At 50.7% G+C, this 57671-nt stretch carries 56 protein-coding genes (2 of these 56 cut by a window edge); 39 read left to right on the forward strand and 17 right to left on the reverse strand.

Features of this window, described 5'->3' with window-relative positions; genetic code table 11:
• The 8 genes from AC4IE8_RS04145 to AC4IE8_RS04180 all read left to right on the forward strand — a co-directional run.
• Positions 1–1350: the 3' portion of a nickel-dependent hydrogenase large subunit gene (locus AC4IE8_RS04145; RefSeq protein ID WP_490790399.1), read on the forward strand. It extends 372 nt beyond the left edge of the window; only the last 1350 of its 1722 coding nucleotides appear in the window; its start codon lies off the left edge, out of view; the stop codon is at positions 1348–1350.
• A gap of 287 nt (positions 1351–1637) precedes the next feature.
• Positions 1638–2201, forward strand: coding sequence for a cytochrome b/b6 domain-containing protein (locus AC4IE8_RS04150; RefSeq protein ID WP_068993404.1), 564 nt, complete (start codon positions 1638–1640; stop codon positions 2199–2201).
• A 4-nt stretch (positions 2202–2205) separates the two neighbouring features.
• Positions 2206–2604 (forward strand): DUF1924 domain-containing protein, encoded by a 399-nt coding sequence (locus AC4IE8_RS04155; protein WP_068993403.1) that lies wholly within the window; start codon positions 2206–2208, stop codon positions 2602–2604.
• Positions 2605–2617: 13 nt separating this feature from the next.
• On the forward strand, positions 2618–3196 hold the full coding sequence (locus AC4IE8_RS04160; protein WP_068993402.1) for a diheme cytochrome c: 579 nt from the start codon (positions 2618–2620) through the stop codon (positions 3194–3196).
• Positions 3197–3508: a PepSY domain-containing protein gene (locus tag AC4IE8_RS04165; protein ID WP_068993399.1), complete on the forward strand. Its 312-nt coding sequence runs from the start codon at positions 3197–3199 to the stop codon at positions 3506–3508.
• A gap of 3 nt (positions 3509–3511) precedes the next feature.
• Positions 3512–4180, forward strand: coding sequence for a response regulator transcription factor (locus AC4IE8_RS04170; RefSeq protein WP_068993397.1), 669 nt, complete (start codon positions 3512–3514; stop codon positions 4178–4180).
• A complete protein-coding gene (locus AC4IE8_RS04175; RefSeq protein WP_068993394.1) occupies positions 4161–5498 on the forward strand; it encodes an ATP-binding protein in 1338 nt (445 codons plus the stop codon). The genes AC4IE8_RS04170 and AC4IE8_RS04175 overlap by 20 nt, the downstream gene beginning before the upstream one ends.
• 19 nt (positions 5499–5517) lie before the next feature.
• Entirely contained in the window at positions 5518–5967 is a 450-nt protein-coding gene (locus AC4IE8_RS04180) for a protein YgfX (RefSeq protein WP_490790400.1), read from the forward strand.
• Positions 5968–6080: 113 nt separating this feature from the next.
• Here the strand turns inward: AC4IE8_RS04180 and nadB are convergent, their stop codons facing one another.
• A complete protein-coding gene (gene nadB, locus AC4IE8_RS04185) occupies positions 6081–7700 on the reverse strand; it encodes an L-aspartate oxidase (protein ID WP_068993391.1) in 1620 nt (539 codons plus the stop codon).
• Positions 7701–7902: 202 nt separating this feature from the next.
• Between nadB and rpoE the strand changes: the two genes are divergently transcribed.
• The 13 genes from rpoE to pdxJ all read left to right on the forward strand — a co-directional run bounded on the left by rpoE (position 7903) and on the right by pdxJ (position 19346).
• Positions 7903–8481 carry an RNA polymerase sigma factor RpoE gene (gene rpoE, locus AC4IE8_RS04190; RefSeq protein ID WP_068993388.1) on the forward strand — a complete coding sequence of 193 codons (579 nt, stop codon included), beginning with the start codon at positions 7903–7905 and terminating at the stop codon, positions 8479–8481.
• 17 nt (positions 8482–8498) lie between these two features.
• Complete coding sequence (locus tag AC4IE8_RS04195; protein WP_068993385.1) at positions 8499–9074, forward strand: sigma-E factor negative regulatory protein; 576 nt, start codon at positions 8499–8501, stop codon at positions 9072–9074.
• Positions 9075–9089: 15 nt separating this feature from the next.
• Positions 9090–10082 carry a MucB/RseB C-terminal domain-containing protein gene (locus tag AC4IE8_RS04200; RefSeq protein WP_068993382.1) on the forward strand — a complete coding sequence of 331 codons (993 nt, stop codon included), beginning with the start codon at positions 9090–9092 and terminating at the stop codon, positions 10080–10082.
• Positions 10075–10545, forward strand: a complete 471-nt coding sequence (locus AC4IE8_RS04205; RefSeq protein WP_068993379.1) for a SoxR reducing system RseC family protein — start codon at positions 10075–10077, stop codon at positions 10543–10545. Before AC4IE8_RS04200 ends, AC4IE8_RS04205 begins: the two co-directional genes overlap by 8 nt.
• A 60-nt stretch (positions 10546–10605) precedes the next feature.
• Positions 10606–12045: a DegQ family serine endoprotease gene (locus tag AC4IE8_RS04210; RefSeq protein WP_068993377.1), complete on the forward strand. Its 1440-nt coding sequence runs from the start codon at positions 10606–10608 to the stop codon at positions 12043–12045.
• A complete protein-coding gene (locus tag AC4IE8_RS04215; protein WP_068993372.1) occupies positions 12038–12280 on the forward strand; it encodes a glutaredoxin family protein in 243 nt (80 codons plus the stop codon). Before AC4IE8_RS04210 ends, AC4IE8_RS04215 begins: the two co-directional genes overlap by 8 nt.
• A gap of 94 nt (positions 12281–12374) precedes the next feature.
• The gene (lepA, locus tag AC4IE8_RS04220) at positions 12375–14180 is read left to right on the forward strand and encodes a translation elongation factor 4 (RefSeq protein ID WP_068993370.1); all 1806 of its coding nucleotides are present in this window, start codon (positions 12375–12377) and stop codon (positions 14178–14180) included.
• Positions 14181–14242: 62 nt separating this feature from the next.
• Positions 14243–15091 carry a signal peptidase I gene (gene lepB / locus AC4IE8_RS04225; protein WP_068993368.1) on the forward strand — a complete coding sequence of 283 codons (849 nt, stop codon included), beginning with the start codon at positions 14243–14245 and terminating at the stop codon, positions 15089–15091.
• 316 nt (positions 15092–15407) lie between these two features.
• Positions 15408–15782: a DUF4845 domain-containing protein gene (locus tag AC4IE8_RS04230; RefSeq protein ID WP_068993365.1), complete on the forward strand. Its 375-nt coding sequence runs from the start codon at positions 15408–15410 to the stop codon at positions 15780–15782.
• Positions 15779–16456 carry a ribonuclease III gene (gene rnc / locus AC4IE8_RS04235; protein WP_068993362.1) on the forward strand — a complete coding sequence of 226 codons (678 nt, stop codon included), beginning with the start codon at positions 15779–15781 and terminating at the stop codon, positions 16454–16456. The genes AC4IE8_RS04230 and rnc overlap by 4 nt, the downstream gene beginning before the upstream one ends.
• Positions 16449–17348, forward strand: a complete 900-nt coding sequence (era, locus tag AC4IE8_RS04240) for a GTPase Era (protein ID WP_068993358.1) — start codon at positions 16449–16451, stop codon at positions 17346–17348. Before rnc ends, era begins: the two co-directional genes overlap by 8 nt.
• A gap of 339 nt (positions 17349–17687) precedes the next feature.
• The gene (recO, locus tag AC4IE8_RS04245; protein WP_068993356.1) at positions 17688–18398 is read left to right on the forward strand and encodes a DNA repair protein RecO; all 711 of its coding nucleotides are present in this window, start codon (positions 17688–17690) and stop codon (positions 18396–18398) included.
• A 219-nt stretch (positions 18399–18617) separates the two neighbouring features.
• A complete protein-coding gene (pdxJ, locus tag AC4IE8_RS04250) occupies positions 18618–19346 on the forward strand; it encodes a pyridoxine 5'-phosphate synthase (protein ID WP_068994256.1) in 729 nt (242 codons plus the stop codon).
• A gap of 61 nt (positions 19347–19407) precedes the next feature.
• On the opposite strand, the gene AC4IE8_RS04255 is transcribed toward pdxJ, so the two are convergent.
• The 3 genes from AC4IE8_RS04255 to AC4IE8_RS04265 form a co-directional block, all read right to left on the reverse strand.
• A complete protein-coding gene (locus AC4IE8_RS04255; protein WP_068993353.1) occupies positions 19408–20397 on the reverse strand; it encodes a TIGR00341 family protein in 990 nt (329 codons plus the stop codon).
• Positions 20398–20441: 44 nt separating this feature from the next.
• Positions 20442–21182 (reverse strand): class I SAM-dependent methyltransferase, encoded by a 741-nt coding sequence (locus AC4IE8_RS04260; protein WP_490790401.1) that lies wholly within the window; start codon positions 21180–21182, stop codon positions 20442–20444.
• Between the two features lie 160 nt (positions 21183–21342).
• A complete protein-coding gene (locus AC4IE8_RS04265) occupies positions 21343–21771 on the reverse strand; it encodes a CBS domain-containing protein (protein ID WP_068993347.1) in 429 nt (142 codons plus the stop codon).
• Between the two features lie 404 nt (positions 21772–22175).
• Here AC4IE8_RS04265 and cysM point away from each other — a divergent pair, with 404 nt between their 5' ends.
• Genes cysM through AC4IE8_RS04300 form a run of 7 tightly spaced genes read left to right on the forward strand, consistent with a single transcriptional unit; the run spans position 22176 to position 28589 of the window.
• Positions 22176–23069: a cysteine synthase CysM gene (gene cysM, locus AC4IE8_RS04270; RefSeq protein ID WP_068993346.1), complete on the forward strand. Its 894-nt coding sequence runs from the start codon at positions 22176–22178 to the stop codon at positions 23067–23069.
• Between the two features lie 3 nt (positions 23070–23072).
• Positions 23073–24410: a 23S rRNA (uracil(1939)-C(5))-methyltransferase RlmD gene (gene rlmD / locus AC4IE8_RS04275; RefSeq protein ID WP_490790402.1), complete on the forward strand. Its 1338-nt coding sequence runs from the start codon at positions 23073–23075 to the stop codon at positions 24408–24410.
• On the forward strand, positions 24411–24878 hold the full coding sequence (locus tag AC4IE8_RS04280) for a CYTH domain-containing protein (RefSeq protein ID WP_068993340.1): 468 nt from the start codon (positions 24411–24413) through the stop codon (positions 24876–24878). It begins immediately after the preceding gene.
• A gap of 4 nt (positions 24879–24882) precedes the next feature.
• Positions 24883–26406 (forward strand): ABC transporter substrate-binding protein, encoded by a 1524-nt coding sequence (locus tag AC4IE8_RS04285; RefSeq protein ID WP_490790403.1) that lies wholly within the window; start codon positions 24883–24885, stop codon positions 26404–26406.
• Complete coding sequence (locus tag AC4IE8_RS04290) at positions 26381–26866, forward strand: L,D-transpeptidase family protein (protein WP_490790404.1); 486 nt, start codon at positions 26381–26383, stop codon at positions 26864–26866. The genes AC4IE8_RS04285 and AC4IE8_RS04290 overlap by 26 nt, the downstream gene beginning before the upstream one ends.
• Positions 26866–27795 (forward strand): nickel ABC transporter permease, encoded by a 930-nt coding sequence (gene nikB, locus AC4IE8_RS04295; RefSeq protein WP_490790405.1) that lies wholly within the window; start codon positions 26866–26868, stop codon positions 27793–27795. Before AC4IE8_RS04290 ends, nikB begins: the two co-directional genes overlap by 1 nt.
• Positions 27792–28589: an ABC transporter permease gene (locus tag AC4IE8_RS04300; protein WP_068993328.1), complete on the forward strand. Its 798-nt coding sequence runs from the start codon at positions 27792–27794 to the stop codon at positions 28587–28589. Before nikB ends, AC4IE8_RS04300 begins: the two co-directional genes overlap by 4 nt.
• A 52-nt stretch (positions 28590–28641) precedes the next feature.
• Here the strand turns inward: AC4IE8_RS04300 and AC4IE8_RS04305 are convergent, their stop codons facing one another.
• A complete protein-coding gene (locus AC4IE8_RS04305) occupies positions 28642–29049 on the reverse strand; it encodes a flagellar basal body-associated FliL family protein (RefSeq protein WP_068993324.1) in 408 nt (135 codons plus the stop codon).
• 218 nt (positions 29050–29267) lie between these two features.
• Between AC4IE8_RS04305 and nagZ the strand changes: the two genes are divergently transcribed.
• From nagZ to AC4IE8_RS04340, 7 genes are all read left to right on the forward strand, one after another.
• Positions 29268–30326 carry a beta-N-acetylhexosaminidase gene (nagZ, locus tag AC4IE8_RS04310; RefSeq protein WP_490790406.1) on the forward strand — a complete coding sequence of 353 codons (1059 nt, stop codon included), beginning with the start codon at positions 29268–29270 and terminating at the stop codon, positions 30324–30326.
• A complete protein-coding gene (locus AC4IE8_RS04315; RefSeq protein ID WP_068993318.1) occupies positions 30316–30867 on the forward strand; it encodes a hypoxanthine-guanine phosphoribosyltransferase in 552 nt (183 codons plus the stop codon). Before nagZ ends, AC4IE8_RS04315 begins: the two co-directional genes overlap by 11 nt.
• Before the next feature lie 226 nt (positions 30868–31093).
• The gene (locus tag AC4IE8_RS04320) at positions 31094–31534 is read left to right on the forward strand and encodes a hemerythrin domain-containing protein (protein WP_068993314.1); all 441 of its coding nucleotides are present in this window, start codon (positions 31094–31096) and stop codon (positions 31532–31534) included.
• A gap of 314 nt (positions 31535–31848) precedes the next feature.
• Complete coding sequence (locus tag AC4IE8_RS04325; protein ID WP_068993310.1) at positions 31849–32454, forward strand: peroxiredoxin; 606 nt, start codon at positions 31849–31851, stop codon at positions 32452–32454.
• An 83-nt stretch (positions 32455–32537) separates the two neighbouring features.
• Positions 32538–33281, forward strand: coding sequence for an S-methyl-5'-thioinosine phosphorylase (locus AC4IE8_RS04330; RefSeq protein WP_068993293.1), 744 nt, complete (start codon positions 32538–32540; stop codon positions 33279–33281).
• Between the two features lie 132 nt (positions 33282–33413).
• Positions 33414–33992, forward strand: a complete 579-nt coding sequence (locus AC4IE8_RS04335; RefSeq protein WP_490790407.1) for an SH3 domain-containing protein — start codon at positions 33414–33416, stop codon at positions 33990–33992.
• A 249-nt stretch (positions 33993–34241) separates the two neighbouring features.
• Positions 34242–35426 (forward strand): hypothetical protein, encoded by a 1185-nt coding sequence (locus tag AC4IE8_RS04340; RefSeq protein ID WP_068993286.1) that lies wholly within the window; start codon positions 34242–34244, stop codon positions 35424–35426.
• Between the two features lie 85 nt (positions 35427–35511).
• On the opposite strand, the gene tpx is transcribed toward AC4IE8_RS04340, so the two are convergent.
• Both tpx and AC4IE8_RS04350 read right to left on the reverse strand, forming a co-directional pair.
• Positions 35512–36012: a thiol peroxidase gene (tpx, locus tag AC4IE8_RS04345; protein WP_068993282.1), complete on the reverse strand. Its 501-nt coding sequence runs from the start codon at positions 36010–36012 to the stop codon at positions 35512–35514.
• Between the two features lie 316 nt (positions 36013–36328).
• Positions 36329–37117 carry a hypothetical protein gene (locus AC4IE8_RS04350; RefSeq protein WP_068993278.1) on the reverse strand — a complete coding sequence of 263 codons (789 nt, stop codon included), beginning with the start codon at positions 37115–37117 and terminating at the stop codon, positions 36329–36331.
• 467 nt (positions 37118–37584) lie between these two features.
• On the opposite strand from AC4IE8_RS04350, the gene AC4IE8_RS04355 reads away from it, so the two are divergent.
• From AC4IE8_RS04355 to AC4IE8_RS04370, 4 genes are all read left to right on the forward strand, one after another.
• Entirely contained in the window at positions 37585–39405 is a 1821-nt protein-coding gene (locus AC4IE8_RS04355; protein ID WP_490790408.1) for a protein kinase domain-containing protein, read from the forward strand.
• Positions 39406–39624: 219 nt separating this feature from the next.
• On the forward strand, positions 39625–40485 hold the full coding sequence (locus tag AC4IE8_RS04360) for a polysaccharide deacetylase family protein (protein WP_068993271.1): 861 nt from the start codon (positions 39625–39627) through the stop codon (positions 40483–40485).
• An 85-nt stretch (positions 40486–40570) separates the two neighbouring features.
• Positions 40571–41407 carry a hypothetical protein gene (locus AC4IE8_RS04365; RefSeq protein ID WP_490790409.1) on the forward strand — a complete coding sequence of 279 codons (837 nt, stop codon included), beginning with the start codon at positions 40571–40573 and terminating at the stop codon, positions 41405–41407.
• 639 nt (positions 41408–42046) lie between these two features.
• Positions 42047–42814, forward strand: a complete 768-nt coding sequence (locus AC4IE8_RS04370) for a fumarylacetoacetate hydrolase family protein (RefSeq protein ID WP_068993260.1) — start codon at positions 42047–42049, stop codon at positions 42812–42814.
• Between the two features lie 8 nt (positions 42815–42822).
• Here AC4IE8_RS04370 and AC4IE8_RS04375 read toward each other — a convergent pair whose 3' ends face one another.
• From AC4IE8_RS04375 to tssH, 10 genes are all read right to left on the reverse strand, one after another.
• Positions 42823–43557 carry a sulfite exporter TauE/SafE family protein gene (locus AC4IE8_RS04375; RefSeq protein ID WP_068993258.1) on the reverse strand — a complete coding sequence of 245 codons (735 nt, stop codon included), beginning with the start codon at positions 43555–43557 and terminating at the stop codon, positions 42823–42825.
• A 545-nt stretch (positions 43558–44102) separates the two neighbouring features.
• Positions 44103–45464 carry a LysM peptidoglycan-binding domain-containing protein gene (locus AC4IE8_RS04380; protein WP_068993253.1) on the reverse strand — a complete coding sequence of 454 codons (1362 nt, stop codon included), beginning with the start codon at positions 45462–45464 and terminating at the stop codon, positions 44103–44105.
• 65 nt (positions 45465–45529) lie between these two features.
• Positions 45530–46285: a PP2C family protein-serine/threonine phosphatase gene (locus AC4IE8_RS04385; protein ID WP_068993250.1), complete on the reverse strand. Its 756-nt coding sequence runs from the start codon at positions 46283–46285 to the stop codon at positions 45530–45532.
• A complete protein-coding gene (tagF, locus tag AC4IE8_RS04390; RefSeq protein WP_490790410.1) occupies positions 46282–47076 on the reverse strand; it encodes a type VI secretion system-associated protein TagF in 795 nt (264 codons plus the stop codon). Before tagF ends, AC4IE8_RS04385 begins: the two co-directional genes overlap by 4 nt.
• Positions 47058–50624: a type VI secretion system membrane subunit TssM gene (gene tssM / locus AC4IE8_RS04395; protein ID WP_490790411.1), complete on the reverse strand. Its 3567-nt coding sequence runs from the start codon at positions 50622–50624 to the stop codon at positions 47058–47060. Before tssM ends, tagF begins: the two co-directional genes overlap by 19 nt.
• A gap of 26 nt (positions 50625–50650) precedes the next feature.
• The gene (icmH, locus tag AC4IE8_RS04400; RefSeq protein WP_068993244.1) at positions 50651–51973 is read right to left on the reverse strand and encodes a type IVB secretion system protein IcmH/DotU; all 1323 of its coding nucleotides are present in this window, start codon (positions 51971–51973) and stop codon (positions 50651–50653) included.
• 2 nt (positions 51974–51975) lie between these two features.
• Positions 51976–53310 (reverse strand): type VI secretion system baseplate subunit TssK, encoded by a 1335-nt coding sequence (gene tssK / locus AC4IE8_RS04405; protein WP_068993240.1) that lies wholly within the window; start codon positions 53308–53310, stop codon positions 51976–51978.
• A gap of 9 nt (positions 53311–53319) precedes the next feature.
• Positions 53320–53772 (reverse strand): type VI secretion system lipoprotein TssJ, encoded by a 453-nt coding sequence (gene tssJ, locus AC4IE8_RS04410; RefSeq protein WP_068993237.1) that lies wholly within the window; start codon positions 53770–53772, stop codon positions 53320–53322.
• A 7-nt stretch (positions 53773–53779) separates the two neighbouring features.
• Positions 53780–55327, reverse strand: coding sequence for a type VI secretion system-associated FHA domain protein TagH (tagH, locus tag AC4IE8_RS04415; RefSeq protein WP_068993234.1), 1548 nt, complete (start codon positions 55325–55327; stop codon positions 53780–53782).
• Between the two features lie 35 nt (positions 55328–55362).
• Positions 55363–57671: the 3' portion of a type VI secretion system ATPase TssH gene (tssH, locus tag AC4IE8_RS04420; RefSeq protein WP_068993230.1), read on the reverse strand. The gene runs 424 nt beyond the window's last position; only the last 2309 of its 2733 coding nucleotides appear in the window; its start codon lies off the right edge, out of view; its stop codon occupies positions 55363–55365.

Below are 57671 nucleotides of genomic sequence, written 5' to 3' on the forward strand. Positions count from 1 at the left end.
GCTGATCCGGGCAAGACGGCTGAACTTGCGCAATCTTTGAGTAACTGGCCAAAAGCCTCTCCCGGTTACTTCTCCGATGTGAAAAAGAAACTCAAAGGCTTTGTTGAAGCCGGGCAGTTGGGTATTTTCGCCAAAGCCTATTGGGGACATTCGGTTTATAAGCTTCCCCCCGAGGCGAACCTTATGGCGGTGGCTCACTATCTTGAGGCGCTGAGTTGGCAAAGGGATGTGGTGAAGTTACATGCCATCTTTGGGGGCAAAAATCCACATCCCAATTTTCTGGTGGGTGGGGTTGCTTCTGCGATCGATCTCAACTCCGATTCTGCGATCAATACCAAGAAGCTCTCTCAGGTGCAGGATGTGATCACCAAGATGCGTGAATTCACCGATCAGGTCTATGTGCCCGATACTCTCGCGGTGGCCAGTTTCTACAAGGACTGGGGTGAGCGTGGCGAAGGTCTGGGCAACTTCCTTTGCTGTGGAGATCTGCCGGGAACCTCGATGGATGATCCGGACAGCTTCTTCTTCCCCAGCGGAGTAATTCTGGATCGGGATCTCTCCACTATTCATCCACTCGATCTGAACAGTGCCGATGAGATTCAGGAGCACATTTCCCACTCCTGGTATGACTACTCTGGTGGTAAGGATCAGGGTTTGCACCCCTATGATGGTGAGACAAACCTCAACTACACAGGTCCGGAGCTGCCTTACAAACACCTTAATGTCGAAGAGTCCTACTCCTGGTTGAAGGCACCCAGATGGAAGGGCAAAGCGGTCGAAGTTGGACCGCTGGCCCGGGTGCTGATGCTGTATGCCAATGGTCATGAGCAGACCAAAGAGCTGGTCGGTATGACCTTGAGCAAACTGGATCTGCCCACCAGGGCACTCTTCTCCACACTTGGACGTACCGCGGCCAGAACCCTGGAGACCAAGATTCTCGCCGATGCCATGCAGGGCTGGTATGACCAGCTGGTGGCCAACATCAAGGCAGGCGATACCAAGACCTTTAATGAAGCGCTGTGGGATCCTTCCACCTGGCCAAGTGAATGCCGAGGTGTGGGTTTCATGGAGGCCCCAAGGGGCGCTTTGGGTCACTGGATCGTGATCGAGGATGGCAAGATTGCCAACTATCAGGCGGTGGTACCCAGTACCTGGAATGCGGGGCCCCGGGATCCCAGCGGTCAACCCGGTGCCTACGAGGCCGCTCTGCAGGACAATCACCAGTTGGCCGATGCCAAGCAACCGGTGGAGATTCTCAGAACCATCCACAGCTTCGACCCCTGCATCGCCTGCGCCGTCCACCTCTCTGATGAAGAGGGCGAGGAGATGCTGCAACTGAAGGTTACCTGATTCAATCTCAACAAGTGGTGGGGCAATGCCCCACCCATCAACTTACCCAGATTTTAAACCCTGACATTTAGGGCCTATTGGATTAGTGTTAACAGGCCCTAATTTAAGTCCAATCCTGGCTTGGCGTAGTAAATTTAGCCTCCCTTCTACATTCAATACCTATCAGCAGTTTCTGGTCCATTTGGACCAGCTTTGTCCGGTCTGAAAAATTATTTCGCCATTTTCAGCTTGATTTCATTTTCTTCAGCCATGCTTAGCCACATTCAGGTTATAGAGAGACTGTGAGGATGAGTAAAAAGCGAATGATAAAGGTTTGGGATCCCTTTGTACGACTTTTCCATTGGTCACTGGTGGGAGCTTTTGCCATCTGCTGGATGACGGAGGATGAGTGGATGGATCTGCATGTGTATGCCGGTTACACGGTGGCTGTACTGCTGTTGATCCGTATTGTCTGGGGGGTTATTGGAACACGCTATGCCAGATTCAGCGATTTCGTGAAATCTCCCGGCAAGGTGATGGCATACCTGAAGGATCTGCTCAGTTTCAAGGCAAAACGCTTTATCGGTCACAATCCTGCCGGCGGCGCAATGATTGTGATGTTGATGTTCGGTCTGCTGTTAACGGTACTGACGGGCATGCTGGCTTATGGTGCAGAGGGACTAGGACCCTTGGCTGAACCTCTGTTTTCCAACAGGCCCTATGGCGGTGAATTGTACGAGGAGATACATGAGGTGTTTGCCAATACGACACTGTTGTTGATTGCGGTCCATTTGACAGGGGTATTGGTCGGATCCCTGCTACATCAGGAAAATCTTGTGCGATCGATGATAACAGGCACAAAGCGAGGGTAAGCTAATGAAATTCAACCTTAAAGCTGTGCTACTGCTGACTTGCCTTCCAGTAGCAGTTCATGCTGGGGCACTGGACGAGCGATTTGCCAGCTATCAGGAGAAGGGTGTCGATTCATTCGATCCGGAAAATGGTCAGGCTATCTGGCAACAACAGGTCAGGCATGCAAAAAGTGGTAAAGCCCGCTCGTGTAGTGATTGTCATGGGGATGATTTAAGCGAGCCTGGAAAACATGTTAAGACAGGTAAATCCATTCAGCCAATGGCCCGGTCTGTCAATCCACAGCGTCTGACTGATGGTAAAAAGATTGAAAAGTGGTTCAAGCGGAACTGCAAATGGACCTGGGGCAGGCGATGTACCGCCCAGGAAAAGAGTGACCTATTGAGTTTTCTGCAGCAGCTATAAATGGAGCCTGGCAATGAAAAAGATCTGCTTACTATTGATTTTGATTTTATCGCTCATATTCGGTATTGGTGTGGTGTTTGCCGATCGGGATGAAGCTGTATATGAAAAGGAGCCTGGATTTCTAACTCGTTGGTTCCGTTCAGATACTATGCTGGCCGATAAAAAGGGAACCCAACAATATCAGGAGGAGTGCGGGAGTTGTCATTTCCCCTATCAGCCTGGCTTTCTGCCTGGCGCTTCCTGGCGTTTGGTTATGGCAGGACTCGATGACCATTTTGGCGAAAATGCGGAATTATCGGACTATGAAGCAGAATACATTTTGAATTACCTCACACAAAATGCTGCAGAGAATGTCAGGGGAGAAATCTCCCAAAAAGTTCTTTGGTCAATTCGCACAAAGCAGCCGCCAATGCGCATCACGGAAACTGATTTCTTCAAGCATGAACATGACGAGATCTCTCCCAGGATACTGCATCGCAATGGAGAAAAAATTCAGTTCAGTAATTGTGACAGCTGCCATGTTCGGGCACTTCAGGGGTCATTCGATGACGATGATATTAAAATACCAGGTTATGGTCGTTGGGATGACTGAATGATGTTTTATAGGGCAAATATGGTGCTTTTATTGGTGGTTTTGTTCACTGCCTCTCTGCTATATGCCGATGGAGATGTGGGCTATCAGGAGGCACGGCGCCTTACGCAAAGTGGAAAGATCGTGCCATTGACAGATTTGTTGAGGAAGATTCAGGCAGAAAGGCCAGGCCGGGTGATCGAAGTGGAATTGGAACGGCATGGCCAGACATTTCTTTATGAAATTGAGATACTCGATGAGCAGGGTATGGTATGGGAATACAAACTCGATGCGGTAAACGGAGAGCTTCTGGAACTTGAGCTGGAGGATTGAGGGATGCGATTGCTGTTGGTTGAGGACGATAATTTACTCTCAGCATCGCTCAAACAGGATCTCGAGCGGCAGGGGTTTGCGGTGGATCTGGCAACTCAGGGTGTTGAGGCGGAGTACCTGGGTGATGAGATGGAATACGATCTGGTTGTTTTGGATCTTGGATTACCCAAACGATCCGGCCTTGATGTGTTAAAAAACTGGCGCTCAAGAGGGAATGATATTCCGGTGATCATCCTTACTGCCCGCGATGCCTGGCATGAACGGGTGGCTGGATTCAAAGCGGGTGCGGATGACTATCTGGGTAAGCCGTTCCATGTTGAGGAACTGGTTGTACGTCTGCAGGCCCTGGCGCGACGATCTAACGAAATGGTAGGCCGCAGCCTTAAAGCCGGCGGTGTTGAGCTGGATGAGGAGAAGCAGCAGCTGATTCTTCCTGATCAGCAACGACTGGATCTCACCGGTACAGAGTTTAGATTGATGAGATTTTTTATTCTCAATCAAGGGAGAATTCTATCCAAAACCCGGCTTACAGAGCATGTCTACGAGCAGGATTTCGACCGCGACAGCAATCTGATTGAGGTGTATATCAGCCGATTGCGTGAAAAGCTCGGAAAGCAGGCAATCGAAACCCGGCGTGGTCAGGGATACATCTATGTCGGTCTTGAATCCTAAATCCATCGAGCGGCGATTGCAGATTGGCCTGACGCTCAGTCTGGCTCTGTTGATGGGGTTGTTGTGGATATTCGGTGCGGGTTCGCTTGAAAAACTCACAGAGGATTTCATCACCTCAAGGCTTGAGCATGATGCTGAATCGATACTCGGGGCAGTCGCAACAGAACCCCGATTAGCCGTTGAAGAGGCCTACATCAATCAAATTTACCACCGACCGTTTTCGGGTCACTACTTTCTCATTGTCAGTGACTCCGGATCAGAGTTGACTTCCCGTTCATTGTGGGATTATAAGCTTCGTCTTCCCAGTATGAAGCCAGGTGAAAGCAAACGACTCTATCGCCAGGGACCCGATGGGCAACAGCTACTTGTCTGGTTGACCGGCTATCGAAAAAAAAACCAGAATCTGACCATAGCGGTTGCCGAGGATCTCTTACCGATCAACCGGCAACGTCAGACCTTCCTATGGAATTTTGCCCTGTTGTCGATCGTGGGGTTGATGGTTTTGTTGATTATTCAGAGCCTGGTGGTAAGACTGGCTTTCCGTCGTCTTGAACCCTTACGTGAGGATCTACGAAACCTCTCCTCTGGGTGCGAAAAGCCGTTGAATGAAGATGTGCCCAACGAGATGCTGCCGTTGGTCAAAGAGGTAAACCACTTACTGCAACTGCTCTCACAGCGAAACCAAAGAACCCGTAATGCACTTGGAAACCTGGCTCATGCGCTAAAAGGACCGCTCAATCTGTTAACCGGATACTTCGACAGACAGTTGCGGCATCGATACGGTGAACAAGATAATCAGGCCAGCCAGCAGGTGGAGCGTATACGCCTGCTGATCGATAGGGAACTGAAAAGAGCACGGCTCAGCGGCGAACGGAGCATCAATCAGAAATTCAGTGCAAAAGTGGATTTACCAGACCTACTGGATGTACTGCGAAAGATTTATCAGGGGCGTAATCTGAATATTCAGGCAGTATCGAAGCCTGAGTGTCCGCCATTCGGAGATCGAGAAGATATACTCGAACTGCTGGGAAATCTATTGGATAATGCCTGTAAATGGGCAGCGGGAAATGTAGTTTGTCAGATTGTTTGTGCTGACAATCTGACGATTGTGGTTGAGGATGATGGAGTAGGACTGGATGTGTCAGATTTACAAAGTCTGCTGCAGCGGGGCAGCCGACTGGATGAAGCCACCGAGGGGCACGGTTTAGGTCTGGCAATCGTCCACGAGGTGGTACAACTTTACCAGGGAGAGATCAATTTTGACCGCTCCCCCCAGTATGGTGGACTCAGGGTAAAGGTCGTTTTGAAACATCTGTAACAGCAAGGAGGCTGTGGACATGAGCAATCGATTGGCAGCAATTCACATCAAGCCAGGGCCATCACGACAATTGATGATTTGGCATCGTAGTCTGTCTGCCATGACATTTCTGGCGATAATCACTGCGCCGATTGAAGTGGCACTCAAAACTCTCCTCTTGATGATACTTTTTTTACTGACTAGGCTGCCGGTTTCCAGGAAATTTAGCCCTGAACACGTAGCAAAAGCGGAAATCAAGAGTAACGGCTGGTCGAAAATTGTTCTGGCAGGCGGGGAGAAATATTCAGCAAGGCTACGTACCGATAGCCTGGTAACGCCCTGGCTGATCTTATTGCGCTTTAGTCTCCGGGAGCGCTGGCGCCATCCAGTGATGGTTCTGTTTCAGGATGCTTTGCCAGCGGAAGAGATGCGGAACTTAAGGATCCTTCTCAAGCATGGTTCATTCACCCGGGAGGAGCCGATTGTCTGAACTGATACACTACACAATAGCAGCTCCCTTCACTAATGAAGATGGCCTGTTTTGCCGGTTTACAATTGTTGAGTGATCGCTCAAATGAGCACATTCAAAACCTGGGTCATGTTTCAGTAAGGTGAATAGGACTCAGGAATCAAAATCGTCGGTTTGTTCTGCACCCGGTCGTCCCGGTAGGGGAAATCCAGGATGAAATGGAGTCCTCGACTCTCACGTCGGCATTGGGCCGATCGAATGATCATATCGGCCACATCGACCAGGTTTCTCAGCTCCAGAAGATCCATGCTGACCCTGAAATTGCTGTAGTACTCGACAATTTCCCGCTGTAACAGGTCTACCCTGCGGCGGGCGCGCACCAGGCGTTTGTTACTCCTGACGATACCCACATAGTCCCACATGAAGTGGCGAAGCTCATCCCAGTTATGGGATACCACCACCTCTTCATCCGGCTCTGTAACACGGCTTTCATCCCAGGGGGGAATCTGTGGAGGCTCAGCTGTGGTGGAATCCAGTTCCTGAATATCCTCTGCGGCAAGCTTGGCAAACACCAGACACTCAAGCAGTGAGTTGCTGGCCATACGATTAGCGCCGTGAAGACCTGTGTAGGCACTCTCACCGACCACATAGAGTCCGGCGATATCGGTTCGTGCTTTATGATCCGCCATTACGCCACCGCAGGTGTAGTGGGCTGCCGGCACCACCGGAATCGGTTGTTTCGACATGTCGATACCGAAGTCGAGACAGCGCTGGTAGATGGTGGGGAAGTGCTCCTGGATGAATTCGGCCGGTTTGTGGCTGATATCCAGATAGAGGCAGTCGGCGCCAATGCGTTTCATCTCATGGTCGATCGCCCGGGCGACGATATCTCTGGGCGCCAGTTCCCCCCGCTCATCGAAACGATCCATGAAGCGGCTGCCATCGGGAAGCTTGAGTTGACCACCTTCTCCTCTGACCGCCTCGGAGACCAGGAAACTCTTCGCCTCCGGGTGGTAGAGGCAGGTTGGATGAAACTGGATGAACTCCATGTTGGCAACCCGGCAACCGGCCCGCCAGGCCATCGCGATCCCATCCCCCGTGGAGACATCCGGGTTGCTGGTATAGAGATAGACCTTACTGGCGCCACCGGTAGCCAATACGACGAATCTGGCGCTGAAGGTCTGCACATGATTGCTTTCATGATCAAGAATATAGGCGCCATAGCAGCGTTTCTGGTGCTTGGTTTGCTCTTTTTCGCTGGTGATCAGGTCGATGGCGATATGGTGCTCGAAGATTTCGATATTCGAGCGGGCTCTGACTTGTCCCTGCAGGGTGGTTTCCACCTCTCTACCGGTGGCGTCTGCTGCGTGAATGACCCGTCGGTGGGAGTGGCCACCTTCCTGGGTCAGGTGGTAGCCACCACTCGATGCGGCACTGTCGTCCCGGGTGAAATTAACCCCACCCTTGAGCAGCCAGTCGATGTTGGATGGGCCATTTTCCACCACCAACTGCACGGTCTCCTTATCACACAGGCCGGCGCCGGCATCCAGGGTGTCCTTGACGTGGGAGGCGATGCTGTCCTCCTCATCGAGTACCACGGAGATTCCTCCCTGAGCGTAATAAGTGTTGGTCTCTTTCAGCTCTTTCTTTGAGATGACTGCGATATTCAGCTTCTGATCCAGGTGCAGGGCAAGGCTCAATCCAGCGGCGCCACTGCCGATGATCAGTACGTCATGTTGGTGATCTGTCGTCATAATTTGCGGGGTAGGGTCGTTATGGTGATAATGCGTTTCCAGTTGTAATGCATCCTAGCTTAAAACCGCGTTTGGTTGAACCAATCGCATCGGCAGACTGATGTCGATCAATTAAAGCTGGAATTGCCAGAACTTATCCAATCCATGACTGTCAATGGGACTGTGCACAGGAAGTGCTGGTCACGAGGAGGTAATAGCCCGGATGGGCGAGCGGTTAATTGATCAGGAACTCGTAGCTCGAGTTCAACAGGGTGACAAAAAGGCGTTTGACCTGCTGGTATTGAAATATCAGCAGAAAATCACCAATCTGATCTCCCGCTATATCCGAGATCCTCATGAGGTGCTGGATGTGACCCAGGAAGCCTTTATCAAGGCCTATCGGGCCATACCCAAGTTTCGGGGTGACAGTGCTTTTTATACATGGCTCTATCGAATAGCCATCAATACAGCGAAGAACTACCTCGTAGCCCAGGGACGACGCCCCCCTTCAGATGATGTGGAGGCAGAAGTGGCTGAACAAATGGATGTCGGTGTGCGTCTAAAGGAGACAGGTACACCGGAAAATCATGTATTGACTGAAGAGATTACCATGACGGTTCAGCAGGCGATCGATGATCTGCCTGAAGATCTGAGAACCGCCATTGTACTGAGAGAGCTGGAAGGCATGAGTTATGAAGAGATCGCCAATGCCATGTCCTGTCCTGTAGGTACGGTTCGCTCCCGAATATTCAGGGCGCGTGAGGCGATTGATAAAAGACTGAGCCCATTATTAAAACCTTAAAATCAGGCATAGCACAAATGACTGAGCAAGAGTACGAAAGATTATCCGCGCTGGTTGATAATGAGATTTCAGAAGAAGAAATCTCTATGGAAATTAATAAGTTGTCGAATAATAAGGTGAACCGGGATACCTGGTCCAGGTACCATTTGATCGGTGATGCCATGCGTGGTGAGACAGGCTCACTGTACAACCCGGATCTGGCACAGGCGATCAGCAAGCAACTGGAAGATGAGCCGGTCGTGCTCGCTCCGGCAGCAATCAAACGTCGTCCAGGTTTGAAGAAGCGTTCCTATACCGGATTGGCTGTCGCTGCCTCTTTAGCCGCTGTCGCGGTGGTGATGGCCCCACAGTTGATCAATCCGGAGGGATCCGAAGCACCACCGGCGAATATCGCCGCTACTCAGGTGCCTGCAACAGAGACCCTCTATGTCACGGAAGACGGCACTCGCTGGGAGCTGCTGAAAAAACCCGAAGTGGAATCACGGCTTAACGCCTATCTGGTCAATCATCAGGAAAGGTCACCGTCGAGCAACATCAAAGGGATCATGCCCTTTGCCACGTTCGTCAGTTACGATGAAAACAAACAAAAATAAGATTGAGCTGAACGGATGAATTTTTCCTCTTCCAGAGCTGCTTTGAGACAATATTGGATCGGTTTTCTTCTGTTGCTGCTCTGCAGCCAGCCAATTTTCGCCGCTGAACAGCTCACTCCCAGGGATTGGCTTGAGCGAATGATGGAGGCGGTGCAAAAGCTGAACTACCAAGGAACCTTTGTCTATCTGCATGACAATCAACTGGAAATCATGAAAATCGCCCACGCGGTGAACGGGGACAAGGTCAGAGAGAGCCTGATGTCCCTGAATGGTGCACCCCGTGAAGTGATTCGTGATGAAGAGTCGGTAACCTGTGTCATGCCTGGCAGTAATGAAGTGTCAGTGGACAAGCGCTCCCCAAGTAAGAAATTTCTCAATATTCTGCCTCAGGATCTGGCTCAACTTGAGGATCACTACAGTTTTCGCATGAGCGGAAAAGACCGAATTGCCAATCGCCAGGCTCAGGTGGTAGTGATCATGCCCAATGACCGGCTTCGCTACGGCTATCGTTTCTATCTGGATCTGGAGAGCGGCCTACCGCTCAAGTCGGATTTGATCAACGAGCATAGTGAAGCGGTGGAGCAGACCATGTTCACCGATCTGGAGATCGGTGTTGCTGAGATCAGTGAACTGCACCAGAGAGAGTCGTTGTTCACCTACCGGCTGAAAAATAATGAAGGCACCAGTCTCTCCAATGAGGCAGACAGTCGATGGGATTTTCTCAAGCTTCCTGCCGGATTCACATTGAATATGCAGCACCAGCTGCATGATCCGATGCTGAGTGCGCCAATCGAACAGTATGTGTTCAGTGACGGATTGGGTTCACTCTCTGTGTTTATCGAAGCGGAAACACGCAGCGAAGCCTTCAGCGGTGTATCCAGATTGGGTGCGATCAACGCCTGGGGTGGTCAGATTGCCGGCTACCAGGTGACTGCAGTGGGCGAAGTACCCGCAGTCACCATACTGGGTGTGGTTCAAGGGATGAAGCTGAAGGGCTCGAATGATTGAAGAGACCGCAATGGTCGTGCGTATTGAAGGTGAGTACGCATTTGTCGAGACGGAGAAGCGAGCCGCCTGTGGATCCTGCGAGAGCCAGGGAAGCTGTAGCACCAGTGTTCTTGCCGGTTTGTTCAAGCGTCGTTATAACCACCTGAGAGTAGTGAATACCGTATTGGCGAAACCCGGTGAGCAGGTGATTATCGGTTTGCAGGAACAGGCTCTGTTGAAACTCTCCATGCTGGCCTATCTGCTTCCATTGATCCTCATGATTCTGGCAGCCATTGTTGCTCAATATCTGTTTGGTTTGTTTAACATCCAGTCAGGGGAACTCCCGCAAGTTATCGGTGGTCTATTGGGGCTGATTGGCGGGTTTTTTCTGTTGAGACTACTTGCATATAAAAATCGACATGACCCAGGTTATCAGGCGGTGATACTGCGCCATGCAGATAGAATCTCTGTGCCTTTTGTCTGAGACTCTATTCACCTCATACCTGTTGTCGGTCGATCCCTCTTTCCTCCAGGAGTTGTTTCAATGAGAGACAAGAAATTTCAATTTATCATGCTAGCGGCAATGGCAGTGGTACTGCTGACATCGTTCCCTCTGATGGCGCGCGACCTGCCGAACTTTGCAGATCTTGCAGAGCATAACGCCCCCTCTGTGGTCAATATCAGCACCAGAACCTCTTCATCCAGAAATCAGATGTCACCCTTCAATATGCCCGAATTGGAAGGCTTGCCCGAAGGCAGCCCTTTAGGTGAGCTGATGAAAAAGTTTTTTGGCAATCATGGATATCGGATGCCGGAAAATGATGTGGAAAAGCGCTCTCTCGGATCTGGATTCATCATTTCAGAGGATGGCTATATTCTGACCAACAATCATGTTGTGGAAGAGGCTGACGAAATCCTTGTGCGGATGAACGACCGACGAGAGTTTGTTGCTGATGTTATCGGCAAAGACGAACGCAGCGACATTGCGTTAATCAAAATTAATGCAGATGATCTGCCAATGGTTGAAATCGGTGACTCTGATGGGTTGAGAGTCGGTGAGTGGGTGTTGGCAATCGGTTCACCCTTCGGCTTTGATCATTCAGTGACCGCCGGTATTGTCAGCGCAAAGGGAAGAAACCTGCCGACTGAGAACTATGTGCCCTTCATTCAAACCGACGTAGCCATCAATCCCGGCAACTCCGGTGGCCCACTGTTTAACATGGAAGGTGAAGTGGTTGGAATCAACTCCCAGATATACAGCCGCTCAGGCGGGTTCATGGGGCTATCTTTCGCCATCCCCATCGAGATGGCGATGAATGTTGCAGACCAGTTAAAGACCCGTGGGCGGGTTACCCGTGGTTGGTTGGGGGTGTTGATTCAGGATGTCACCAAGGATCTTGCCGACAGTTTTGGCATGAATCATCCCCGGGGCGCATTGATTGCCCGGGTTCTGCCCCAAAGTCCATCGGAAAAAGCGGGGCTTCAAGTGGGTGATGTGATTCTGTCATTCAATGGTACCCCGATACACAGCTCATCAGAGTTACCTCCCTTGGTTGGGCGTAGCAATGTGGATAAGCCAGCCACACTGAAGATTCTGAGGAAGGGAAGAACCAAAATGGTGGATGTCAATATTGGTGAATTACCCTCCGATGATCAGTTGGAAATGGCCGAAAATACGCCACCTAAAGTATCTGAAAACCGTTTGGGAATGATGGTTTCTAGCGTCAGTGAGCAAGTTCAGAAGGAGTTGGGTCTGTCATCTCGACGAGGTGTCATGGTTGAGTCGGTAACCGGTAAGGCTGCCCGTGAGGCTGGAATCCAGCAGGGCGACATTATTACGATGATCAATAATATGGATGTGGAGGGAGTGGAGCACTTTAACCGTTTGGTCAAGGAGCTACCCGGGGAGAAAACTGTCGCCTTGCTTGTGCACCGCAATACAGGGCCGATTTTTCTTGCCCTGCATGTACCGGAAAATGATTGAGCTGAAATTCTATCATCGGCAAGGATGCCACCTTTGTGATGAGATGTGGGACGAACTTTCAAGCGTGAATGGATTGGAGAAAATTGTCCTGGTGAAGGTTGATATCGATCGCGACTCCGATATCAAAACGGAGTATGGGCTGCGAATTCCCTGTCTGGAGGGGCCGGATGGTATCTCACTGAGTGAACACTATCTCGATCAATCCAGGCTTCTGAGCTATTTGCGCGACGTATGATTTGGTATCATCTCTCCTTTTGTGGCAACACGTTTACGTTGAAGCGCCCCGAAACGGGGCGTTTCTTGTTTTTTCAGTGACAAATCAGGGCTTTATGGCTGACCTTCAACACATCCGAAACTTTTCCATTATTGCCCATATCGATCATGGCAAATCCACCATAGCCGATCGGTTCATCCAGACCTGTGGTGGTCTGAGCGACCGGGAGATGGGTGACCAGGTGTGTGACTCCATGGAATTGGAGCGGGAACGGGGCATCACCATCAAAGCCCAAAGCGTCACCCTGGAATACCAGGCTAAAGACGGAATCACCTACCAGCTCAACTTCATTGATACGCCTGGTCATGTGGATTTCTCCTACGAGGTTTCCCGCTCCCTGGCGGCCTGTGAAGGGGCGCTGCTGGTGGTGGATGCGGCGCAGGGCGTTGAGGCCCAGAGTGTGGCAAATTGCTATACCGCGATCGAGCAGGGGCTGGAAGTGCTGCCGGTACTCAACAAAATCGATCTCCCATCGGCGGAACCGGAACGGGTAATCAATGAAATTGAAGAGATTATCGGTATCGAGGCCGATCAGGCAGTCCATGTAAGCGCCAAGACCGGTTTGGGCATCGAGTCGCTGTTGGAGCAACTGGTTGTCACGATCCCCCCTCCGGCCGGTGACTATGGAGCACCGCTGCAGGCGCTGATCATCGATTCCTGGTTTGATTCTTATGTCGGGGTCATATCACTGATCAGGGTGATGAACGGTGAGATCAAGCCGAAAGACAAGATGCGGATTATGTCTACCGGGCGGGTTTTCCAGGTTGAGCAGGTTGGCGTGTTCACCCCCAAACAGCTCAGTCAACCCTCATTGAAAGCGGGAGAAGTTGGCTACCTGATCGCCGGTATCAAAGAGGTCGATGGCGCGCCCGTCGGCGATACCATCACCTTGGAAAACCGCCAAGCCGATCAGCCTCTGCCGGGATTCGAAGAGATGCATCCACGGGTTTTCTCGGGACTCTATCCAGTCAGCTCCGATGACTATGAGGGTCTGCGGGATGCTTTGCAGAAACTGCGCCTCAATGATGCGGCACTGCACTATGAGCCGGAGACTTCTCAGGCCTTGGGATTTGGATTCCGCTGCGGATTCCTCGGCATGCTGCATATGGAGATTGTTCAGGAACGGCTCGAACGGGAGTACGACCTGGATCTGATCACAACTGCACCTTCTGTGGTTTACGAAGTGCTGAAAAGTGACGGGGAACTCATACATATTGAAAATCCAGCAGCACTGCCTGATCCCGGTAAATTGGAAGAGGTCCGCGAACCGATCATCGTTGCAACCATCCTGGTGCCGCAAGAGTATCTGGGTAACGTGATTACACTTTGTATTGAGAAGCGCGGAGCACAGAAAAATCTGCAATACCTGGCCGGACAGGTGCAGTTAAGTTATGAGTTGCCGATGAATGAAGTGGTACTCGACTTTTTTGATCGTTTGAAGTCGGTCAGTCGAGGCTATGCTTCATTTGAGTATGAGTTTACCCATTTTCAGGCCGCTCCGCTGGTCAAGCTCGATATTTTGATCAATGGTGATCGAGTGGATGCCCTGTCGCTGATTGTGCATAAGGATCAGGCTCAGTTCAGAGGGCGGGATCTGACCTCGAAGATGAAAGAGATCATCCCAAGGCAGATGTTCGAGGTGGCCATCCAGGCCGCGATCGGTACCAAGATTATTGCTCGTACCACGGTCAAGGCACTGAGAAAGAATGTTACTGCCAAATGTTATGGTGGTGATATTACACGAAAGCGTAAACTGCTGGAGAAGCAGAAAGCTGGTAAAAAACGCATGAAGCAGGTTGGTAAGGTGGAGATACCGCAAGACGCCTTTCTCGCTGTGCTTCAGGTCGGCAAGGATAATTAGTGTCAACAGGCCCTGACAGACGCAAGTTGCCTATACAACACAGGAGAGGACGCAGTTAAACCATGAATTTCGATTTTCCAACTTTTCTTGTTGTCGCCAGCGCAGTGACAGGCGGCATCTGGCTATTGGATAGCATATTCTTTGCCAACAAACGAAGTGCAATGGCTCCGGATGTGGGTGAAGAGGCCGATGATTCAAGCCAGCTGGTTAGAAAAGAGCCATTACTGGTTGAGTACTCTAAATCCTTCTTCCCGGTTATATTTGCCGTACTCATTTTACGCTCTTTCCTGGTAGAGCCTTTTCGTATTCCCTCTGGCTCCATGATGCCGACCCTGCTGGTTGGTGACTTCATACTGGTGAATAAATTCAGTTACGGTATTCGACTGCCCGTTTTGAATAAAAAAGTGGTCGATCTGGGTGATCCTCAACGAGGGGATCCGGTCGTCTTCCGTTATCCGAAACAACCCTGGATTGACTATATTAAACGGGTAGTGGCTGTTCCTGGCGACAAGCTCTACTATCGTAATAAGACCCTTTTCGTCAATGGTGAGCCGATGAAACAGATGCTGTTGGGTCAGTACACCGGTGTAGGGAGTGGCTCCCGTATGACCGGTGCGGTCATGGCGGTCGAGGATCTCGATGGGATAGAACACAACATTCTGATCAATCCACTGGCACCCGATCTGCCAATGGGGTGTCAGGTACTGAGACAAGGACCGATAACGGTTCCTGAAGGGCAGTATTTTGTCATGGGTGACAACCGTGACAATAGTAATGACAGTCGCTGCTGGGGCTTTGTACCCGATGAGAATCTTGTTGGTAAAGCGTTTGGTATCTGGATGAACTGGGATTCCAATATCAATGGTTTTCCACCAATAGCCTGGGAGAGAATTGGAAAAGGCATCGACTAGATAGCCAGATCTCTGATGTTTTAGCCAATGTTGTTGTAATTGAGGCCTAGCTAAGAAAGTTATAGAGAATCTTTAGATTGGGTTTTCGATCAAGAAGGCATAATTCCTTTATAAGGCTAGGATAGTGTTAATGTACTGAGAGGGAAACAATCCTAATTTAGGATCACCATCTTGGTTATGATATTTGAATTATTTAACTTACACATCACAAGTGAAGGTTTCTGCCAACTTAACAGTTGCAGCAGGTGGATAGTACAATCTAGTACTAAGCTAAAAGAACTTAATTGATCAGTATGGTTTATTTGAGGAAGTAGATATGCAATCCATTAAAAAGCAGCGTGGTCTTACATTCATCAGTTGGCTGGTTATTTTAATCGTTGCAGGGTTTCTGGTGATGGTGGGTATCAAGGTTACTCCGGTATACATTGATCACTTTGCTGTTAAATCAGCACTCGAATCGGTCAAGAATGAACCGTTTGCTGAACGGAAGTCTAAGGTAGAATTACGCAATATGGTATTGAAGCGCCTCGATATCAATAGTATACGCCATGTGACCAAGGAACATATCAAGGTTAAGAGAGACACTGGTTCAAGGATTATCAATGTTTCCTATGAGGTTCGTCGACATATTGCTTATAACGCTGCCCTTGTCATGACGTTTGATGAAACGGTTGAGCTAACATCGAATTGAAGGCCGACATCAACAAATTTTGCCGTGATCTGGGTTATACCTTCAATCAGCAAGAGCTGATTGAACAGGCTTTGACGCACAGAAGTGCCGGTGGAAAAAACAATGAACGCCTTGAGTATCTGGGTGATTCCATTCTGGGATTTGTGATTGCAGACGCGCTCTTTAATCATTTTTCCAAGGCCAGTGAAGGGCAATTAAGTCGGCTTCGCTCCGTGTTGGTTAAACGGGATACACTCGCCCAGGTCGCAAGGGAGTTCAAACTTGGGGATTATCTGAAACTCGGGCAGGGTGAACTGCGCAGTGGCGGTCAAAGCAGGGATTCCATTTTAGCAGACAGTTTTGAAGCGGTTTTGGCAGCAGTCTATCTTGATGGTGGATATGAAGCGACCCGCTCAGTAATTCTGAAAATATTCACACCCCGGTTGATTGCACTGAGTCCGGAAAACCAGCAGAAAGACCCTAAAACCCAACTGCAAGAGTATCTCCAGGCAAAAAAGGTTTCACTGCCCAGCTACACAATTTTGGATGTCAGCGGAGATCCTCATACCCAGCATTTCAAGGTTGAGTGCGTTGTAGAAGATCTTCAGAAGAAGAGTAAGGGTGAGGGACACAGTCGAAGAAAGGCGGAGCAGGATGCCGCATCCCAAATGTTGTCGGATCTGAATAATGAGTAAGCGGAAAAATCATTGTGGTTATGCTGCGATTGTCGGGCGGCCAAACGTTGGTAAATCAACCCTGTTGAACCAGATCCTCGGTGTCAGGCTGGCAATCACTTCACATAAAGCACAAACCACAAGGCATAGTGTTTTAGGGGTCAACAGTCTGGAAGGGGGGCAGATAATCTATGTCGATACCCCGGGTATCCACCAGCGTAGTGATAATGCCATGAATCGCTACCTCAACCGTACGGCCCAATCGGTACTGACGGGTGTTGATCTGCTGATCTTTGTGGTCGAGGCATTGCGCTGGACTGAGGAGGATGACAAGGTACTCGGTCTGATCAAGGAGAGTAAAATACCAGCGATAGCGGTTGTCAACAAAGTGGATCTGGTTAAAAAGAAAGAGGCATTGTTACCCTATCTGTCTAAACTCTCTACGAGTTATGAGTTTCTGGAAATTGTTCCTCTGTCTGCGAAAAAAGGTAAAAATCTTGCTGCTTTGGAAGGGCTGGTATTAAATGCGCTTCCTGAGGCTGAAAATGTCTATCCTGATGACCAGCTAACCGATCGCCCCGAAAAGTTCTTTGCCGCGGAAATGATCAGGGAACAGATCACCAGACGCTATGCCAAGGAGTTACCTTATGCTGTCTCCGTGGAGATAGAACGTTTCGAGGAACAGCAGAGTCTGTATCGGATCAATGCAGTGATCTGGGTAGAAAAGCCCGGTCAAAAGGGCATCATCATCGGCAAAGATGGACAGGCATTGAAAGAGGTAGCGGTACAAGCCAGAAAAGCGATGCAAGCTTTTTTCGATTGTAAGGTTCATCTTGAACTTTGGGTTAAAGTAAAAAAGAGCTGGTCGAGTGACGAAGCGGCTTTAGTCCGACTTGGATATGGTGAGCAGTGAAACCATCCAACCTAGGGCCTGTTATCACTAATCCAATAGGCCCTGTTGTGCCTGAAAAAGCACCGATCAGGCTTGAGGAGCGTAGTTTGGTTGTTCCAAATGAGTGACGAGCAACACCGAGTGGCACTTTTTCAGGCGCAACCCTCCATATTGAGTTTGAAGAGGTGGCTGGGGCTGTTTTCGCGCCCAGCGGCGCTATCATTCGCTCATGTAGCCGGGCTTCACCACGCGCATTCTGCCTTGCTGGACACAAAAACAGTTTCAGCAGGGCGTATTGGATTAGTGTTAACAAGCCCTAGAAAACTGACTGCTACAACCATTTAGATTGAGACATCACAGATGTCCCGTATCAACTTTATACCAGCCTATGTTTTGCACAGACGTGACTATCAGAATTCCAGTCTGCTGGTGGAATTATTCACACCAAATGAGGGACGTCTTCCAGCGATTGCCAAAGGTGCTAAATCAGGACGTTCCAGCAAGGCAATTCTATTGCAACCCTTCCTGCCTCTCAGAGTTTCGCTCAGTGGGCGTGGAGAGATAAAAAGCCTGCTCGAAGCAGAACAGAATGGCCAGCCATTCAAACTGACTGGCGACCGTCTCTATTGCGGTTTTTACCTGAATGAACTGATTGTGAGATTGATCGAAAGGGGGGATCCGTTTCCATCGCTCTTTGTTCACTATTGTCAGAATCTTGCACAACTGGCTTCAGATGAGCCTATCGGTCAGATACTGAGACAATTTGAACTACTGCTACTAACAGAGCTTGGTTATGGTTTGTTACTGGATCACACGGCGGATAGTGGGGAACCCATAAGAGAGGAGCTGCTCTATCACTATCTCATTGAAGTGGGGCCCGTAGTATCGTCATCTGACAGTTCCGGGATGAAGATTCATGGCAGCACCCTGATTGGTTTACATCATGGTAAATCATTGTCAAAACAGTCTGCTAATGAGGCAAAACAGTTGATGCGTTTTGTACTCTCCCATTACCTGGGAGACAAGCCGTTGAAAAGCCGGGAGCTGTTTGCCGGACCAACGGGTGGATGAGTTTGCCTGATTATGGCAACTGACGTTCAAATAAACTCGACCAACTTATAGAATAGTTGTTATTAACATTCTTCATTGGACTACAGATAAACTCTCGATGAAGATGTCTGAGAAGTTAGGCAAACAGGTGTAAAATAGATATATTTACACCACGAATTGATTTGGCGGGTTGATAACCTGCAATGGGGTTCTGTTACCTATGAATCCAAAGGTAAGGGTATGACAAATAATGTAATGTTACTTGGGGTCAATATTGACCATGTGGCGACCTTGCGTCAGGCTCGGGGTACCCGCTATCCGGAGCCGGTGCAGGCTGCACTGACTGCAGAACAGGCCGGAGCCGATGCAATAACACTACATCTGCGTGAAGACAGACGTCATATTCAGGATCGGGATGTGGAGATACTCTCCGATCTCTTACAGACAAGGATGAACCTGGAGATGGCGGCAACCTCGGAAATGGCTGCCATTGCCACCCGGTTTCAACCCCATGATTGTTGCCTGGTACCTGAGAAACGTGAAGAGCTGACCACCGAAGGTGGTCTTGATGTGGCATCCAAACTCGAATACATGACCGATTACTGCACGGAATTAAAAGAGGCGGGGATCCGGGTATCACTCTTCATCGACGCAGATTTGAAACAGCTGGATGCTGCCAAGGCATCCGGTGCGCCGGTGGTGGAGATCCATACCGGTCACTACGCTGAAGCAACCAGTGAAACAGCGCGCCAAGCTGAATTGAAGCGAATTGTCGATGCCGTAGCCTATGGCAAAGGCCTCGGACTCCAAGTGAATGCTGGGCATGGACTTGATTACCACAATGTGGCGTCAATTGTGGAAATTGAAGGAATCAGAGAGTTGAATATCGGACACTCCATCGTTTGCCGGGCGCTCTTCACCGGATTAGACCAGGCGGTCCGTGAAATGAAAGCCTTGATGAGCCGATAGCCTGGGACACCAACTTACCAACGGCCTGTCGAGTTTAGTGGCAGGATATCTGGGTTAACAGTCATAGCGGGCCCTCAATGTGTGGACGGGCCACAATTGCCAGTACTACCAATGCAAGGGTGATTGCCCATACCACCAAATAGATGGACATAGCACGTTTCGCCTTGGCTTTTTCAGCCCAGCTGCGAGGTTGAATACCTTTAAACAGAAACAGCAGTTTGGCAGACAAGTTCACACAGACGATATTGGCAACGAGTAACAATCCTGCACCCATTGCCAGGTCGACTCTAGCATGACCCAAGGTTAAGCCTAATGCTGCAGCCGGTGGAAGCAATGCCACCGCAACCATCACTCCCACCAAGACGCTGGGCAGGCCACTGGTCAGGGAGAGTGCAGCTGCGGCACCTGAAGCCAGTGCCAGAGCCAGCGAGTCGAGGCCCACTTCAGTGCGGGCCAACAGCTCTGGACTGTTCAGCTCGAACGGCCAGAGTAGGCCGATGATGTAAGCAAGAAAAATGGCAATGAATATTCCCGAAAGCAATGTTTTCAGGGATTTCTTCATCAAGTGCATATCCCCGAGGGCCGTTCCCAGGCCAAACGCCAGATTTGGGCCCAACAGGGGAGCGATCACCATGGCGCCAATCACAACCGCAACATTGTTTTTCACCAAACCGATGGCTGCTACCAATGTGGAAAGTATGACAAGAATGATGAAATTACTGTCCAGATGGGTATTCTTGTCCACATTGGCATACATCGATTCTCTCGATGAAATGGCTTTATCTTGATCTTTTTCCTTTTCACTCGTTGGCTGAGGCAGTGTGGCGTCGATCGGGAAAACGATAATCCGCGCTGTGGATTGTGCGCCGAGCACAGTCTGCAGTGCATCCAGTGCCGGCTGAACGTTCTCGTCCGTAAACAAAATACGTATCGCTTGTCGGCCATCTTCACCCTCTCGGCCGGTACGAAAGTCCCTTGCTTTGAATTTTTCAGCGATAGCCGTGATGGTATTTTCACTGCTTGATTTGGCAATAACTTCAATTAACTTCATTTCTGTTCCTGGCGGAAAAAAACAATTCTAACGCACAATTGAACTCACTCCGGCAACCAGATCAGTTGAGGAATAATGGTTTCTGCTTGGAGTTTTCCATACACAGGCAACGCCGCTTTCACATTCAGCTCGGAGGGCTCGGGAAATAGGCTGTTTGAGCAATAGAAAACAATATTTTGCTGCCTTAGAACATCGAGTAGAGTGACTTGTTCGAAAATTTGTCGTAACCGTACAAGCATGTTGACGATGTGTGATTCACTCTCAGCCAGGAAATTAATTGCGACCACGCCTTGAGGCAGTAGCGCACTGGTTAAGTTTTGCAAAAAAGCATCTGTTTCGATCGGATTAGGCTGGTTCAGAGGACAATGAATATCACAAATAATGAGATCAAACTGCTGTTGATTACCGTGAAGAAAAGATTCGGCTGACTGATTTCTGACAGGATAGCTGCTGTCAAGATAGAAGCATTCCTTGGATAGGATGATCATATCGACTTCCGGTTCTATCGATGTCACGGCAATATCTGGATGATGAGACGTCAAATAGCGCTCAATGGCACCTGAACCCAAGCCTAGATTCAACATTTTTGCAGGGTTATCTACAAACACCAGAGAGCATAACAGTGCTTTGATATAGTGCAGCACGGGATAACTGTGGTCTTCAGTAAAAAGCATGGACTGTACAGCGCCGTCGGCTGTGCAGATCCAGCGAAGAGAGTCGTATTCAAAGACTTCGCAGCTGTGCTGAACTGAGCAACTGATGCGGGTGGCCTGTTGCTGTGCCATCTTGAACCAGGCTAGATCGATAAAGGGTGGTGTATCACTGGGCATGGGACGGATTATGTCTGTCAATCAGGTATCGGGTCGCCAATACCTTAATTCTCCATGCACCGGGCTTCAAGTGTCACATCTCGTGATCCGCTTTCCTGCCAAATAGGGGGGGTTGTCAGCCATTGATATAGCTTACCAACTGTTCAATCATGAACTGTTGTTCCTCGATGATGGCTTTTACCAGGTCGCCGATTGAGATGATGCCGACCAGCTTGTCGTCTTTCATGACCGGCAGGTGGCGAACCCGTTTTTCGGTCATGATCGCCATACACTCCTCGATGCTTTGTTCGGGAGTAACCACTACAACCTGGCTGGTCATGATCTCCTTGACCTTGGTCTCTTTGGATGTGCGGCCATTCAAGATAATGCCCCGGGCATAATCCCGCTCTGAAAACAGTCCAGTCACTCTGTCTCCATCCATCACCAACAGTGAACCGATACCGTGTTCAGCCATGATCTCAAGTCCCCGAAAGACAGTCTCATTGGCATCGACGCTAAGGATATCGAATCCCTTGTTCTGTAACAGTTGATTTACGCTAGTCATTGATCTCTCCTTCAGGATTATTGTTATTCACATGAGATAGTGATTCACCGGGTAAATCTAACCGACCCTGGCCCGGTATTTAATCGGTAAGAATTTCTCTCAATAATAGAACAACATCCGCACTTCGGCTCTACAGAGGTCGATTTCCACACGAATACCCCGGAGACCAGTTCGCTGATTGGTCGATGCAGTAAGACGTACTTTAAATCGGATTGTGTGTATCAAGCATCGGCTTGTTACGGGCTCTGGCTGCCAAAAGGGGGTAACTTTTCTCTGCAGCCACGCTTTGCTCTGATGCGATTTTTACGTTCTGAGACCGAGCTCCATTGCGGGCGGAAGAATAACGCTGGTGTTGTGCAAATTTGTACTGATCAAATGCCCTAAATCGGGGTAGAATCATAGCTATGCAAACTAAAACCATCGAAGATTTCATTGGCAATACCCCACTGGTTCGTCTACAGCGTCTTGCCGTAAAGAACGGTAATACCGTATTGGTGAAACTGGAAGGCAATAACCCCGCCGGATCGGTGAAAGACCGACCTGCCTTGAGCATGATCCGTCTTGCCGAGGCGAGGGGTAGCATCAAGCCCGGTGACACGCTGATCGAGGCCACCAGCGGCAATACCGGGATCGCTCTGGCCATGGCTGCTGCAATCAAGGGTTATCATATGATTCTGGTCATGCCTGAGCATATGAGTCTTGAGCGCCGTGCCGTGATGAAAGCCTATGGTGCCGAACTGGTTCTTACCCCGAAAGAGGGCAGTATGGAAGCTGCAATCGATAAAGCGCGGGAGCTTGAAGCTGGCGGAAAGGGGGTGATCCTGGATCAGTTCTCCAACCAGGACAATCCTCAGGCCCATGTCGAGGGTACCGGGCCTGAGATCTGGCGGGATACGGATGGCGGCGTAACGCATTTTGTCAGTGCCATGGGCACAACCGGGACCATCATGGGAACTTCAAGTTTCCTAAAATCGAAAAATCCCCAGATTGAGATCGTGGGGGTTCAACCAATGGAAGGCGCCAGTATTCCGGGTATCCGCCGTTGGCCGGAAGAGTATCTGCCGAAGATATATGATGCCAGCCGGGTTGACCGGATTATCGATATTTCTCAACAGGATGCAGAGCAGACCACCCGTGATTTAGCCGCAAAGGAGGGTATATTTGCCGGTATCTCATCCGGTGGTGCGGTGGCGGCGGCGCTGAAGCTCTCGCAAACGGTTGAAAATGCGGTGATCGTGGCGATAATTTGTGATCGTGGTGATCGATACCTGTCTACCGATGTGTTCCCAGCGTACTGATTGATGGCAAGAAAGCGTAGGCGCAAGCCGCTACCGACAGAGCCGGTTGAAGCTCAAATCGAGTCCCTGACCCATGATGCGAAAGGGGTAACTCACATCGATGGCAAAGCCACCTTTATACATGGTTCCTTGCCAGGAGAAACCGTTCGTTTCCTCTATACCGGACGCTGGCGCAAATATGACGAAGGCCGGGTGGTAGAGGTCCTTGAACCCTCAAAGGAACGGGTTGAACCGAAATGCAGTCAGTTCGGTGTATGTGGCGGATGCAGTCTGCAACATCAGGATAGCAAGGCACAGGTACAGGCCAAGCAGCAATCGATGCTGGAGAGCCTGCAACACATCGGAAAAGTGCAGCCGGAAAAGATCCTGCCTCCATTGGTCGGTGAGACGGCCTGGGGTTATCGGCGCAAGGCCCGCCTGGGTGTCCGCTTTGTACCCAAAAAGGGGGGGACTTTGATCGGCTTCAGGGAGCGGGGCTCCTCATTCATCACAGACATCGATTGCTGCCACATCCTGCATCCACGGGTGGGTGAGTTGCTGCCTGAGATGAGTCGTCTGATAGACCAGTTATCGATCAGGGATCAGATTCCTCAGATCGAAATGGCCATGGGTGATGAGGTCTGTGTATTGATCTTTCGGCTGCTGGAAGCGGCCAGTGATGAGGATTTGGCAAAACTGAAGGCCTTTGCCCCTGCGCATAAAATAACCATCTATCTCCAGGAAGGTGGACCGGAAACCATACGTCCACTGGAGGGTGAAGGGGTGACACTCAGTTATCAATTGCCCGCATTCGATCTGACACTGGATTTTTTACCCAGTGACTTTACCCAGGTAAACAGTGATATCAACCGGCAAATGATCCAGCGTGCTGTGGATCTTTTGCAGCTGCAAGAGGGTGACCAGGTATTGGATCTGTTCTGTGGATTAGGCAATTTTACCCTGCCCATGGCGCGCCATGCGGCACAGGTCACCGGTGTTGAAGGTGATACCGGGCTGGTGGCTCGGGCCAGGGAGAATGCCAGCAGAAACCATCTCGATAACGCCAGTTTCTATACCGCAAACCTCTATGAGACACTGGAGAGTGAGCCCTGGCTACAGACCTCATTCAACAAAGCTCTGCTGGATCCACCCAGGAGTGGGGCACAGGAGGTACTGCATCATCTGCCAAAACTGGGCGTTGAACGTATCGTCTATGTCTCATGTTACCCTGGAACCCTGGCCAGGGATGCGGGTATTTTAGTTGCTGAACATGGCTACCGGCTGATCAGTGCCGGGGTCATGGATATGTTTCCACATACCGCCCATGTGGAATCCATTGCCCTCTTTGAAAAGGTTAAATAGATGGCTTTAGAAATAGAGCGTAAGTTTTTAGTTATAAACGATAAATGGAAGGATTCAGTTATCAGTGAAGCGGTGATCAAGCAGGGTTATCTGGCAACCACGGATCATGCCACTGTACGTGTCAGGGTGGATGGTGATGAGGCCAATATCAACATCAAGGGGCGTACTGTCGGTATCAGTCGACGGGAATATGAATACCCGATTCCACTCGAGGAAGCCGAGGAGCTCCTGAAGCATTTGGTCAGTGGGGCGGCGATCGATAAGGTCCGATACAAGGTCCGCTGTGGTGACCATATCTGGGACCTGGATCTGTTTCATGGCGCCAATCAGGGGCTGGTGATGGCTGAGGTTGAATTGAGCCGGGAGGATGAGGCGTTCGTCATGCCGGAGTGGGCTGGTGAAGAGGTATCCGGGGATACCCGCTATTACAACGCCAACCTGGTGAAACATCCGTTTTGTGAATGGTAAACGGATGCCGAGAGGAGGCCTCCTGACGGCACTGTTGCTCTCCTGTTTGCTGATCGGCGGCTGTCAGGAGCAGGAGACGGAGGTGATCCGTATGGGACTGGCGAATGCACCGCTGAATCTCGATCCCCGTTTTGCTACCGACGCAACATCCGAGAGGGTGAACCGGTTGCTCTATCAGCGTCTGGTGGAGTTTGATCCCAACAGTATGCCGAAACCGGGGATCGCAAACTGGCAAGTGATTACACCTGTCCACTATCGTTTTACCTTGAATGATCAGGCTGGGGTATTCGGCAATGGTGAAAAGCTCAATGCCCGGGATGTGGTTACAACCTATCGTCAGGTGCTCGATTCGGCCCTGGGGTCTCCCAAGCAGGCGAGCCTGGAGCTGATTGCATCGATGGAAGTGATCGATGAGCAGCGAGTCGATTTCCACCTGAAGCGCCCCGATCCGCTTTTTCCCGCTTATCTGACCCTGGACATCCTCCCTGCAGAGCAGATTGAGAGGGCTCACGACTTTGCCCGTGAGCCTGTTGGCAGCGGCGCCTTTGATTTGATCGCCTGGCCACAAACCGGGGAGCTTCATCTGCAGAGGCGCTCTGACGGACAGGTGTTTCAACTCATCGCAGTTAATAACCCAACGGTAAGGGCATTAAAGCTACTGAGAAATGAGATAGATTTGTTGCAAAACGACCTCTCCCCGGAACTGATCGGTTATCTGCGCCGTCAACCGGCGTTGAGGGTGGAACAGCAGCCAGGCAGCAACTATTCCTATATCGGTTTCAATCTACAGGATCCCCTGACAGGGGAACTGGAAGTTCGACAGGCAATCGCCCACGCCATTGACCGGCAGGCGATTATCCGATGGGTGATGCAGGGGGCCGCGCGTCAGGCTGAATCCCTGTTTCCACCGGAGCATTGGGCCTCATACCAGCTGACATCCCATGAATATAATCCTGAAAAGGCCAGGAAACTGCTTGCTGAATTGGGTTACAGCGATTCGAAACCTTTGAGACTGACCTATAAAACTTCCAGTGATCCGTTTCGGATACGTCTCGCCACAGTGATACAGAGTCAGTTGAAAGCGGTGGGGATCGAGATCGATCTGCGCAGTTACGATTGGGGTACGTTCTTCGGTGATATCAAACAGGGTAATTTCCAGCTCTATAGTCTGAGCTGGGTCGGTATCAGGACGCCTGACATCTATCGGGATATCTTTGCCAGCGACGCATTGCCGCCGAGCGGGGCGAATCGTGGCCGGTATGTGAGCAACACGGTCGATCAATTGCTGAACCGGGCGGAGCAGACGGACAAACTCTCTACACAGGCAGAGCTCTATCACCAGATTGCAGCTGAACTGCACCGGGATCTACCCTATATTCCACTCTGGTATGAAGATCAATTGTCTGCCCAGGGAAGTCGTATCAGTGGTTATCAGCTGATGTCAGACGGTAACTACGATGGCTTGGCCGAGGTGAAACTGAAGCGTGCTTTGGATGGAGACCATGTGCAATCGACAACTGCAAATTGACCTAACCAGGCAGCAGCTAAGCTGTCTGGAATCCGCTCAAGAGGTGGCCTGCTACCCGGTCTCCACCGGATTGAATGGCCCTGGTGAATCAGTAGACAGTGGTTGTACTCCCCGAGGCAAGCATCGGGTGCGTATCAAGATCGGTGCTGGCTGTCCGCCAGACACAGTGTTTGTCGGCAGGCGCCCAACCGGTGAACGTTACAGCGAGTTGTTGGCGGAAAAGCAGCCGGATCGGGATTGGGTTTTGACCCGCATTATCTGGTTGTCAGGCATTGAAGCCGGTTTCAACCGGGGTGGTCAGGTGGATACCCTAAGACGATACATCTACATCCATGGTACCCCGGATCTTGAGCCCATGGGGGTAGCGAAATCCCATGGCTGTATCCGAATGCGTAACCGGGACCTTATCGAGTTGTTCGATTGGGTTGAGCCGGGCATGTTGGTGGAGATCAGGGAGTAATGGGGCGTTTTCTGTTGTCCAGGGTGGTGACTGCACTCGGCTCGATGTTAGGGGTTGCCTGTCTGGTCTTTCTACTGATTCACCTGGTGCCTGGAGATCCCGTGGATGTGATGCTGGGAGAATCTGCACGACTTGCAGATCGGCAGGCGTTGCGCGTCAGTCTCGGTCTGGATCAGCCGATTGAGACTCAGTTGGTAAACTATTTCAGTGGCTTGGCTCAATTCGACCTGGGGCAATCCCTGCATAGCAAACGACCTGTCAGTGAGTTACTGGCAGAGCGAATCCCGGCCACTCTGGAGCTGGCAATTGCGGCGCTTTTTGTGGCCCTGCTGATCGCTGTTCCATTAGGTATTCTGGCTGCCGTGGAGCGGGGTAAAGCCTGGGATTGGGGAGCGATGGGCTTTTCCATGCTCGGGGTTTCGATACCGAATTTCTGGTTAGGTCCCATGTTGATACTCTGTTTCTCACTTTGGCTGGGTTTGACACCGGTCAGTGGGCGAGGGGGCTTCACCAACCTGATCTTGCCGGCTGTGACCTTGGGCACAGGATTTGCCGCTATTCTGGCCCGCATGGTCCGTAGCAGCTTACTGGAAGTTCTGGGTGAGGATTTTGTTCGCACGGCAAGGGCTAAAGGCGTTGCTGAACTGCAGGTGATCTGGCGTCATGCGATGCGTAACGCCTGGCTCCCGGTGATTACCCTGCTCGGATTGCAACTCGGTGCACTACTGGGCGGAGCTGTCGTTACCGAGGTCGTGTTCGATTGGCCCGGTATTGGTTCATTGATGATCGAGTCGATTCAAAAAAGGGACTATCCCGTAGTGCAGGGATGCGTACTCTTTATCAGCCTGATGTATGTGCTGGTCAATACCTTGACCGATCTGGTGTATGGATTGGTCGATCCGCGTATACGGCTGGATGGTTCAATATGATCAGGTATTGGTTTCCACTTGGCGTGCTGGCGCTATGGGCAGTGGCGGCTATCACCGGGGGTTGGGTTGTGGATTCAGCCAACCAGATTGACCTGCAACGAATTCTCATGCGACCGGGTGATCTGGGGTTGATGGGCTATGACGACCTGGGGCGTCCGATTCTGCAACGGATCTGGGTCGGAGCCCAGGTATCCCTGTTGGTCTCATTTGGTGTGGTCTCACTCTCCTTGTTGATTGGCACGGCTGTTGGACTGTGTGCGGGCTATCAGGGTGGCTGGTTGGATCTGATCCTGGTCAGAATCATGGATGTGTTTCTGGCATTTCCCGGAATACTCCTGGCAATTGCGCTGGCCGGTGTCATGGGGCCAGGCGTGGACAATCTGATTATCGCTCTCTCTGCTGTGGGCTGGGTGGGATTTGCCCGTTTGACCCGGGGACAGGTATTGTCACTCAAACAGCGGGATCATGTTACTGCCGCGGTTGCCCTGGGAACGCCTCGTCATTTGATTCTTTTACGTCATCTGCTGCCTCTGCTCTCAGCACCGCTGATCGTGGAAGCAACCTTTGGAATGGCTGGCATGGTGATTGCCGAGGCTGGACTATCCTTTCTTGGGTTGGGTATTCAGCCACCTGATGCTTCTTGGGGGAGTCTGATCAGAGATGGGGCCAGCTATATGTTGATGGCACCCCACATGGTATTGGCACCTGGGGTGGCGATCATGTTGGTGGTACTGTCACTGAATATGCTCGGTGATCGGTTGAGGGATCGCTTGGACCACCGGTCTCACTCCTAAGCAGGGCGTGGCGTCAAATCAGCAGCCCCTTTCATGAACGACCCAATTCGACTTACTGCACAAAAAATGTTGTGAACAGCAGTGCCTCGACGGCATCTTTGCCGGTTGCGTCATCAAGGATTTTTTTGACTTCGGTGAGTGCAGCTTTGCGTAGCGCTTCTTTTCCATCAGGGGATTTAAGGGTTTTACCATCCTGCTCGGACAACAGCATCAGTAGAGCATGACGTATCGCCGGCCCATGCAGGGTCAAGGATTCGAGAAAAGCTTCGTCTTTGGTCATCAGCTGAATGTCGCAACGGATGTACTTCCCTCCCTTCGCCAGATTGGCAACCAGTGAAGGCTTGATCTGATAGTAGCTGATTGTTGGTGGAGCTTCTTCTACTTCCTCTTCTTCTTCCTCAGCCCAGACAAGTTGGCTGGGAATGAGCAGTAGGAGACAGATCAAAAAAAGATTTCGCATGATTCAAACCCTGATTTTCACTTCATCTATGTTTGCGGCATACTGAGTTAAAAATTTAAAACTTTAAGTAAGCTTATTGATTGAAAGCCCCAAGCGGACAGTATTTAAAACCCAATGACAATAAATGTACCAGGAAACAGCATTCAAAATTGCATAAAGGCTATTTGGTTTCCCCTTCTGGCAGTCTTTGATGCCAATTTGAACCAGGGAGAAATGGTATGAGTCTTGGGCCGGTGATGATTGATCTGGAAGGGCTGGAGATGACTCCTGATGAACAGGAGTTGCTCAAGCACCCAGCGGTGGGTGGGGTTATTCTGTTCTCCCGGAACTATCAATCGATGGAGCAACTCAGCCAGCTTTGCGCCGATATTCATGGCGTCAGAAGCCCTCAACTACTGATTGCTGTGGATCACGAGGGGGGGCGGGTTCAGCGTTTCCGTCAGGGTTTTTCAGAACTGCCACCCGCCGCCTGGTATGGGGAACAGTATCGTAAACACCCGGAGCAGGGATTGAAATTGACAGAGCTTGGTGGCTGGTTGATGGCCTCGGAGTTGCGTGCCTGTGGCGTTGATTTCAGTTTCGCACCGGTTTTGGATCTGGGCCTGGGGATCAGTGAAGTGATCGGTGATCGTGCCTTTTCCGCTAACCCGGATGAGGTTATCCGCCTGGCTCACGCATGGATGCAGGGCAGTCATGAAGCCGGCATGGCGGTGGTGGGTAAGCACTTCCCCGGTCACGGTGGGGTGGCGGCTGATTCCCATCTGGCCTTACCGATAGATCAACGGCGTTTCGAGGATCTGAAAATGGAGGATCTGCGGCCGTTTGAAAGTATGATCGAAGCCGGCATGGAAGCGATTATGCCCGCGCATGTCATCTATCAGCATATCGACAAGGATCTGGCTGGTTTTTCAGGTTTTTGGTTGAAGCAGGTACTCAGGAAACAGCTGGGTTTTCAGGGGGTGATTTTCAGTGATGACCTGGATATGGCTGCAGCCAGTGAAGCCGGGAACTACGCTGATCGTGCCATGGTTGCACTCGAGGCGGGATGCGACATGATTCTGGTCTGTAACAATCGACCTGCCGCGATAGAGGTGTTGGAAAGCTTGAAAACCTATAACGATCCGGCTGCCCATGTCCGATTGGTACGGATGCATGGCAGGAAGCAGCGCTCTCTACAGCAGATTCACCTGGACAGCCGCTGGAAACAGGCGGTCAATCAGCTTTCCGTAATCCCTCAGGAAACTCCGCTAAACCTTGGACTCGATCATGACGATTAGTGCACAACAGGCCGCTGAAGTATTGGCTGCAGCAGATTTGATCTATAACAGTCAACAGATTTCACAAGCCTTGGATCAAATGGCACTGGAGATCAGTGATCGGCTCGCGAACAGGGATCCACTGGTGTTATGTGTAATGAACGGCGCTTTGATTCCGGCTGGACAACTTTTAACCAGGCTGAGTTTTCCACTGCGTCATGATTATATCCATGCAACCCGTTATCGGGGGGGGACATCAGGCTCTGAACTGGAGTGGAAAGGACACCCCAGTGCCTCACTGAGTGGAGAGACGATCCTAATCATTGATGACATCCTGGATCATGGCATCACCTTGGCGGCGATTGTTAAAGCTTGTCAGGATGCTGGAGCAGAGGAGGTATTGAGTGCGGTTCTGGTGGAAAAGAGGCATGACCGGGGTATCGGTTTCAAAGCGGATTTTGTTGGATTGCAGGTGGAGGATCGCTATGTTTTCGGTTATGGAATGGACTATAAGGGCTACCACAGAAATGCTCCAGCCATCTACGCAATTCCTGAAAGTTAGTAATTTCCCTTATATTGAATAATGCTATACAAGGGTAAACCCTGCCTCGATTTCCTAGAAAAATAGTAGAGATATTAAGCACCTATTGCTATTTATCCACAAATAGTACAAGCTTGTACCATCATGGCGGAACCCGGCATCAGACCGGGGAGTCTTGACAAATTCAATAGAGTTCGCTTCTCTCCGACTGGCAGTCGGAGTTTGCACCGTTAAAGGAGGGTATAGTGTGAGCACATTGGAAAGTATGAAAGGTAGCCACACTGATATGCAGCAGATTATCAGTGATCTAAGAGCTATGATGACCAGGGAACAGTTGAGCATAAAGCCAAACGCAATGACAACTCACAAGATGATTTGCGATCTGGCGGAGATGATGAAGGGCCATATGTCAGACCAGGACCGGGGTGTCTATCCTGACCTGCTAACACATCAGGATCCGAAATTGAAATCCATGGCCTGGGGATTTCTGAATGGGCAAAAACCTATTAGAAAACAGTTTGAGCGATATCATAATAAATGGTTGAAGAACTGCGACTTCAACTTCTCAGATGAGTTTATCGCTGAAACCTTTGAGATCTTTGACATGATTGAAGATCGGATTCAGCGCGAAGAGACGATCCTGATACCAACATTAGAAAAGTCCGGGGTATTTGCCCAGGCCGTATAAAATCAGGATCATTGGAGGAGAAGTATCGGGGGGTAGTAGTTAGCCCCCTTTTTTTTGCCTGGAAGAAAGTCCATTCCCTACCAAGCCGCATAAATCAATCGATTCAGCCAACCACTTTTGCTATCTGATTTTCCACATTTTTCAATCACATACCTGGTTTTATCTACAACCAGCCTGAGCTGTAGGTGCTTGTCGAACTTCCGATGAGGAAATTGAGACAAATCGTAGCATCATGGATAAAGAGTCTCTAAGATAGCGCTCAGATTTTTTAATTCGAACTTTATTCAACTCAAGCAAAACTCAGGAGGTTCATTGTGGGCGTACTTGTTGGACGGGAGGCACCGGATTTTACTGCAGCAGCGGTGCTTGGTGATGGCACGATCGTTGATGATTTCAATTTCAGTAAGACGATCAAAAACAGATATGCAGTATTGTTTTTCTATCCTCTCGACTTTACTTTTGTCTGCCCCTCGGAACTGATCGCTTTCGATCATCGTCTGGAGGAGTTTAAGAAACGGCAAGTCGAAGTGGTGGGCTGTTCCATCGACTCTCACTACACACACAATGCCTGGCGTAATACACCGGTCAACAATGGTGGCATCGGACAGGTAGGCTATCCTCTGGTCGCTGATATGAATCATGCCATCTGTAAAGCCTATGATGTAGAAACAGCGGATGGCAATGTGGCCCTCCGCGGCTCCTTCCTGATCGATAAATCCGGCATTGTCCGCCATCAGGTTGTCAATGATCTGCCTCTGGGCCGAAATATCGATGAGATGATACGCATGGTCGATGCACTTCAGTTCAATGAGGAGCATGGTGAAGTCTGCCCGGCCGGTTGGAAGGACGGTGAAGCGGGTATGAAAGATACGCCTGAAGGTGTGGCAAACTACCTGGCAGACCACAGTGAAAGCCTCTGAGTAGGTTTCTCTCTGTTGTGGCCGGTGTCGATGCCGGCCACAATAGGGTATGGATCATCGAACAATAAAAGACCAAACAAAGAATGACTAAACTGGCCATCATCGGCGGTACCGGGCTGAATAAAATTCCGGACCTTGAAATCACTCACCGTGAAGTCTGTCATACGCCTTTTGGTGAGCCTTCCGCAGCGCTTACCCACGGCAGAATTGCCGGAAGTGATGTGGTATTCCTGCCCAGGCATGGGGCAACCCATACCATCCCGCCACATCGGGTCAACTACCGGGCAAACCTCTGGGCTTTACACCATATCGGTGTGGACAGTGTGATTGGTGTGGCCGCCGTGGGGGGCATCACGTCGGAAATGGCCCCGGGCAGGATTGTCATTCCTGATCAGATTATCGATTACACTTTTGGCCGCGACCACACGATTTATGAGAAGGATCTGCAGCATGTTACCCATATCGACTTTACCTACCCCTACTGTCAACAATTGCGGCAACGCCTGATCGATGCTGCCAATAGCAGCGGTGTGGGCTGTGTTGACAGAGGAACCTATGGGGCAACCCAGGGGCCGCGTCTGGAGACCGCCGCAGAGGTCACTCGGATGGAACGGGATGGTTGTGATATCGTAGGCATGACAGGAATGCCGGAAGCTGCCTTGGCCAGGGAGTTTGAACTCTGTTATGCCTCTTGTGCCGTCGTGGCTAACTGGGGGGCAGGTAAACAGGAGGCATCAATCAGCATGAAAGATATCGAAAAAAATCTGATTGTGGGGATGGAACAGGCGAGAAAGTTACTGACGATACTGCTTAGGGAGACTACCTAAGCCGGATCCAGAGACTGAGATAAGATGACGATCAGAAGTAATAATATTTTAATAACAATATGTTATAGGTCATTACTGCTTTTGATTCTAATGAATAGTCGTAACCTGCACGGCGGAGCTTTCGAGCTTGGCATGTCATCATTGAATGATGGTGATTTCGCAGAAGCATTCTGTCTCTGGCGGCCGTTGGCAATGCAGGGACATGTGGAGGCTGCCTATCATCTGGGCTGGCTCTATGCCAATGGTAACGGTCTCAGGGTTGATATCGATAAGGCGGTCTACTGGTGGAAGCGTTCTGCCGCCCAGGGACATAACGAAGCCATGTTTGCCCTGGCATTGGCTTACACCAATGGGGAAGGCATCAAAAAGAACCACCAAGAGGCGTTCAAATGGTATCGTACGGCTGCCGAAAGGGGGCATGGAGATGCTCGTGAGATCATAAAATCCAAGCTTCTGAAACCGGAAAAAGTACTGATAAATCAACTTAAAACAGTACTGCAGTCAGATTGGCTCAGTGAACGGAGAGTGGTTAAGGCTGATGTCGTCAATTTACGTGCCGGTCCGGGAACAGAACATCCGGTGGTTAAACGGGGCGAGGCCGGGGCCAGGCTGTTTATCATCGATCGCAAGGGAAAATGGTTGCTCGCTGTCGATCCGGACGACCTGAGTCAGGCCTGGATTGCAGACTGGTTAACAATACTCAGTGAATGAAGGTTTTGGTGGTATCAAACCGGTGATAAAAACGTGACTTTCAGGGCATGCTTGATGCGCCTAACATTTTGATTATTATAGAGTCAGGCTTGAAACAAGCTGCTGCGGGTATGACCCAACATCAATTTGATACCTTACTGCAGGCAGGCTGACAGCAAACTGTTTGGTCGCCGGGTTAATATTATCGATTCAATCAGTTTACAGGTACAATGTCGCAGTAATTATGTACGTCGTTATAGGGGAGTGAAGATGGCTGATGAGACTAACAGCGCAGATGATAGCGTAGAAAAGCAACCTCAAAAGACAGAAACAACAGTCAAAAAGAAAGCTGCGAAAAAGAAAGCTGCCAAGAAAAAGGTAGCCAAGAAGAAAGCGGCAGCAAAGAAAAAAGCCACTGCCAAGAAGAAGGTCTCAGCCAAGAAGACAGAGAGTAGTAAAGCTGCAAGCGCGAAAATCGCAACAGCCTCACAGGCCGAGAAGCCGGAAGCCAGCACTGAAGCAAAAGCTACAAGTGCGAAAGTCGCCACAGCCTCACAGGCCGAGAAACCGGATGCCGGTACAGCAGCTAAAGCTGCAACACCGACCACCGTGGCGGCGGCTGGTGCTCAAGCCTCTACTTCAACCACAGCTGCTGAGAGCAATAAGACGCCATCATCAAATGTGGTCGTACAGAAACAAATAGAAGATAAAGATATAACTTCGGAGGAGACATCCATGTCGACAACAACAAAAAGCTCAGGTGGCTTTTGGATAAAAATCATTTTCTGGCTGATTATTATTGTTCTGGGATTCATGTATATCCGTTCACTGGCGAAAAATCCGGTTGATGAATCTACAGGCGAGGTGTCGGATTCTGCTCAGGTTGAGGTCGCAACTTCGGAGTCAGATGCTCCATCCGCGACAGATCAGGCGGCCGCCTCACCCGCACCAGCCGCTGCTACCGACGAGGCTACCACAGACAATCAGCAAGCGAGTGTGGCTGAAGCTGAGAGTGGACAAAGTGAGGAGTCTTCATCAGCAGATGCTTCTGGTGAAGATTCCGGCAATCTGGCCTCAGGATCGAGCATGTCACCAGAGGTCAAGGTGTCAAGCCAACCAGCGGCGGCTGAGGCATCAGGCGAGGTGGATCAGTCATCTACCGAGACAGCGGCAGCGGCACAACCAAGTGAACAGGAAACGGCTTCTGATCAGCAGAGTGTCCATGATATGCACACCGAGTCTGTGACAAAAATCCTCAAAGAGTTCGATGAGTTGAGAGATGCGGCACAAGCAGAAATGGAAGCCATGCAGAACAGAATGCAGGCTGAGAGAGAGCTGCACGAAGCCATGATGCCACCACCACCACGTATGTACCGCAATCCTAATCCAGGTTACGGACCCTACGGTCCTGGTCCAGGTCCTGGGCCATATCAAGGCTACTACAACTACAGATAATTTCTGAAAGCATAAAAAAACGGGCTAACAGCCCGTTTTTTTATTTGCACACAACTCACCGTGTGCTGATTCGATCAGTGACCAATCAGTCGAGATGAGCCAACGCCGCATCATAGTCGGGTTCCTGAACGATTTCAGGTACCAACTGGGTGTAGACTACTTTGTTGTTCTCATCCACCACAACCACAGCGCGTGCGCAGATGCCAGCGAGTGGACCATCGCTGATCAAAACACCATAATCCTTGGCGAAGTTACGGTTATGCATCATGGAGAGTGAAACGACATTCTCCACCCCCTCAGCACTGCAGAATCGACCTTGAGCGAAGGGGAGGTCAGCAGAGACGACCAGGGCTACCGAATTGGACTTGTCGGCCATGGCTTTGTTGAAGGTGATGGTTGAGGTTGCACAGACACCGGTATCAAGACTGGGAACGATATTCAGTAATTTCTTTTTGCCGGCATAATTCTGTAAAGAGACATCGGACAGATCACCAGCCGTCAAAGAGAAGTCCGGTGCATCAGAGCCGACTGCCGGGAGCTCGCCATTGGTGTTGATTGGGTTGCCTTCTAGAGTGATCGTTGCCATTTCTTAATCCTGTTATTTGAGTTGAATTCTAAGAATAGCGCAGATTTTAGGAAGAACACTCAGTAAGATAAACCTTATTTTATTTATAGTAATTATTAAATAGCCTGAATTGGATCGAGAGCCAGGTCAGGGATTGATCATCCGTTCGTACCCTGGTCTTTGCTATGGGGCGTCAGTGGTGAAAGTTGATCGGTGCTCAGTTAATCAGCGGATGTGTCAGCTCTTCAGGCTGAATGGAATGGGTTTCGTAATAGTAGGTCCGACGGCAGAGCCCTGAAGACGGGTACTTAACCGATAAGGATGATTACCCCGTCGATTAAGAGACGAGTTCCTGATAGATCTCAGGTGTCACCTCCTGGGTAATCCCGAGCAGTATTTCCCGAAGCGGATCTGACATGACCCTGATGTCATTGATTTTGATGATCTCTTCAAATGATGGAATACCGGAGATTTCCGTATTTTGAATAATTACATCATCTGAGGGCAGTTCAGTGGAAACCGGACAGGAGATCAGCATCACAGGCAGGTCACCCAGGCTATCCACATGAATCGTCTCCAGATTAAAGCGCAGATCCTTCAGCAGATTCCTCATGCCGGTCTGTTTTTCCAGCACAAGGTTCAGTGTCATGCACTGCAGTAAGGTATGCGCCAACTCATCCTGAATCTGGCTTCTGTTGCCTTTCAACAGATCAGTTATCTGATTCGGTGCCATGCCAGGATAGGAGAGTATCCACTGCAGGGGTGAGGTGACCGTCAGTTCCGCGGATTTTCCCTCATTTTCGGCTTTGTAGGGGTATGTAACCGGTGTCAGTGCGGGGGTGGCTGCAAAAATATCCAGCGGTGGTGAGATATCACTGTCCAGCGAGAACGGCTTTTGCCTGGCAATGGAGAGGTAGTGCTTTTTCAGCTCTTGAAAATTCTTCTCTGCACCCTTGACGGAGGATTTGGAGCCCCCTCGGATGTACTCACCAAGGATCGGTTGAGGTGAAAAAAGTGGTGCCAGGGTAGACAAATAGGACTTGAGTTGTGTCTCGATCCGTTCAGATACTGAGCGGGTAAGCTTGCGGAGTTCTATCAGTCTTGGAATGTCGAAAGATTCTGTCATGAGATGCCCGCTTATTATTTGCCTGAGAACCAGGATTATCAGGCTGTTTATCCAAACGACAAGGCCTTTTCAATATGTGTCGCCCTAGGGCCTGTTAATACGAATCCAATATACCCTGCAGGGTCGGTCTGTTTTTGTGTCCAGCAAGGCACAACAGGACGTGTTCGATTCGTATTAACAGCCCCTAGGTAAGAAAGCTAATCAAATAAATGAGTTACGTCAATAAGTTTTTGTTGATTTGCTACACTCTTTCAGGAAAATGGACGATATTGTATAGTGAACTAAGGCAAGAACCGCCACCATCAGGTGGCTGCAGGATGTGAAGTAAGATATTGGGTCTATTGGCGTAGCCACTGAAGTTTGAACCCGGTTTTTTACGGCTCCGCTTAGCCATGAGTGATGTCTGCCTCATAGGGCTCGGAAGAAGGCCTTCCTGTGTTTGTTAGCGCAGTTGTAGGAGAGGTGATTTGGATAACCAATATCCTATGCCGGAATCGATCGGAAGATTCCAGTTGGTGGAAGAGGTAGGCGAAGGCGCAATGTCGATTGTCTACAAAGCTTTCGATCCTGAAATCAATCGGCCCCTGGCCATCAAGCTGCTCCGTGGTGAGTGTGCTGTTGACCCGGAATATCGATATCGCTTTCTGCAGGAGGCCAAAGCTGCAGGAAAACTGACCCATCCCAATATTGTCACCATTTTCGATGTCGGCGAAGTGGAGCAAGGGCCATATATCGCCATGGAGTTTCTTGAGGGACAAACCCTCGAGGAGATCATGGACAATGAGCAGGATATTACAACCCGAGATGTGGTTATCTATGGGATTCAATTGGCCGAAGCACTCGACTATTCCCATGCCCGGGGAATTGTTCACCGGGATGTCAAACCAGGCAACATCATCTCCCCCGGTTATGGCCACACACTTCGTATAACAGATTTCGGTATCGCCAGAATGGATGCCCCGAATAAGGAGCATAAAACCAGGATCGGTTCTGTTCTTGGCACACCTCAATATATGTCACCGGAACAGGTTGAAGGACAGCAAGTGGATGGTCGATCCGACCTGTTTTCACTCGGTGTGATTCTCTATCAATTGCTCACCGGTGAGAAACCGTTTGTTTCAGAAACCCTGACCTCCCTGCTGATGAAGATCGTGCAGGAAGAGCCTGCACCGATCGATATCAAGAAGACGGACATCCCCCAAAGCCTGAAAGCGATTGTCGAGAGATTGCTGAACAAGAATCCTGGTAATCGTTTTCAAACAGGCAAAGAGCTTGCCGATGCGCTGCGTCGCGTGATCCATGAGATTGATGAGAAGCAGCAGCATATCAATGAATCAAAGATCCTGCCGTTACGCATCAAGTGGACGGCAGTAATGGCAATGGTCGTCTCGTTGGCAATGGTTTTAGGTTCCTATCTGGTCTATCAAAAGCAAGTTGAGACGATGACGGAACTGACCTTGGACTCAGGTGGCTCTTTGGCTGATTTTATCGCCATTGAAAGCGCGGAAGCCGTATTGATACAGGATTGGGTGGCCGTTGAGACGTTCGTACAGGAGATCAACGATCGTCAACAGATCAGCTACCTTAAGATCTTTGATCACAGACGGGTGTTGCGGGCAAGTACATCACCGGATGAGGTAGGTGAAATTCTGCAACAATCGCTCTCTGGCGAGGTGTTGAAAGAGGAGGGGGGGATAGTCATCTCCGAAACCGAGTGGCAGGGTGAGGAAGTCTTTGATTTTCAAGCACCGTTGGTCTTTCAGAATAAAACAATCGGCGGTGTGCAGTTAGGTCTGTCTCAAACCTCACTGATCGCTGCAGCAGATCTGACTTTTTACACCATGCTCGGTCTTTTGCTGGCAGTTGTTCTCACTGTGGTTGTGGTGGCCTATCTCTTGGCAACCGGTATCACGCTGCCGATGAAAATCCTGAGAAAGGCGATGCGGCATATCAGTCAGGGTAACTACGCTTATCGGATACGCCAGGAACGTAATGATGAATTGGGCTTGATGTTCAAAGATTACAACAGAATGGCAGAGGAGCTGCAGAACAAGCAGCAGGCCGATGCTGAGTCTGATGATCAGACCCAATCCGATCTCAATACACAAACAGCTGCTCAGACCCAACCACAAATTGAGCCTGAGCCTGGGGCTGAGCCAGATGAGGATGATGATGAGACACGGATTGCGCCAGTAAAGCCGCCTTTGGATGCTGTAATCGGCGTGGATGATAGTCAGGAGCTAGACGATAATATGGATGATGCGACTAGAATCATAAAACGAAATTAGGCTGTTATGAGACTCTCTCGTCGGCTTACGGCCACAGTTAAAGGTGCATTGTCTAGGAATCAATCGGGCAGGCTGCTATCAGCCACAGCAATAAGCAACGATAAAAGATCAAAGTTGCTCATTGCCGGATTATTTCTCTCGCTCTTCGTTATGTTGGGTGTGGGGTGCTCGTCGCGTCCTGTCACATCTGAAATTTTAGCGCGGGATAGCGAGTTTATTGTGCTCAGGGGGGGGAATGAGGATGCCAGTGAGCTTGCGCGGCGCTATCTGGGTGATGAGAATCTCGGTTGGGTGATAGAAGATGCCAACGAGTCTCGATCCATTGCATCCGGAAATGAGATCATTATTCCGCTGCAGAATAACAACCCGATAGGCTTCGAATATGAAGGTTATCAGACTGTTCCCATATTGTGTTATCACCGCTTCGGCAACAAGGGGGGGCGGCTGGAAGTCAGTGCGGAACAGTTCGAACAGCAGCTAGCCTACCTCAAGCAGCATGACTACAGAGTGATTCACCTTGATGAGCTGTATGGTTTTTTGAAAGGTGAGCGTGCCTTGCCGAAGCGATCGGTGGTGTTAACCATAGATGATGGTCATCGATCCATCTATACAATCGCCTATCCACTTCTTAAAAAGTTTAATTTTCCTGCAACGGTATTCGTTTATAGCGATTATATGAATAACGGTGGATTGAAAACCAGTGAGCTGAAAACCATGCATGCCAGTGGCTTGATCAGTTTACAACCTCACTCCAAGACTCACTCGAATCTCGCTCTGAATGGCGTTGGGGAAAGTAAGTCTGAGTATCATAAGAGAGTCAGGGATGAAGTTCGGTTACCCAGCCGTAAATTGGAAAGTACACTGGGAAAAGCGCCAAAATACTATGCCTATCCATTTGGTGATACCAATGCTCAAGTGATTGATGAGTTACAGGCAAACGGTCTATTGCTCGGTTTGACAGTTCAGTCCGCTGCCAATGCCGCATTTACCTATCCCTATCTTCTGAACAGAAGCATGATTTTTGGAGACCGGAGCATAGATGATTTTGCCGCAAAGCTGAAAACCTTCCAGGCCCGGTGATGTTGTGATCAGTTTCCTTCGTACTTTTTTGTTATTACTTGTCACTCTGTTTATTTTATCCAGTCTGGGATGTGCGAACAGACAAGTGGCAAAGACTGGTAGTACAGGAAGTTACCCGAATCCAAAGAGTTTTATGCTATCGGCAGCTAAACATGAAAAGAAAGGGGATCTCTACAGGGCGCTGAAGGAATATCGTATTGCCCGTACATTGTCACCGGGCAGTCGCAAGCCAGCCAATCAGGTCAAGAGGCTGGAAAACCTGATAGCAGAAAAAACAGCTAAGTTAATGGCGATCGCCGAAAAGAAGTATCGGCAAGGTAAAACACAAAGTGCAGAGGTGCTGTATTTGAAAATACTGACCCTCGATCCAAAATATAAAGCTGCCTTTAACAGACTGCGCGAACTCAATAAGAAACAACTTCATCGGAAAATGCAGCAGAAAGTGGCGCTCTCCCAGCGTTACCGAAAAAACAGTACTCGTAAAAAGAACCGGCAGACTGAAGATGAGGGGTATATCTATTCCCGCCAAGCCATTTTAGAGGCAGAAAACCGGGCTAAGGATGTGGCAGGTTATATTGGCGAGCTTGAAAAACATATAACAAAATATCCAAATGACATGGAGCTCAAGAAGATGCTGTTGAATGTCCGGATTGTTCAGGCGCGTGCAGCATTTGGAGCATCAGATTACGACAGGTCGCTGAGCCATCTGACAGATGCAGAAGAGTCGCTCAGTAGCGATAAAAAGCTTCTGAAGAAGCTGTCGGACGCCCGAAAAGAGTTCGGTAAAGAGCTCTATTTGAAAGGGTTGAGACGTGTCCGTTCCGAACCGGTCAATGCGATAGAGATTTGGAAGATAGCGTTAAAGTTTGATCCGCATGATAAACGTACTCAATTGAGGATCGATACTTTTGAAAACCGCTAGACTAGGGGCTGTTAACACTCTGCAGAAACTCTGCTCACTGCAACTCTTTGTTGTTCCAGGGTATGCGAAGGAGTTTCAAGGTGCCGAATGGAATTACCAGTAGTGCGAGTAGGATGAACAATTCGTACCACGCTAAGCTGGTGAGTTGTGTGGTAGCGGGGTAACGGGTTTCGAGGCTATGAACAAATAGCAGCAAAGGCAGAAACAAAGTGCCTATGGCAAAACTAGTGAGTGCTATTTTGTAGAGTTGTCCCATCATATTTGGTAGCCAAAGGTCAAACAAACTTCAGTTACGAATAAGCTTACACTCCTGTAACAACGTAACCAGTGACATATCCATCTGCCTGAGTTAGCGACTCATTTCAGAGCTTCTTAAGCCAAAGGGCTTTAAAAAACAGCAAGATGCGAATAAAATTCCGTGTAAGATTGATAACCTGGGAACGCAAATCTTTTTTCAGGATTTCGATTACTCAGTAACAACATCAGTGATCGCGGACAGGCGCATTTAATGGATCAGGATCATGGATTTCACATAAAGGTCTGTTTCTGTTAAATCAGCTTGTTATGCCTGTAACTTAAAGCTGTAAGTGTTAAAGGTGACGATACTGGGTTGGATCTATTTGATTAGGGAGATGGATTATGGAGTTATGGGTCAGATTTGAGTATTTGGGTAAACAGGGATTTGGCACCTTACGGAATGATCATATTGCCGTTTATCAAGGGGATATGTTTCAGGAGTCGAAAGCGACGGGTGAATTTCTACCGGTTGCGGATATTAATCTGTTAATTCCCTCTCAGCCGTCGAAAATGATCGGTTTGTGGAATAATTTCCGTTCAAGGGCGGCAAAAGAGGGCTGGTCTCAGCCTAACCATCCGCTCTATTTCATGAAGGCCAATGGCTCCTTTCTGGCGAGCGGACAGACGATACGGCAACCGGAAACCTATGATGGCCCGGTGGCATTCGAAGGTGAGCTAGGCATAGTGATCGGGGAGCGTTGCTGCAACATCAACGAGGATGAGGCAGACAAGTACATTTTTGGATACACCTGCGTCAATGATGTTACTGCCAGAGGACTGATGAAAGAGGATCCATCATTTGTTCAGTGGACCCGAGCCAAAAGTTTTGACACCTTCGGCGCTGTCGGGCCGGTTGTTGCTACTGGACTCGATGTTGACTCGTTGACTGTCAGGACACTGCTTGATGGTGTAGAGCATCAGAACTATCCGGTTGAAGACATGTTTTTCTCCCCAAGAGAGATTGTCAGCCGGCTCTCAAGGGATATGACACTCAATCCTGGCGATGTGATTGCCTGTGGTACCTCATTGGGCGCTGGGCCTATGTCTCAGGGATCCACGGTTGAAATACGAATCGATGGAATTGGCTCTTTGGTAAACCTTTTCGAGTGATTGAGAGACTATTTCACTAATAGAGAAATACCGCTGACAATGAGCAGTAGGCTGATTCCCCTTTGAAAGGTCTGCTGCGAAAGATTGCTGTGTATCTGCCCACCAATGTACATACCAATGGCCATCAGAGGAATCGCAACCGCAACGACTTTGAGTAACGCAAGGTCAAAGAAACCGGTTGCCATGTAACCTATCAAGCGTCCAATGCCATCGATCAGAAATATGGTCGCAAATGTCGCACGAAATTCTGTTTTGTTAAGCCCTCTGAGCTTCAGATAGAGGACATAAAACGGACCGCCGGTACCGAAAAGCGTGCCAATGAAACCTCCCAGAGTTCCACCTGGGGCAGCCCATAGCAGAGAGGGTGCGGCGTTTGGTGTTATGCTGAAGAGTGAATAGACAGCGAACAACAGCAGAAAGATTCCCAAGCCATAACGAAGTACCTGAGCATCGACTGAGTTGAACAGATAGAGAGCCATCAAAACCCCGATGATCGAAAAGGGGAGGAGTGGCAAAATATCCCGCCAGCAAATTGCTTCACGGTGCTTTACACCGTGGCTTGCAGATGCAAGGTAGTCCAGTAATACAATCAGAGGTACTGCAAATGACAAGGGGAGCATCAATGCAAGTAAGGGTATAGCAATAAGACCTGAGCCAAAACCTGCAATACCTCTTACCAGATAGGCAGAACAGATAATGATCGCGGCAATTATTATATTTGTTGTCGAAAGTGCTTCAAGCACATTAAGTCCATTTTGCTAGATATCAATATCAAATCTATTGCTGCGAACAAATGGTTCCATTAAAGATTACATAACGATAAGCAAAACTCTGCTTTCAGCCTGATTCCGTTCGAGATTATCCCGCAAACAATTCCCAAAAATATAGTTTAATCCTGGATTTAATCCAATAGATTACAATAGTTTCAGCGCTATTATTCATGCTCTTTTATAGAAGTCAATTGAGCAAAGTCAATAGAACTAAAGCATAGCTCATAGCCATGACGAATTGTGATCAAAACCTGATTGTTTCAAGCAGAATCAACAAACGTAGGAATTAAATTCTTGCTTAAGATATCGCATTCACACATACCGGTATAGCTATTGTTAACCAGGGGGATATGATTAAAAAACTGTTGTAAAGTCGTGTGCAACCAGCAGCCAAACTGAGACGGAGTTTTACTCTAGAAATAGGTTGTTGTTAGTTTGGTTTGTCAGCATTGGCAGCAGGACATGCTCAGTCACTGGCTGATTCAATAACTCCAAGCAGTGATCACCACCACAGCCTATCAATTGGGCTTCGAGTCTATCCTTTGAATCTGCTGTTTCATCTCCAGGGCTCGTGCTTTGTAACCCGGGGCAAGTGAATGGTTTGGATCCAGTTCCAGGATCTTATTCCAGAACCCGATGGCTTCATCAAGCTCTTGTCGTCGAAACAGTTGCATGGCCTGACGATGGTAACTGCCAGTCAGTTGATTTCTCACCCTTATTTGAGACTCTTGTGCGGATTGATTGTCAGGATCATAGGTCAATACCTGGCCATAAGTGCGATACGCGGTTTGATATTGTCCGTCACGCTCTTCATTCTCTCCTTTTTGTAACAGCTTGCGGGCTTCGAGCTTGTCTTCCACATAGATGAGTTGATTGATTGCGCTGTTATCAGAGGCATCGAGGATGATCAGCTTTTCCAATGTCAGTCGGGCACTTTCCAGGTCATCCTGTCTGATCAATTGGTTTGCGTGCTCCGTGTAGTAACTTGCCAGCTGGGTACGTACCTCTGTAGCTTCGGGGTTACGGCTGTTCTCACTTTCCAGCAGATAGATGGCTGCCGGCAGGTCTTTATCGGCACGCAGCTGCCGGGCAGAAGTCAGTGCGTCATCACTGTTTGGGGTGCTATCAACAAGTGTGGTTGCTGTCTCTTCCGGCTGTTCGAGATCAGCCTTTGGCTCCACTACCAGCGCAGTTTCCGAAGCTGGATCGACCACTGTAACCGGTTCAGGAGTTGTTGACGGCGGTGGCTCATCTACCTGGGAAGAGACTGTATTCAGATCGCTAGAAGTGTCAGGTTCGGTTTCGCTCTGTACGGGTTCTTCAGTCAACGCCACTTCAGGCTTCTGCTTGGCTTTGGGTTTTGCCTTGATTTTGACCTTTTCCGGCATATCCCCCGGCACGCGAATACGCTGACCCGGAGCCAGTTTACTGGGGTTATCCAGCTTGTTGTATCTGGCGAGAATGACAAATTTGTAGGCATCGTTAAGAAAATTCTTAGCAATCAGGGAGAGCGAATCACCCGGCTGCACATCGTAAAAGAAGTTTTTAAGTCCGAGATACTCGATAGGATCTGCATCCATCTGCTCCAGCAGATGGTTGGCCCGGCTATGATCTGGATCATCCATCAAGGCCCAGTTCAGCTGGTTACGGGCATTCTCATAGTCACCCTGCTGCAGATGTTGCAGCGCTTTTCGTACCCGCTGATTGGGCGTCAGTGAATCGGTAGGTGGAGGGATAGCCTCTTCGATTGGTTCCGGCTCCATGGCAACCGGTTGCGCCTCTTTTTTAGGGCCGGTCAACTGACAGGCACTGAGAGCCAGCACTGAAATGACAATGAATAGGAATTTGCAGAAATCCCGAAAGCTGGTTACCTCATTCACTTCTTAGATTCCTTTTGGCGGCTTGTAGCAATTAGCTGGATTGTCATGTCGATCAATATAGCAGATTAGATTTCATCGGGCTGCTGGTTTTGCACCGCTTTCGCTTGCACCATGACCAGGGTGACATTATCTCTGGCACCTCTGTCCATGGCCAGGCTAATGAGTTGCTGTATTGCATCCTGAAAGCTGTAACGTCCTAGAATTTCGGCGATTTCTGCATCCTTGATCTCTTTGTTCAGTCCGTCACTGCAGAGTAGAAACAGGTCACCGTCACAGGGTTCCACCATTTCAGCATCCAGCTCCAGGACCTCGGCAGCACCGACTGCCCGGGTGATGTAGTTGGCGATGGACGACTGTTCAGCCTGATCGGAAGTGACCAGGCCCTGTTCGACCATCTCTTCGATCTGACTGTGATCGCGGCTGAGTTGCTTCAGGTTTCCGCGACGATAGAGATAGATACGGCTGTCTCCAGCCCATTGATAGATGCAATAACCATCATAGGCCAGTAGGGTAACCACCGTTGAGCCGATGATCTCGCCACCCCGCTGATGGGATTCCAACAGCAGGTGCTGATTGACCTGATGCAGGCTTTGTTCGACGTTTCCGGCAAGTTCACCGATTGAGTTACCTGGGTCGACCGATTTTAACTCACTCACAATCATGCCTGATGCAAGGTCCCCGGCAGCATGCCCACCCATTCCATCGGCAACCACCCAGATTCCCAAGTCAGCCCGATCGAGGCAGGCATCTTCATTGATGCTGCGCACTTTACCCTTATCAGTCAAGTGGGCAGAGACCCAGTAGAATCGATTCTGGGTCATAAGGATTCTGGTGTTTCTGAAGTGGCGAATCCCATGCTGTAGGCACCGGTTTCTATCTCTTCCCAGCCATGCTCTGTCCAGGCGCCATCAATCAATGCACTGGCTCCTCTTATCTGTGGTAGACCCTGACAGATCAACAGGGAGGGGGAGATCCGCTCTGAACCCTGTGTCCACCAAATGCTGTAGGCAAATAACAGTTTTTTCATCAGATGGGGCATAAACAGGGGGTAGAGACCACGCAATGCGGCCTGTTCCTGCAACTGAGCATGCCAGGCATTGTTCAGCGGGGTAGCAGGTGCATCCACCTGAGTCAGTTCTTCCCGCTCCGCCGTTGGTGCGCCGAGCTGCCTCAGCTGTTGTTCCAACGCCTCCATCTGGAAACCATCCTCCAGACAAGATAGGGCAAGCTCTTCCAATCGGGCAAACCAACTCTCCGACTCCTCCATGAACAGAAAAAGATTAAACTTCGGATCGAGTTTTGCTGCCAGGGTAAACGGGTAGTAGCGACCAACCCGGTCGACGCTGGGCATCATGATTCCCGCCCACCCCTGTTCGCCGCAGATTCCTGGCGAGAGTGCGAAACGCCACATGGGGCTGGTCAAATAGTTATCGAGCCAGAAGTCTCCAAGCTGTTCCCGGCTGTTGGCGATCGCCTCCTGCATCCAGGTCTCCCAAGGGGCAATGAAGCCGCGTGGAAGCCGGCGGGTGACAAAATCCCCCAGTGAAGGAATCTTACCGTAGAGGCCTGGAAAGTCCTCGTTTTGCAATGAGTTCAAAGTCTGTTCGGACACCGGAAGTCTGCCAATTCTTTTAGCTGGAATGGATTGAGTGCACCACTTGCGCGTAGTGCAAAATGGGATTTACGGCCACCCACATCAAAGGTCACATTGATGGTTTCAGGGGTGTTGGTGGCCTCAGATGCAGCCTGATCGATCATGCGGAACCAGCCCCAGGGTCCATCCTCAGTCAGACCGGAGGGTTTATTACCTGCGGGCGGCGCAAGCAGGATCTTGGCATCGCTGATGCCGGAATCATCCGGCCAGGTGAGTCGGTTCCAGCGGGCCGGGCCATGGTTGTATCTGACCCGCTGCTGATTAATCAGCAGAGTGATCTGAGTGATCGTGGTGTCCATGCTCAGCGGTTTGATTTCGAAGTTGATCTTCGGCTCCGGACTACTGCCGCTGAAGAAGGCATCCCGGATCACCGCTGCCCGCTGAAACTGCCGCAGGGTACTGGTCGGTATGCCCAGGGTTTTATTGCCGGCCGCATTCCAACGCCAGACTCTGCGTGAGGTATCGACAAAATCGATCAAGTAGGTATTGAAAAAGTTCTCCATCATCCCGCCTGGACCGAAGAAGCGTCCAAAATCACTGATCGTCACTTCACGAACGCTGTTGCGCTCCAGTGGATAGCGTCCCGCCAGGCTGCGCTGACAGAAAGGCAGAAGCTGGGTGTTCCAGACAGAGTTGAGATGGCTTCTGACCCCCGAGACGGTCAGATTGGAACTGCCGTCCGCCAGGGTATTGATCATGTTGGCCAGTGGGCCGGGTTGACGCTGCGCCTCCAGTTTCAAGCGGCTGATCACACCACCGGATGCCGGATCTCGCGCGGCGTTGAATGCTTGACTCGACTGATTGCCGGCTGAGGCAATGGAGTTCATGTGGGCATACAGTTCGTTGAGCATCTCCAGGGTTCTCTCCAGCGGAGCCTGCTCACCCTCCTGGGCATTGATCATCCGGTTCAGATCAGCAAAATGTTGATCCACCGGTGTACTCAGCAGCTGCTTTTCGGGCTCCTGCTGGCTCTCATCCGGTGATACCTGAAGGATTGAAGCCAACTGGCGGGTAATGCCTGATCCGTGTTCTGCCGCCAGCTCAGCCGCCTTCTGAGCGCCTCCCGGCAGGCGGGAGAGGGTGGTCTGCTCATGCACCAGTTTCAGATAGCGGCGTAGCGGCGAGGTAGGTCCGGAAAGAACATTCAACACCTCGACAGCCTGGCGCATATTATTGAAAGGTTTTACCCGAATGTCTGCCAGTAGCTGTTCCCAAATACGGATGTACTCGGCGTAGTAGAGATCTTTGACCCGGCTGCTGAGCCTGGCCAGGTCGGTCTTGCCGATGATCTTTTCCAAATCAGGGCCGAGAATCCACTTCTCCTCGAGCAATTTATTGGCGATTGACAGATGGTCCTTGAGGAACAGTTTATGATACCCCCCATAGGTAAACAGGCTGGGAATCTCCTTATCCAATGGTTCACCGGAGCGACGACTGAACACCAGTTCCGCATCGGGGCCGATCTCCTGGGTTAGTCGCAATGCGGCTATCGAGCCACCTGCGGTGGTTCGTTTCATCCGATCATAAACCCGATCTGCAAGCGGTACTCTTAACAGGTCATTGCGTACTCGGCCGATCAGCGCCTCATCCAATGGGATGGTTGGCGGCATCGGCATCTGGCTGAGCAGGGCATCCAGATGGCCCGCTAGGGCCTGACGGGCTTGAGCGTTTTCCCCACCAGGCAGGCTGAGCTGCCACTGCAACTGCATCCAGGCCTTCACAGTCTCCGCATCGTAATGCTCCTTATCATCGAACATCAGATAGACCTTGAGCGCCTCATACAGATAGTCAGGGTTGTTACCCTGCTGTTTCAGCTGACCTTCAAGGCTGAGAATAATGCGTGGCAGGAACAGGTTTTTAAGGCTGTTGTGGTAGGCAGTGATCGCCTCGCTGCCCAGTTTATCGCCCTGGTAGAGTCCGAGTCCCATCAACCAGGGGATCTCTTTCTCCTGATCCTCATAGCCGCCAGGGATCCGTCGCACCAGCTCCAGGGCGGGTACCACATTGGTCAATGTCAGATCATCAGCGGCCACCCCGTTGACTTTTTCGTCTGCGGCATTGGCCTGAATGGCAACCTGATCGATATAGCTTTGATTGCGGCTGTAGCTGGTGAACCAGGCAATGCCAGCCAGTAGAGCCAGGGAGATGGCGCCCACATAGGCAATACGTTGTAGCCAGGCCCGCTGTTTCTCAACCCGGGTATTGATACCGGCCAGATGGGATTCGGCAAAGATCAGATCCTTGAACAGTCGGTTGATGAAAAAGCTGCGGCCAGTACCGGAAAAGGCTGGGGCAATCTGACGGTTGAGGCCAAACTCCTGGGCCATCGAACCAAGCAGACGGTCGATCGGCGTGCCTTCCTGAGTGCCGCTGGTGAAGTAGATACCCCTGACCATTGGGGTTTCCTGAAAACGGTTCTCGCTGAACGCTTCCTGGAGAAAGGTCTCCGCGGCTTCACGCAGTGCGCTGAACTGTTGCGGAAAGGAGTAGATCAAGACCCGACGTTTGACGTCCCGCTCCTGTTCAAGCCGGTCCATCAGGCGGGCATCGATACGCTGCTCCAGGGCTTTGAATTCACCCTTGAAGTGGTTGATCACATCATCCTGGCTGCCTTTTTCATTGAGCGGAAAGGTCATTCCCCAGACCTGGTTACGCTCATCCCGGCTCAGATTTTCGAAAAATTCATTGAAACCCGCCAGCAGGTCGCACTTGGTGAACAATACATAGATTGGGAAGCGGATACCGAAGTGGTCGATCAGCTCTTTGACCCGCAGACGAATCGCCTTCGCGTGATTGATTCTCTCAATGTCGGTCAGCTGCAGAATGTCCTCCACGCTGATGGCGATCAGGGCGCCATTGATCGGTCTGCGTTTGCGATGTTTTTTCAGCAGATCGAGAAAGCCCATCCAGGCAGCCCGGTCCACCTCTTCGTAACTGTCCTGGGTGGTGTATCGACCTGCGGTATCCAACAGTACCGCATCATCGGTGAACCACCAGTCACAATTGCGGGTTCCACCGATACCCTGTACCGCATCGTTACCCAGCTTGTCCGCCAGTGGAAAGTGCAGCCCCGAGTTGAGCAGGGCGGTGGTTTTACCACTTCCAGGTGGCCCGATGAACATATACCAGGGGAGCTGATAGAGATATTGGCTATCCTGTTTACCCCCCAGTTTCGACTCTTTGAGAATGCGGATCGCATCGTCCAGACGTTGCCCGAGAATCTGCACCTCTTCCGCCGACTCCTGGGTCGATACGGAGGTCTGCTCTTTCTGACCGACAACGGACTCCAGCATCTGCTGGTTTTTCTTGCGTGCTGCAAACAGCCGTCTGGCCTGATTGGCCGCCCAGAGCAGAATGATCACACCGATGGCAATCAGTCTGGCCATGGGCGAGGCAAGAGGTTCGCTGCCGGCAAAGGCAAACAGGGGGCCGATCAACCAGATGATCACCGAGATCGCGATCAGTCCCAGGATGGCGACAAACCAGCGGTTTTTTATGATTCTCAATATTGCCTGCATGGTGTACGCAAGTCCTATTGTTTTACAAGAGTGATCTCCACACGTCTGTTACGTGCACGTCCCTCTTTTGTGTCATTGGATGCCAGGGGCTCTGCCGAGCCACGCCCTTCACTCTGAATTCTTGCGGGTTGGCTTAAATCCAGAGCCAGTAGTTTGGCCACGGATTCAGCACGCGCCCTTGAGAGGTGCCAGTTGGAGGGGTAGCGAAGACTGCGTATGGGAATGTTGTCAGTATGACCGACCACTACAATCTGTCCCTCGAGTCTATCCATTGCCTCGGCAATACGATTCAGTAGTGGCAGGAATTGACTGTTGACTGCCACTTTGCCGGAAGCGAACAGACCATCCCCGGCAATTCTGACCGTACCCTCCAGATGATTCTCTGCAACGCTGACTAAACCCTGAGTGATCTCATTGGCGAGCAGGACTTTGAGTGAGAGTTCCGGTTTGGGCGGTGGTGGCGGGGTACGCTCAACCACCGTTTGCACATTGCGGGCAATGTTGTGCAGTTCGGCATGTACCGGATCGGATTTGACATTCAGGCTAAGACTGAATCCGGAGAACATCAGCATCAGCACCACACCGGATATCGCCATCACCACCCAAAGCGGAACATACTGAACCAAGGCATTCTGTTTCAGTGGTTCACCCCGCCAGTGTCCGGAGAGATCCCGTTCATACTCATCCCGGTGGTTACGAAGAGTGCGGTATAGATTGTCTTTCAGGGTCTGCAGTTGTGCATAGCCATCCGGAAGAGGACGATAACGACCTTCAAATCCGAATGAGAGACAGACATACATCAACTCCAGCAGCTCAAGATTCTTGGCGGGATTCTGCAGAAGTTTTTGCAGCAGTTGAAAGAATTTTTCCCCACCCCAGGCCTCCTTGTGCAGGGTCACCAACAGGCTTTGATCACGCCAGATGCTCTGATTGCCCCATGGAGTGGTGAGGACCAACTCGTCGGTAACCGTGCAGAGTACATAGCGAGCCCAGAAGGTGGTCTCCTGTTCCACACCCTGTTCCTGGGCTCTATTTTCGAACGTCCGGATCTTATCGATGATGGAATTTTTCAGTGACACCGGATCCGAGTGAGAAGGGGTGTCACGCAGTCGGCCCATCATCGATAACAGCGAGGAGGCAGCGACCTCAAGCTTGTTCGCCCCATGGCGCATCGGCAGACTCGGGGCTGGGCCGAGAGGGCGTTGCGGGGGCGGCTGACCTGTTGGTGCCGTTTGGGGTGGGGGAGTGGCAGGGCCTTTACCACCCGGCCTTGGCCGGATGACTGTGCGATCGCCGGATTCGTTGGGCTTCATGCCAAATGGGTCATCGTGATCCATGGTCAATTACCTTTTATCGCCCAAAGTTCAAGTTCCAGACCCGGAAATTCACCTCCTATATGTAAGGCACATCCGCCTGAGGTTTCAAGCAGGTTCCAATAGTCGTTATTCTTGTCGAGCTCGAAATAACTGAAACCTGCATTGTAGGGAATTTGTCTTGGGGCTACGGAGAGAATGCGCAGCCCAATACCGGGCAGTTGCAGATTGACCAGATCGCGGATTTTTTCCACCGGGCCAATCTTGGTTTGTGAGGGAAAGCGTCGTTGTAGCAGATCCGCCGTCATACTGGCATTGACCGCCAGCACGAATACCGCATCGCTCAACAGGGAGCGGTCCGATACGGTTGCAACACGGATGCCATACTTGCGCTCTTCCAGGGGTATGGATACTGCTTTCTGCTCCAGCACCATGCTCAGGGATCGTCGCAGCTCGCGGATCACCGGTAGAAAGGTCTCATGCAGAGACTGGTGCTGGTAGAGCGGAAAGGTCGGTGGTCGTTTATTGCTGCTGGTGAAGGTTGCCAATTCACCGGCCAGCTCCAGAGCGGCTTCATAGAAGCTCACTGGATGCAGCGGCACCCGATTGCAAAAGTGGGTGTAGAGTGGTTCATAACGGTTGACCACCTGCAGCATCAGAAAGTCTGCTACTTCCGCAATCCCTTTACCGCCATCCACCAGTCTGGAGGCAATGGCATCGGCACGGTGATGAAGCAGGCCTTCGATCTCTTTGAGATAACCGGCAAGTCTGGGGGATACCTGGCAGTCGAGACAGGGTGGAATGAAATCCTCATCCAAAACCAGCATATCGTCAGATCGACGCTCGATAATTTTGGCCACGGCAAGATGGGCAAACTCCTCCAGCTCGGCGTCTCCAACCAGCAGTCGCAAGGTCGGTTTGGCAACCTGCAAGGTGGAGCTGTTGGAAGATCCGGCAATACCATCCTTGATGTCGATCTCATCCACCAGAAAGCGCTCCAGCCCCGCTTCCTGATCGGAAAACCTCACTTGGGCTGTGCCTGGCCTTGAGAGGGGCAGTGCCAGGTAGATGATGGTGCCTTTATGCTCTGCCGGGATCTCCAGGGGAGGCGGGGGATTGTCGTGCCCCGGGATATCGAAGGTGGTGCCATCCGGCAGTACACCGCGACAGGATTCTATGGCCAGACGACCGAGTGCCAGGGCCTGGCGATCAATTTTTAAATGGGTGAAGCCCCAGCTGAAGGGTGTTAGATCAGCGCATCGGGTTTCGATGCGGTGCTCTAAGAACCGCTCCTGCTGTTGAAAGTGGTGAGGTCTGAGGAACATTCCCTCCGACCAAACGATCCTAGACATCCAAGACATGGGCTTCTCTTATTTGTGTTTCAGGATGTTGATGCCGCTCTTACCGAACTCTATCACAAAGGCTGTTTCATCGTTCACATCGATCTCGATGGTACGGCGCCATGTGGCGTTTTCGATATCCCGGTAGGCGCCAATGACGCCCAGGTATCTGGTGTCAGGTTGCAATTCACGCTCAAGCAATTTGCTCTCTCCAGGCTGAAAGTGAAATTCATCGCGCATCAGCAGTTCATCACCCAACAGGGCAACATCCTGTTCGAAAAGATTGAAGAAATCCGCATTATTGAAAACACTCAGCGATTTCAATTCGTAGATTCTTGCAACGATAGGTGAGGGCCTTCCATTGATATCCGGGTTCACTCCCTTTTCGGCATTCAGAGAGGCCTTTACACTGGATACACTGGAACAACCTGATGCAATAAAAATTGTCACTAGTCCGATAACGAGCAAGAGTTTTTTGATCATCTCTATCTTAAAACCTTTTATCTAAATGGGGATCCGTGTGTTTCAGAGCTTCCAGGCGTCGGATCTGCTCTTCATAGGCCTGGGAAAAAGTGCGACCGAACAGCTGGTGGAAGTCATCTTCCGCCTCCACGGCGATTTCGCTGTAGAGTTCAGTAAACAGATCCCAGGTTTTTGCGTGACGATAGAGGGGCAGCTTTTCCAGCAGTGCGGATTGACCAAGCCGCTTTTCCAGAATCTCCGGTTTAAAGCGCTGTAACACCACTTGCAGGGCTGCCTGCATACCCACCATCACAGCCAGCATGTGGGCTTCGATATCCTCATGGGCCTCTTCAATGGCATTCAGGGGGGGAAGATAGCCACTCTTCTGGCTGGGGTTGACCAGATGTCGTAATGCCTCTTCGGTATTGATGGAGAACTTGAGCGGATTGTTCTCCACCGGCTGAATCATGGTTTGCGACATGCGGAATTCACCCTTCATCTGGGCTCTGGCACGCAAAATTGACATGGTGCCTTCAACGTTCGCCCGCATGGCGCTGCCCAGATTAGATAACAGATCAGCCAGGGAAATTCCCTCAAGGTAGGTCTCCGGGATACCCAACCCTTCCGCAAGTGCCCGGCGTAAACCTGCAACATCACTTGTTGTGCCAGCTGTGGCAGTGACTGGTTGAGGTGCCGGTGGTGGACTGCTTTGGGGTGCGCTCTGTGGTGGGCTGCTCTGTTGCACCGGCTGTTTCGCCTTCAGGCCCGGGCGTGGTATCGATTCCTGGGAAAGCGCCGGAGCAGCCGGTTCCTCTTTGACAACTGGTTGGGAATCGGGAAACGGGGCCTGGGATACGGGTTGATCGTCCAGTGGCGGCAGGATCTCGGGTGAGGGTATTGGCTCATCTGCCGGTATGGCACCAGCCGGTGTTTCATCCAGATCCCAATCTTCCGGGATCGGTGTCGGTTGGTTGAAAAAGGCATTCAGATCTGAAGTATGATCCGTTTGTGATAGCGGAGCAGGGGATAGCTCGTCGCTTGGCTGCTCGACCACCAGTTCGGAAGGATCCGGTTCATCCAGTGTATAGACTGGTTCCTCGGCAGGCTGGTCCAGATCTGCAGGTGCATCAACATGCGGCGTCTCCACGGTTTCTGGCTCACCGGCCAGTTGCTCTGACATCTGCGCAAAGGGATCATCCAGGTTATCGAAATCCTCCGCTGCCAAGGTCTCAGGCTTGGGTAGGGATACAGTGATCTCATAGTCACCGACCCCAATGGTGTCGCCATCCTCCAGTTTGATGACATTGTCCTTACCCAGAGCAGTGGCGGAACGATTGATGAAAACGCCGTTGGAACTGGTATCGGTAAGGTGAAAGGCATTTTCGCTGTAAAAGATCAGTGCATGACGCCCGGAGATAAAACGCTCAGGATCAGGCAGCACCCAATCGTTCTCATCTCGGCGACCGATTGAACCACCCTGTTGGTCAAAGGTTGTCGACATCGGTTGCGCCGGCGCAGAGCCCGCTTTGAGGCTTACCGTCAAGGTGATGGTTGCACTGTTGCTGTCAGAGTACATCGATCTCGCTGCTTCTATCTACTGTTAAATTGGCCCTAGGAAAAGTTATAGCTGAATTCATCATTCTCCACACCGATGCGGATATTGCCAGTTGCCCGCCCCTCCATCTTTTCGACCAGAATATGTCGGCTGATTTCAGGTAGCATCGTATTGGTGAGAATCGCATCCACCATTCTCGCGCCACTCTCCACTTCAGTGCAACGGCTGATGATCAAACTGATCACCTCGTCATCGATCTCCAGTGGTATGCCATGGTTTTCAAGGATCCGTGATTCGATTCTGCCGAGTTGCAGGCGTACCACCTTGGCCAATACCTCATCGCTTAACGGATAGTAGGGTATAACCACCAGCCGTCCCAGCAGTGCGGCTGGGAAGACCTTCTGCAGAGGATCCCGCAAAGCGGTCGCGATGGCACCTGGTTCCGGCATCAGTTCCGGGTCCTTACACAGATTATCGATCATCTCGGTGCCGGTGTTGGAGGTCAGTAGTATCAAAGTGTTCTTAAAGTCGATATGTCGACCCTCGCCATCTTCCATCCAGCCTTTGTCGAATACCTGGAAGAAGATCTCGTGCACATCCGGGTGGGCCTTCTCCACCTCATCCAGCAGTACCACACTGTAGGGTTTGCGTCTGACCGCCTCGGTGAGAATACCGCCCTCGCCATAACCCACATAACCTGGAGGTGCACCTTTCAGGGTCGATACGGTATGTGCTTCCTGGAACTCACTCATATTGATGGTGATGACATTCTGCTCGCCGCCATACAGGGACTCTGCCAGCGTCAGACCGGTTTCCGTCTTACCCACGCCGGAGGGGCCGCACAGCATGAAGACGCCGATTGGTTTATTGGGATTGTCCAGATTGGCCCTGGAGGTCTGGACCCGGCGTGAGATCATCTCCAGCGCGTGATCCTGTCCGATTACCCGCTTGGCCAGGGTGTCACTGAGGTTGAGGATGGTCTCGATCTCATTCTTCACCATTCTTCCTACCGGAATTCCGGTCCAGTCTCCAACCACGGAGGCGACTGCCTGGGCATCCACACTGGGCAGGATCAAAGGCGTTTCACCCTGTAGTTCATTGAGTTTGCTCTTGACCTTGTTCAGGCGCTCCAGCAACTCTTCTTTGGTGGCTGTTGGCGTCTCTGGTGCCTCGGCAGATTCTTCGGATGAAGCGGCTTGCTCCTCATCGCGGTCAGCCGCTTGATCACTCTCAACCGGTTCCCCTTTGAGCTGCTGTTGTACATTGAGAAGCTCTTCAACCAGTCCCTTCTCTTCCTCCCAGCGGGCTGTTAACTGTTCGAGACGTTCTCGCTCTTGGTCGAGTTTCTCCTGAGTTTCCTGTTCACGCTCTTCGGTATCGAGTCCAATGGCTTTTTCCCGGCCGATGATCTGCAACTCGGTCTCCAGCGCCTCGATACGGCGTCGGCTGTCATCCACCTCGGCGGGAACCGCGGCCTGACTGATGGCCACCCGGGCACAGGTGGTATCGAGCAGACTGACCGATTTGTCCGGCAGTTGGCGGGCCGGGATGTAGCGGTGAGAGAGTCGTACCGAAGCATCCAGTGCTTCATCGAGTATCTGTACCTGATGGTGATCTTCCAGCGTTGACGCCATACCGCGCATCATGCGGATGGCCCGATCTTCATCGGGTTCATCGACCTGCACCACCTGAAATCGGCGGGTCAGGGCGGGATCCTTTTCGATGTATTTTTTATATTCAGCCCAAGTGGTGGCGGCGACCGTTCTCAAGGTGCCTCGGGCCAGCGCGGGTTTTAACAGATTGGCGGCATCACCGGTACCGGCGCTGCCACCGGCACCGATCAGGGTGTGGGCCTCATCGATAAACAGAATGATCGGCTTTTCTGAGGATTGTACCTCTTCGATCACCTGTTTCAGACGGTTCTCAAACTCACCTTTCATGCTGGCCCCCGCCTGCAGCAGCCCCACATCGAGCACTCGCAGGCTGACCTCTTTCAACGGAGGAGGGACATCACCGCTGGCGATCTGCAGCGCGAAGCCCTCGACCACAGCGGTTTTACCCACACCGGCCTCACCGGTCAGTATCGGATTGTTCTGCCGTCGGCGCATCAGGATATCGACAATCTGACGTATCTCATCGTCCCGGCCCACAATCGGATCGATTTCACCATTTCTGGCCCGTTCAGTGAGATCCACCGAGAACTGCTGCAGTGCCTGTTGCTTCCCCATCTGAGCCGGCGCCATGGCATCACTGGCTTCGCCAGGTGCGGCGCCACCACCCACCTGAAAACCGTCGTTGGAGCGCATCGCCTCTTCGGGTGATCCCTCGACCACTTCGCTAAAACGGTCGGTAAGGGTTTCGATAT

The organism is Candidatus Thiodiazotropha sp. AKAK2 (genome assembly GCF_058244685.1).

What these genes read in the sequence shown, in the direction of transcription:
- AC4IE8_RS04150 (WP_068993404.1), top strand. Translation starts at nt 1,638, where the DNA reads ATGAGTAAAAAGCGAATGATAAAGGTTTGGGATCCCTTTGTACGACTT.
- AC4IE8_RS04155 (WP_068993403.1), top strand. Translation starts at nt 2,206, where the DNA reads ATGAAATTCAACCTTAAAGCTGTGCTACTGCTGACTTGCCTTCCAGTA.
- AC4IE8_RS04160 (WP_068993402.1), top strand. Translation starts at nt 2,618, where the DNA reads ATGAAAAAGATCTGCTTACTATTGATTTTGATTTTATCGCTCATATTC.
- AC4IE8_RS04165 (WP_068993399.1), top strand. Translation starts at nt 3,197, where the DNA reads ATGATGTTTTATAGGGCAAATATGGTGCTTTTATTGGTGGTTTTGTTC.
- AC4IE8_RS04170 (WP_068993397.1), top strand. Translation starts at nt 3,512, where the DNA reads ATGCGATTGCTGTTGGTTGAGGACGATAATTTACTCTCAGCATCGCTC.
- AC4IE8_RS04175 (WP_068993394.1), top strand. Translation starts at nt 4,161, where the DNA reads ATGTCGGTCTTGAATCCTAAATCCATCGAGCGGCGATTGCAGATTGGC.
- AC4IE8_RS04180 (WP_490790400.1), top strand. Translation starts at nt 5,518, where the DNA reads ATGAGCAATCGATTGGCAGCAATTCACATCAAGCCAGGGCCATCACGA.
- nadB (WP_068993391.1), bottom strand. Translation starts at nt 7,700, where the DNA reads ATGACGACAGATCACCAACATGACGTACTGATCATCGGCAGTGGCGCC.
- rpoE (WP_068993388.1), top strand. Translation starts at nt 7,903, where the DNA reads ATGGGCGAGCGGTTAATTGATCAGGAACTCGTAGCTCGAGTTCAACAG.
- AC4IE8_RS04195 (WP_068993385.1), top strand. Translation starts at nt 8,499, where the DNA reads ATGACTGAGCAAGAGTACGAAAGATTATCCGCGCTGGTTGATAATGAG.
- AC4IE8_RS04200 (WP_068993382.1), top strand. Translation starts at nt 9,090, where the DNA reads ATGAATTTTTCCTCTTCCAGAGCTGCTTTGAGACAATATTGGATCGGT.
- AC4IE8_RS04205 (WP_068993379.1), top strand. Translation starts at nt 10,075, where the DNA reads ATGATTGAAGAGACCGCAATGGTCGTGCGTATTGAAGGTGAGTACGCA.
- AC4IE8_RS04210 (WP_068993377.1), top strand. Translation starts at nt 10,606, where the DNA reads ATGAGAGACAAGAAATTTCAATTTATCATGCTAGCGGCAATGGCAGTG.
- AC4IE8_RS04215 (WP_068993372.1), top strand. Translation starts at nt 12,038, where the DNA reads ATGATTGAGCTGAAATTCTATCATCGGCAAGGATGCCACCTTTGTGAT.
- lepA (WP_068993370.1), top strand. Translation starts at nt 12,375, where the DNA reads ATGGCTGACCTTCAACACATCCGAAACTTTTCCATTATTGCCCATATC.
- lepB (WP_068993368.1), top strand. Translation starts at nt 14,243, where the DNA reads ATGAATTTCGATTTTCCAACTTTTCTTGTTGTCGCCAGCGCAGTGACA.
- AC4IE8_RS04230 (WP_068993365.1), top strand. Translation starts at nt 15,408, where the DNA reads ATGCAATCCATTAAAAAGCAGCGTGGTCTTACATTCATCAGTTGGCTG.
- era (WP_068993358.1), top strand. Translation starts at nt 16,449, where the DNA reads ATGAGTAAGCGGAAAAATCATTGTGGTTATGCTGCGATTGTCGGGCGG.
- recO (WP_068993356.1), top strand. Translation starts at nt 17,688, where the DNA reads ATGTCCCGTATCAACTTTATACCAGCCTATGTTTTGCACAGACGTGAC.
- pdxJ (WP_068994256.1), top strand. Translation starts at nt 18,618, where the DNA reads ATGACAAATAATGTAATGTTACTTGGGGTCAATATTGACCATGTGGCG.
- AC4IE8_RS04255 (WP_068993353.1), bottom strand. Translation starts at nt 20,397, where the DNA reads ATGAAGTTAATTGAAGTTATTGCCAAATCAAGCAGTGAAAATACCATC.
- AC4IE8_RS04260 (WP_490790401.1), bottom strand. Translation starts at nt 21,182, where the DNA reads ATGGCACAGCAACAGGCCACCCGCATCAGTTGCTCAGTTCAGCACAGC.
- AC4IE8_RS04265 (WP_068993347.1), bottom strand. Translation starts at nt 21,771, where the DNA reads ATGACTAGCGTAAATCAACTGTTACAGAACAAGGGATTCGATATCCTT.
- cysM (WP_068993346.1), top strand. Translation starts at nt 22,176, where the DNA reads ATGCAAACTAAAACCATCGAAGATTTCATTGGCAATACCCCACTGGTT.
- rlmD (WP_490790402.1), top strand. Translation starts at nt 23,073, where the DNA reads ATGGCAAGAAAGCGTAGGCGCAAGCCGCTACCGACAGAGCCGGTTGAA.
- AC4IE8_RS04280 (WP_068993340.1), top strand. Translation starts at nt 24,411, where the DNA reads ATGGCTTTAGAAATAGAGCGTAAGTTTTTAGTTATAAACGATAAATGG.
- AC4IE8_RS04285 (WP_490790403.1), top strand. Translation starts at nt 24,883, where the DNA reads ATGCCGAGAGGAGGCCTCCTGACGGCACTGTTGCTCTCCTGTTTGCTG.
- AC4IE8_RS04290 (WP_490790404.1), top strand. Translation starts at nt 26,381, where the DNA reads ATGTGCAATCGACAACTGCAAATTGACCTAACCAGGCAGCAGCTAAGC.
- nikB (WP_490790405.1), top strand. Translation starts at nt 26,866, where the DNA reads ATGGGGCGTTTTCTGTTGTCCAGGGTGGTGACTGCACTCGGCTCGATG.
- AC4IE8_RS04300 (WP_068993328.1), top strand. Translation starts at nt 27,792, where the DNA reads ATGATCAGGTATTGGTTTCCACTTGGCGTGCTGGCGCTATGGGCAGTG.
- AC4IE8_RS04305 (WP_068993324.1), bottom strand. Translation starts at nt 29,049, where the DNA reads ATGCGAAATCTTTTTTTGATCTGTCTCCTACTGCTCATTCCCAGCCAA.
- nagZ (WP_490790406.1), top strand. Translation starts at nt 29,268, where the DNA reads ATGAGTCTTGGGCCGGTGATGATTGATCTGGAAGGGCTGGAGATGACT.
- AC4IE8_RS04315 (WP_068993318.1), top strand. Translation starts at nt 30,316, where the DNA reads ATGACGATTAGTGCACAACAGGCCGCTGAAGTATTGGCTGCAGCAGAT.
- AC4IE8_RS04330 (WP_068993293.1), top strand. Translation starts at nt 32,538, where the DNA reads ATGACTAAACTGGCCATCATCGGCGGTACCGGGCTGAATAAAATTCCG.
- AC4IE8_RS04335 (WP_490790407.1), top strand. Translation starts at nt 33,414, where the DNA reads ATGTCATCATTGAATGATGGTGATTTCGCAGAAGCATTCTGTCTCTGG.
- AC4IE8_RS04340 (WP_068993286.1), top strand. Translation starts at nt 34,242, where the DNA reads ATGGCTGATGAGACTAACAGCGCAGATGATAGCGTAGAAAAGCAACCT.
- tpx (WP_068993282.1), bottom strand. Translation starts at nt 36,012, where the DNA reads ATGGCAACGATCACTCTAGAAGGCAACCCAATCAACACCAATGGCGAG.
- AC4IE8_RS04350 (WP_068993278.1), bottom strand. Translation starts at nt 37,117, where the DNA reads ATGACAGAATCTTTCGACATTCCAAGACTGATAGAACTCCGCAAGCTT.
- AC4IE8_RS04370 (WP_068993260.1), top strand. Translation starts at nt 42,047, where the DNA reads ATGGAGTTATGGGTCAGATTTGAGTATTTGGGTAAACAGGGATTTGGC.
- AC4IE8_RS04385 (WP_068993250.1), bottom strand. Translation starts at nt 46,285, where the DNA reads ATGACCCAGAATCGATTCTACTGGGTCTCTGCCCACTTGACTGATAAG.
- icmH (WP_068993244.1), bottom strand. Translation starts at nt 51,973, where the DNA reads ATGGATCACGATGACCCATTTGGCATGAAGCCCAACGAATCCGGCGAT.
- tssK (WP_068993240.1), bottom strand. Translation starts at nt 53,310, where the DNA reads ATGTCTTGGATGTCTAGGATCGTTTGGTCGGAGGGAATGTTCCTCAGA.
- tssJ (WP_068993237.1), bottom strand. Translation starts at nt 53,772, where the DNA reads ATGATCAAAAAACTCTTGCTCGTTATCGGACTAGTGACAATTTTTATT.
- tagH (WP_068993234.1), bottom strand. Translation starts at nt 55,327, where the DNA reads ATGTACTCTGACAGCAACAGTGCAACCATCACCTTGACGGTAAGCCTC.